Annotated in this window: 50 protein-coding genes, 1 pseudogene and 1 riboswitch (1 of these 52 only partly in view); of the genes and pseudogenes, 20 read left to right on the top strand and 31 right to left on the bottom strand. The window is 70.4% G+C overall.

Annotation, left to right across the window (positions count from 1 at the left end; all coding sequences use genetic code 11):
* Positions 1-2,568 carry the 5' portion of a UPF0182 family protein gene (locus tag M7D61_RS01640; protein ID WP_298226936.1) on the bottom strand. Its footprint begins 345 nt before the window's first position, so only the first 2,568 of its 2,913 coding nucleotides appear in the window; its start codon is at positions 2,566-2,568; the stop codon falls past the left edge of the window.
* Between the two features lie 9 nt (positions 2,569-2,577).
* A complete protein-coding gene (locus M7D61_RS01635; protein WP_298226934.1) occupies positions 2,578-3,741 on the bottom strand; it encodes a S16 family serine protease in 1,164 nt (387 codons plus the stop codon).
* Positions 3,742-3,778: 37 nt separating this feature from the next.
* On the opposite strand from M7D61_RS01635, the gene M7D61_RS01630 reads away from it, so the two are divergent.
* Together M7D61_RS01630 and M7D61_RS01625 are read left to right on the top strand one after the other, a co-directional pair.
* Positions 3,779-5,098 carry a zinc-dependent metalloprotease gene (locus M7D61_RS01630; RefSeq protein WP_298226932.1) on the top strand — a complete coding sequence of 440 codons (1,320 nt, stop codon included), beginning with the start codon at positions 3,779-3,781 and terminating at the stop codon, positions 5,096-5,098.
* 133 nt (positions 5,099-5,231) lie between these two features.
* A pseudogene (locus M7D61_RS01625) lies at positions 5,232-6,005 on the top strand (TOMM precursor leader peptide-binding protein); the annotation flags it as partial.
* Here M7D61_RS01625 and M7D61_RS01620 read toward each other — a convergent pair.
* Positions 5,959-7,722, bottom strand: a complete 1,764-nt coding sequence (locus M7D61_RS01620; protein ID WP_298226930.1) for an ATP-dependent helicase — start codon at positions 7,720-7,722, stop codon at positions 5,959-5,961. The pseudogene M7D61_RS01625 and the gene M7D61_RS01620 sit on opposite strands and share 47 nt — an antisense overlap.
* A complete protein-coding gene (gene nudC, locus M7D61_RS01615) occupies positions 7,719-8,651 on the bottom strand; it encodes an NAD(+) diphosphatase (RefSeq protein ID WP_298226928.1) in 933 nt (310 codons plus the stop codon). The genes M7D61_RS01620 and nudC overlap by 4 nt, the downstream gene beginning before the upstream one ends.
* 57 nt (positions 8,652-8,708) lie before the next feature.
* Here nudC and M7D61_RS01610 point away from each other — a divergent pair, with 57 nt between their 5' ends.
* Entirely contained in the window at positions 8,709-9,839 is a 1,131-nt protein-coding gene (locus M7D61_RS01610) for a phosphotransferase (RefSeq protein ID WP_298226926.1), read from the top strand.
* On the opposite strand, the gene M7D61_RS01605 is transcribed toward M7D61_RS01610, so the two are convergent.
* Both M7D61_RS01605 and M7D61_RS01600 read right to left on the bottom strand, forming a co-directional pair.
* On the bottom strand, positions 9,761-13,021 hold the full coding sequence (locus M7D61_RS01605) for an ATP-dependent DNA helicase (protein WP_298226923.1): 3,261 nt from the start codon (positions 13,019-13,021) through the stop codon (positions 9,761-9,763). The two genes, M7D61_RS01610 and M7D61_RS01605, sit on opposite strands and share 79 nt — an antisense overlap.
* Positions 13,018-16,080, bottom strand: coding sequence for a UrvD/REP family ATP-dependent DNA helicase (locus tag M7D61_RS01600; RefSeq protein WP_298226921.1), 3,063 nt, complete (start codon positions 16,078-16,080; stop codon positions 13,018-13,020). The genes M7D61_RS01605 and M7D61_RS01600 overlap by 4 nt, the downstream gene beginning before the upstream one ends.
* A gap of 199 nt (positions 16,081-16,279) precedes the next feature.
* On the opposite strand from M7D61_RS01600, the gene M7D61_RS01595 reads away from it, so the two are divergent.
* Genes M7D61_RS01595 through M7D61_RS01585 form a run of 3 tightly spaced genes read left to right on the top strand, consistent with a single transcriptional unit; the run spans position 16,280 to position 18,242 of the window.
* Entirely contained in the window at positions 16,280-16,498 is a 219-nt protein-coding gene (locus M7D61_RS01595) for a DUF3107 domain-containing protein (RefSeq protein ID WP_298226969.1), read from the top strand.
* A gap of 13 nt (positions 16,499-16,511) precedes the next feature.
* The gene (locus M7D61_RS01590; RefSeq protein WP_298226919.1) at positions 16,512-16,814 is read left to right on the top strand and encodes a hypothetical protein; all 303 of its coding nucleotides are present in this window, start codon (positions 16,512-16,514) and stop codon (positions 16,812-16,814) included.
* A 54-nt stretch (positions 16,815-16,868) separates the two neighbouring features.
* Positions 16,869-18,242 (top strand): DEAD/DEAH box helicase, encoded by a 1,374-nt coding sequence (locus tag M7D61_RS01585; RefSeq protein ID WP_298226967.1) that lies wholly within the window; start codon positions 16,869-16,871, stop codon positions 18,240-18,242.
* A gap of 141 nt (positions 18,243-18,383) precedes the next feature.
* Here M7D61_RS01585 and M7D61_RS01580 read toward each other — a convergent pair whose 3' ends face one another.
* Entirely contained in the window at positions 18,384-19,208 is an 825-nt protein-coding gene (locus tag M7D61_RS01580) for a PHP domain-containing protein (RefSeq protein ID WP_298226917.1), read from the bottom strand.
* Between the two features lie 38 nt (positions 19,209-19,246).
* Between M7D61_RS01580 and M7D61_RS01575 the strand changes: the two genes are divergently transcribed.
* Genes M7D61_RS01575 through M7D61_RS01560 form a run of 4 tightly spaced genes read left to right on the top strand, consistent with a single transcriptional unit; the run spans position 19,247 to position 23,697 of the window.
* Entirely contained in the window at positions 19,247-20,737 is a 1,491-nt protein-coding gene (locus M7D61_RS01575; protein ID WP_298226915.1) for an aminopeptidase P family protein, read from the top strand.
* A gap of 10 nt (positions 20,738-20,747) precedes the next feature.
* Positions 20,748-22,040 carry a CBS domain-containing protein gene (locus tag M7D61_RS01570; protein WP_298226913.1) on the top strand — a complete coding sequence of 431 codons (1,293 nt, stop codon included), beginning with the start codon at positions 20,748-20,750 and terminating at the stop codon, positions 22,038-22,040.
* A gap of 3 nt (positions 22,041-22,043) precedes the next feature.
* The gene (locus M7D61_RS01565) at positions 22,044-22,589 is read left to right on the top strand and encodes a DUF1003 domain-containing protein (RefSeq protein ID WP_298226910.1); all 546 of its coding nucleotides are present in this window, start codon (positions 22,044-22,046) and stop codon (positions 22,587-22,589) included.
* On the top strand, positions 22,573-23,697 hold the full coding sequence (locus M7D61_RS01560) for a P-loop NTPase (RefSeq protein ID WP_298226908.1): 1,125 nt from the start codon (positions 22,573-22,575) through the stop codon (positions 23,695-23,697). The genes M7D61_RS01565 and M7D61_RS01560 overlap by 17 nt, the downstream gene beginning before the upstream one ends.
* Positions 23,698-23,763: 66 nt before the next feature.
* Here the strand turns inward: M7D61_RS01560 and M7D61_RS01555 are convergent, their stop codons facing one another.
* Positions 23,764-24,186, bottom strand: coding sequence for a twin-arginine translocase TatA/TatE family subunit (locus M7D61_RS01555; RefSeq protein WP_298226905.1), 423 nt, complete (start codon positions 24,184-24,186; stop codon positions 23,764-23,766).
* An 85-nt stretch (positions 24,187-24,271) separates the two neighbouring features.
* On the opposite strand from M7D61_RS01555, the gene M7D61_RS01550 reads away from it, so the two are divergent.
* The gene (locus M7D61_RS01550; RefSeq protein WP_298226903.1) at positions 24,272-24,901 is read left to right on the top strand and encodes a class I SAM-dependent methyltransferase; all 630 of its coding nucleotides are present in this window, start codon (positions 24,272-24,274) and stop codon (positions 24,899-24,901) included.
* Between the two features lie 42 nt (positions 24,902-24,943).
* Here M7D61_RS01550 and M7D61_RS01545 read toward each other — a convergent pair whose 3' ends face one another.
* The 3 genes from M7D61_RS01545 to dapE form a co-directional block, all read right to left on the bottom strand.
* The gene (locus M7D61_RS01545) at positions 24,944-25,114 is read right to left on the bottom strand and encodes a DUF3117 domain-containing protein (protein WP_298226902.1); all 171 of its coding nucleotides are present in this window, start codon (positions 25,112-25,114) and stop codon (positions 24,944-24,946) included.
* A gap of 79 nt (positions 25,115-25,193) precedes the next feature.
* A complete protein-coding gene (locus tag M7D61_RS01540; protein WP_298226901.1) occupies positions 25,194-26,453 on the bottom strand; it encodes a mannosyltransferase family protein in 1,260 nt (419 codons plus the stop codon).
* Positions 26,432-27,526 (bottom strand): succinyl-diaminopimelate desuccinylase, encoded by a 1,095-nt coding sequence (dapE, locus tag M7D61_RS01535; RefSeq protein ID WP_298226899.1) that lies wholly within the window; start codon positions 27,524-27,526, stop codon positions 26,432-26,434. Before dapE ends, M7D61_RS01540 begins: the two co-directional genes overlap by 22 nt.
* A gap of 17 nt (positions 27,527-27,543) precedes the next feature.
* Between dapE and dapD the strand changes: the two genes are divergently transcribed.
* Positions 27,544-28,485, top strand: a complete 942-nt coding sequence (gene dapD / locus M7D61_RS01530; protein ID WP_298226897.1) for a 2,3,4,5-tetrahydropyridine-2,6-dicarboxylate N-succinyltransferase — start codon at positions 27,544-27,546, stop codon at positions 28,483-28,485.
* A gap of 183 nt (positions 28,486-28,668) precedes the next feature.
* Here the strand turns inward: dapD and M7D61_RS01525 are convergent, their stop codons facing one another.
* The 4 genes from M7D61_RS01525 to M7D61_RS01510 are packed head-to-tail and all read right to left on the bottom strand — an operon-like array spanning position 28,669 to position 31,802.
* Complete coding sequence (locus M7D61_RS01525; protein WP_298226894.1) at positions 28,669-29,949, bottom strand: citrate synthase; 1,281 nt, start codon at positions 29,947-29,949, stop codon at positions 28,669-28,671.
* Positions 29,950-30,000: 51 nt separating this feature from the next.
* Positions 30,001-31,113 carry a succinyldiaminopimelate transaminase gene (dapC, locus tag M7D61_RS01520; RefSeq protein WP_298226893.1) on the bottom strand — a complete coding sequence of 371 codons (1,113 nt, stop codon included), beginning with the start codon at positions 31,111-31,113 and terminating at the stop codon, positions 30,001-30,003.
* 3 nt (positions 31,114-31,116) lie between these two features.
* The gene (fdxA, locus tag M7D61_RS01515; RefSeq protein ID WP_298226891.1) at positions 31,117-31,437 is read right to left on the bottom strand and encodes a ferredoxin; all 321 of its coding nucleotides are present in this window, start codon (positions 31,435-31,437) and stop codon (positions 31,117-31,119) included.
* Positions 31,434-31,802 carry a hypothetical protein gene (locus M7D61_RS01510; RefSeq protein ID WP_298226890.1) on the bottom strand — a complete coding sequence of 123 codons (369 nt, stop codon included), beginning with the start codon at positions 31,800-31,802 and terminating at the stop codon, positions 31,434-31,436. The genes fdxA and M7D61_RS01510 overlap by 4 nt, the downstream gene beginning before the upstream one ends.
* 142 nt (positions 31,803-31,944) lie before the next feature.
* Here M7D61_RS01510 and efeU point away from each other — a divergent pair, with 142 nt between their 5' ends.
* From efeU to efeB, 3 genes are read left to right on the top strand one after another with little or no spacing between them, the layout of a single operon-like run.
* The gene (gene efeU / locus M7D61_RS01505; RefSeq protein WP_298226888.1) at positions 31,945-33,234 is read left to right on the top strand and encodes an iron uptake transporter permease EfeU; all 1,290 of its coding nucleotides are present in this window, start codon (positions 31,945-31,947) and stop codon (positions 33,232-33,234) included.
* A gap of 37 nt (positions 33,235-33,271) precedes the next feature.
* Complete coding sequence (gene efeO / locus M7D61_RS01500; protein ID WP_298226886.1) at positions 33,272-34,441, top strand: iron uptake system protein EfeO; 1,170 nt, start codon at positions 33,272-33,274, stop codon at positions 34,439-34,441.
* The gene (efeB, locus tag M7D61_RS01495; protein ID WP_298226884.1) at positions 34,438-35,715 is read left to right on the top strand and encodes an iron uptake transporter deferrochelatase/peroxidase subunit; all 1,278 of its coding nucleotides are present in this window, start codon (positions 34,438-34,440) and stop codon (positions 35,713-35,715) included. The genes efeO and efeB overlap by 4 nt, the downstream gene beginning before the upstream one ends.
* 180 nt (positions 35,716-35,895) lie before the next feature.
* Here the strand turns inward: efeB and typA are convergent, their stop codons facing one another.
* The gene (gene typA, locus M7D61_RS01490) at positions 35,896-37,812 is read right to left on the bottom strand and encodes a translational GTPase TypA (protein WP_298226882.1); all 1,917 of its coding nucleotides are present in this window, start codon (positions 37,810-37,812) and stop codon (positions 35,896-35,898) included.
* A 6-nt stretch (positions 37,813-37,818) separates the two neighbouring features.
* Positions 37,819-39,480 (bottom strand): ABC transporter ATP-binding protein, encoded by a 1,662-nt coding sequence (locus M7D61_RS01485; protein ID WP_298226880.1) that lies wholly within the window; start codon positions 39,478-39,480, stop codon positions 37,819-37,821.
* 44 nt (positions 39,481-39,524) lie between these two features.
* Here M7D61_RS01485 and M7D61_RS01480 point away from each other — a divergent pair, with 44 nt between their 5' ends.
* Complete coding sequence (locus M7D61_RS01480; protein WP_298226878.1) at positions 39,525-40,136, top strand: PH domain-containing protein; 612 nt, start codon at positions 39,525-39,527, stop codon at positions 40,134-40,136.
* Between the two features lie 5 nt (positions 40,137-40,141).
* Here M7D61_RS01480 and M7D61_RS01475 read toward each other — a convergent pair whose 3' ends face one another.
* The 3 genes from M7D61_RS01475 to M7D61_RS01465 form a co-directional block, all read right to left on the bottom strand.
* A complete protein-coding gene (locus tag M7D61_RS01475) occupies positions 40,142-41,284 on the bottom strand; it encodes an ABC transporter permease (protein WP_298226876.1) in 1,143 nt (380 codons plus the stop codon).
* Entirely contained in the window at positions 41,281-42,813 is a 1,533-nt protein-coding gene (locus M7D61_RS01470; RefSeq protein WP_298226874.1) for an ABC transporter permease subunit, read from the bottom strand. Before M7D61_RS01470 ends, M7D61_RS01475 begins: the two co-directional genes overlap by 4 nt.
* Before the next feature lie 121 nt (positions 42,814-42,934).
* Positions 42,935-44,755 carry an ABC transporter substrate-binding protein gene (locus tag M7D61_RS01465; RefSeq protein WP_298226872.1) on the bottom strand — a complete coding sequence of 607 codons (1,821 nt, stop codon included), beginning with the start codon at positions 44,753-44,755 and terminating at the stop codon, positions 42,935-42,937.
* A gap of 222 nt (positions 44,756-44,977) precedes the next feature.
* Here M7D61_RS01465 and M7D61_RS01460 point away from each other — a divergent pair, with 222 nt between their 5' ends.
* Both M7D61_RS01460 and M7D61_RS01455 read left to right on the top strand, forming a co-directional pair.
* On the top strand, positions 44,978-45,346 hold the full coding sequence (locus tag M7D61_RS01460) for a DUF393 domain-containing protein (RefSeq protein WP_298226871.1): 369 nt from the start codon (positions 44,978-44,980) through the stop codon (positions 45,344-45,346).
* Positions 45,325-46,110, top strand: coding sequence for a CPBP family intramembrane glutamic endopeptidase (locus M7D61_RS01455; protein ID WP_298226869.1), 786 nt, complete (start codon positions 45,325-45,327; stop codon positions 46,108-46,110). Before M7D61_RS01460 ends, M7D61_RS01455 begins: the two co-directional genes overlap by 22 nt.
* 75 nt (positions 46,111-46,185) lie before the next feature.
* Here the strand turns inward: M7D61_RS01455 and M7D61_RS01450 are convergent, their stop codons facing one another.
* From M7D61_RS01450 to M7D61_RS01415, 8 genes are all read right to left on the bottom strand, one after another.
* Positions 46,186-47,157 (bottom strand): hypothetical protein, encoded by a 972-nt coding sequence (locus M7D61_RS01450; protein ID WP_298226867.1) that lies wholly within the window; start codon positions 47,155-47,157, stop codon positions 46,186-46,188.
* A 124-nt stretch (positions 47,158-47,281) separates the two neighbouring features.
* Entirely contained in the window at positions 47,282-50,251 is a 2,970-nt protein-coding gene (gene gcvP / locus M7D61_RS01445; protein ID WP_298226865.1) for an aminomethyl-transferring glycine dehydrogenase, read from the bottom strand.
* 13 nt (positions 50,252-50,264) lie between these two features.
* Positions 50,265-50,636, bottom strand: coding sequence for a glycine cleavage system protein GcvH (gcvH, locus tag M7D61_RS01440; RefSeq protein WP_298226863.1), 372 nt, complete (start codon positions 50,634-50,636; stop codon positions 50,265-50,267).
* Between the two features lies 1 nt (position 50,637).
* A complete protein-coding gene (gene gcvT, locus M7D61_RS01435) occupies positions 50,638-51,804 on the bottom strand; it encodes a glycine cleavage system aminomethyltransferase GcvT (protein WP_298226861.1) in 1,167 nt (388 codons plus the stop codon).
* Between the two features lie 79 nt (positions 51,805-51,883).
* A riboswitch (glycine riboswitch) is annotated at positions 51,884-51,989 on the bottom strand.
* Positions 51,990-52,044: 55 nt separating this feature from the next.
* Positions 52,045-52,710: a CHAD domain-containing protein gene (locus M7D61_RS01430; RefSeq protein ID WP_298226859.1), complete on the bottom strand. Its 666-nt coding sequence runs from the start codon at positions 52,708-52,710 to the stop codon at positions 52,045-52,047.
* Between the two features lies 1 nt (position 52,711).
* Positions 52,712-53,092 carry a DUF1801 domain-containing protein gene (locus tag M7D61_RS01425; protein ID WP_298226965.1) on the bottom strand — a complete coding sequence of 127 codons (381 nt, stop codon included), beginning with the start codon at positions 53,090-53,092 and terminating at the stop codon, positions 52,712-52,714.
* Positions 53,093-53,362: 270 nt separating this feature from the next.
* A complete protein-coding gene (locus M7D61_RS01420) occupies positions 53,363-54,535 on the bottom strand; it encodes a hypothetical protein (RefSeq protein WP_298226857.1) in 1,173 nt (390 codons plus the stop codon).
* Between the two features lie 73 nt (positions 54,536-54,608).
* The gene (locus tag M7D61_RS01415) at positions 54,609-54,794 is read right to left on the bottom strand and encodes a hypothetical protein (protein WP_298226855.1); all 186 of its coding nucleotides are present in this window, start codon (positions 54,792-54,794) and stop codon (positions 54,609-54,611) included.
* A 98-nt stretch (positions 54,795-54,892) separates the two neighbouring features.
* Between M7D61_RS01415 and M7D61_RS01410 the strand changes: the two genes are divergently transcribed.
* Positions 54,893-55,144, top strand: coding sequence for a DUF1272 domain-containing protein (locus tag M7D61_RS01410; RefSeq protein WP_298226853.1), 252 nt, complete (start codon positions 54,893-54,895; stop codon positions 55,142-55,144).
* Between the two features lie 161 nt (positions 55,145-55,305).
* On the opposite strand, the gene M7D61_RS01405 is transcribed toward M7D61_RS01410, so the two are convergent.
* Genes M7D61_RS01405 through ychF form a run of 3 tightly spaced genes read right to left on the bottom strand, consistent with a single transcriptional unit; the run spans position 55,306 to position 56,994 of the window.
* The gene (locus tag M7D61_RS01405) at positions 55,306-55,650 is read right to left on the bottom strand and encodes a type II toxin-antitoxin system PemK/MazF family toxin (RefSeq protein ID WP_298226851.1); all 345 of its coding nucleotides are present in this window, start codon (positions 55,648-55,650) and stop codon (positions 55,306-55,308) included.
* Positions 55,643-55,870 carry a hypothetical protein gene (locus M7D61_RS01400; RefSeq protein ID WP_298226850.1) on the bottom strand — a complete coding sequence of 76 codons (228 nt, stop codon included), beginning with the start codon at positions 55,868-55,870 and terminating at the stop codon, positions 55,643-55,645. The genes M7D61_RS01405 and M7D61_RS01400 overlap by 8 nt, the downstream gene beginning before the upstream one ends.
* Before the next feature lie 50 nt (positions 55,871-55,920).
* Complete coding sequence (gene ychF / locus M7D61_RS01395; protein ID WP_298226849.1) at positions 55,921-56,994, bottom strand: redox-regulated ATPase YchF; 1,074 nt, start codon at positions 56,992-56,994, stop codon at positions 55,921-55,923.
* Positions 56,995-57,249: 255 nt separating this feature from the next.
* Between ychF and M7D61_RS01390 the strand changes: the two genes are divergently transcribed.
* Positions 57,250-57,456, top strand: a 207-nt coding sequence (locus tag M7D61_RS01390) for a hypothetical protein (RefSeq protein ID WP_298226848.1), incomplete at its 3' end; no start/stop codon positions are given.

Genomic DNA, 57,456 nt, shown 5'->3' with positions numbered 1-57,456 from the left:
GAAGCTCGTCGTGCCCTTCGACTGCACGTAGACGGGCTCGACATAGAGCAATCCCCCGCCGACCGGAATCGTCAGCAGGTTGCCGTAGACGACGGCGGTGGCGCCGCCCACCCGCAGCACGTTGAGCTGGCTCGAGATCGTGGAGTCGTTCTCGAAGTTCGCCTGCACCTGCCCGGGCCCCGGCACGTTGTCCTCGGCCGGCACGTCGAGCAGGCGCAGCGTGCCGTAGTCGGGTGCGACGGTGCCGGCCGTCGTCCCGGCGTCGGAGTCGACGGCGAGATAGCCCTTGAGGACGCTGCGGCTCGTCGACCCGGCCGAGGAGGCGGGGATGTACGTCGAATACAGCGAGTAGGTTGGCGACTTCTGGCCGGGCACCTGCATCGTGAGGTAGTAGGGCGGCTGCAGGCTCGACGAGTCGACCGTGCGCGGATCGTCCGGGACCTTCCAGGTGTCCTCGCCGAGGAAGAACTGCCCCGGGTCGGTGACGTGGTAGTTCGCGAGGATCGCGCGCTGCGTCTTGAAGAGGTCCTCGGGGTAGCGCACGTGCGACATGAGATCCCCGCTCATGTCGGAGAGCGGCTTCACCGTCGTCGGGAACACCTTCTCCCAGGTCTGCAGCACCGGATCGTTCGGGTCCCAGGCGTAGAGCGTCACCGCGCCGGTGTAGGCGTCGACCGTCGCCTTCACCGAATTGCGGACGTAGTTGATCGAGTCCACCGGGTACTGCTGCGGCAGCGTCTCCGAATCGGCGATGTCGGCCGAGTAGCTGGAGCGCATCGAGTACGGGTAGTCGTTGCTCGTCGTGAATCCGTCGATCAGCCAGACCAGGCGACCGTCGACGATCGACGGATACGGGTTGGAGTCGAGCGTGAGGTACGGCGCGACCTTCTGCACCCGCTGGGCCGGGGCGCGGTCGTAGAGGATCTGGGAGTCGGCATTCACCGACGTGGACAGCAGGATCTGCTCGCTCTGGAACTTCAGCGCGTAGGCCAGCCGGTTGAGGAAGCTGTCGAGCTTCGGGCCGCCGTTGCCGCTGTAGGTGTTGTAGGTCGCCTGCGCGCCGTTGCCGCCCGCGGGATAGTCGAGCTCGATGGGCGGCGAACCCGCCGCCGCGCCGACGATCGAGTAGGCGGGCATGTTCTCGCCGAAGTAGACGCGCGGTTCGTAGGTCGGCAGCGTGCCCGCCGTCGGAATGCCGCCCTCGAGGAACACCGGCTTGCCGTCGGGCTGCCGCGAATTGCCCGCCGCCGCGACGAGGCCGTACCCGTGCGTGTAGACGAGGGTGTCGTTGAACCAGTTCTGCGAGTCGCCGAGGGCGCTCTGGTCGATGGAGCGCACCGCGGTGACGGTGTCCTGCACCTTGCCCGCGATCGAGTACCGGTCGACGTCGAGCACGTCGGGGAACTGGTAGTACTGCTTGTACTGCTGCAGCTGCCCGAACGCCGGGCTCACCACTGTCGGGTCGATGATGCGGATGCTCGCCGTCGTCTGCGCGTCGGTCCGCAGCGCCCCGGGCGACGCGGTCGTCCGGGCCTGGTACGTGGATTCCGTGACGTCGGAGACCCCGTACGCGGCGCGGGTCGCCGTGATCGCCTTCTGAATGTACGGCGTCTCCAGCGTCTGCGCGCTCGGCGCCACCTGCAGCTTCTGAATCGCCCACGGGTAGATGGTTCCGATGACGAGGGCCGCCACGATGAGCAGGCCGACCCCGATGAGCGGGTAGCGCCAGCGCCCGATCACCGCGGCGACGACGAAGAGGGCCGCGACGAACACGGCGACGCCCGCGAGGATCGTGCGCGCGGGGACGGTGGCGTTGACATCGGCATAGGCGGCACCCGAGATGAGGCCGTTGACGTTGGAATCCGTCACCGTCGAATACCGGTCGAGCCAGACGCTGCCGGCCTGGACGAGCAGGTAGACCGCTGCGATGACGGCGATCTGGATGCGCGCCGACTTCGCAATGCGCACGTCGCGCCCGTTCACCCGGATGGAGCCGTAGAGGTACGCCACCGCGATGGTCGCGAGGAAGCAGATGATGAGCACCGCCGACGCGAACGCCACGATCGAGTGCAGGAACGGCAGCGTGAACATGTAGAAGCCGTCGTCGATGCCGAACTGCGGGTCCTTGACGCCGACCGGGGTCGCGTTGACGAACATCGCCGCCTGCTGCCAGCGCACGCTCGACGCGATGCCGGCGAAGAGGCCGAAGACGATGGGGACGACCCACATCGCGAAGCGCCGGAGCGGTTCGACGACCTGCTGGTAGCGGTCGAGCTGCGCGCTCAGCTTCGCGTAGACCGGTCGGAGCCGGTGCGCGAGGTTGATGGACAACCAGAGGGGCACCCCCATGCCGAGCACGCCGACGAAGAACATGCCGATGCCCCAGCCCCACTCGGTGAAGAGCACCCCCGAGAACCCGAGCTGCTGGTACCAGAGCACGTCGGCGTAGAGGCCGGCGAAGACGAAGAACGCGATGACGACCACGACGACGGCCACGACCGTCAGCCAGGCGATGAGGAACCCGCGTCGATGCGGTGTCATCGGATGCGGCGGCGAGGCGGTGGTCACGGGGCCATCCTAGGATCCGCAGGTCGGGAGCGCCCCGACGCCGGTGCCGCTCGACTCCGCCGCGAGCACGACGAGCGAGTCTCTCAGGGTGTTCACCGCGAAGACGCTGAGCCCGGCGGGCACGTGGCCGACGACCTCGTCGCAATTGCTCGCCGGGGCGAGGAAGATCGTCGCGCCGGCGGCCTTCGCGGCATACATCTTCTGCCGGATGCCGCCGATCGCACCGACGTCGCCGTCGCCGTCGATCGTGCCGGTGCCCGCGACATCGAGCCCGGCGTTGAGGAATCCAGGCGTCAGCTTGTCGATGATGCCGAGTGCGAACATCTGACCGGCGCTCGGCCCGCCGACGTCGCTGAGGTTGATCGTCACGGCGACGGGGATCCTGTCGTAGCGCACTCCGATGTAGACGCCGATGACGGCTGCCCCGCTGCTCTCGACCGGAGTGATCCGGACGGTCTGCCGCACGCCGGCGCGCTCGATGACGAACGTCGCGGGCGTGCTGGCGCCGTTCGCACCGATGAGCTTCCGCAGCTGGGCAGTGCCGGTGACCGCGACGCCGTTCACCGAGACGAAGGCGTCGTCGGGTTTCAGGATGCCGTTCGCCGGCAACGTCGGATCGACCGAGCCGACGATGACCTGCTCGCCGATGGTGTGCCCCAGCTCGCGCAGCGCGGCGACCGTCGCGTCCTGCTGCGAGGTCGCCATGTCCTGCGCGCTCTGCCGGCTGGACTGGTCGGAGGTCTCGCCGGCCGGGAACTCGACGTCGACGGGAACGACCGTCCTGCTCGGGTCGAACCACGCCTGGACGACCTGCGACCAGCTCGGCAGCGCATCCGGATTGCCGTAGAGGTTGACCGTGAGCAGGTCGAGCTGCCCCTTCGTCGGATACGTCTTCACCGCGCTCGGGATGGCGAGGACCTGCTTGGCGTTCGCGCTCGGCCGGGTCGTGCCCTGCGGGCTGTAGACGGGAGTGTCGACGCCGAGGGTGTTGTAGACCGGCCCCGGACCCTCGATGACGTAGGGCGCGGGGGTCGCGGCGAGGACGGCGGCCAGCACCACGGCCGCGGCGATGAGCACCCATCCGACGAGGACGCGGCGCGGGGTCCGCGGCCGGCCGGCCCCGCCGCGAGCCGCGGAATCGTCTTCCTCATCTCTAGCAGCGAACAGCGACATCGGTTTCTTTCCAGCGGGCGGCCTTAGCGTTGTCAGTATGGCGGATGACGACAGGCAGAACCCTGAGGACGCCCTGCGCGACATGCTGCGCGGCCTCCTCGGCGGCGACGGCGGGATCGACCCGGCGAAGCTTGCCGGCGTGGCCGGGCTGCCCAGCGATCCGGCATCCGTGCAGCAGCTCATCGCGCAGCTGCAGAACGCCATCCGCGTCGACGGCACCGTCAACTGGGACCTCGCCAAGCAGCAGGGGCAGCAGCTCGCCCGCAAGAACTCGGTCGCGACGACGCCCGGCCAGGTGTCGGGGCTCGAGCAGGCGTTCCACGTCGCCGCGCTGTGGCTCGACGAGGCGACGACCGTCAGCGAGTTGACGGAGGTGCCGGAGCTGCTGGGGCGTGCCGACTGGGTGCGCCTCACCATGCCGCTGTGGACGCAGCTCGCCGAGCCGGTCGCATCGTCGATCGCCGACGCGCTGACGGCCGCCATGCAGGAGCAGGCGCCCGAGGAGTTCGCGAGCATGATCGCCGGTTCGACGAACATGCTGCGCTCCATCGGGGGGACACTGTTCGCGCTTCAGCTCGGCCAGGTCGTCGGCCAGCTCGCCGAAGAGGTCGTCTCCGGCGGCGATATCGGCATCCCCCTGCTCGAGGACGGCGTCGCGGCCCTGCTGCCGCAGAACGTCGCGGCGTTCGGCGAGGGACTCGACATCCCGGCCGACCAGGTCGCCCTGTACCTGGCGGTGCGCGAACTGGCGCACGCCCGGCTGTTCCGCCAGGCCAAGTGGCTGCGGCTGCAGGTCATCACCTCGATCACGGAGTTCGCGCGCGGCCTGCGCATCGACACGGACCGCATGGCCGAGCTCGCCGAGGGATTCGACCCGTCGAACCCCGAGGAGCTCCGCGAGGCGCTCTCATCCGGCGCGTTCATCCCGCCGAAGACCGAGGCGCAGCTCGCGACGCTCGCCCGGCTCGAGACGACCCTCGCGCTCGTGGAAGGCTGGGTCGACGTCGTCACGGCCGCGGCCACTGCCCGCCTGCCCAAGGCATCGGCCGTCGCCGAGACCGTGCGCCGCCGCCGCGCTTCGGGCGGACCGGCCGAGTCGGCGTTCGCGACCCTCGTCGGGCTGGAGCTGCGGCCGCGGCGACTGCGCGAGGCGGCCGCGATGTGGCAGGCCGTGACGGATGCCGTGGGCTACGCGGCCCGCGACGAACTCTGGGCTCACCCCGACCTGCTGCCGGATGCCTCCGACATCGACGACCCGTCCGGCCTCATCGCTCACCTCACGGCGCTGACATCGGGCCAGCGCACTCCCCAGGACGACATCGACCGCGCCCTCGACGAGCTGCTCGGCGGGGAGTAGCCCCGCGAGAGGCCCGAAACAGCCGCTCCTGCGCGCGTGCGGAGCCGCTTCGCGCACCTCGCGCTCGGTCGGCGCCGCCGGGTGTTGTGGAGACGCCGCGCGCGAGTGCGGCGGTGCAGGGCATCCTGCGGGGATGATCGTCAGGCTCGACCCGCGCCATCCCGCCGCATGGCGCTCGCCCACCACCGTGCAGTTCGGATTCGATGCGGTCGCCGCGGTCGTGCCGGATGCCTCCGGCGTCACGGCCCGCCTCATCGCCGCTCTCGCCGAGGCGACGGCGCTGCCCGTCGAGGCGCTGCGCGTCGCCGCCGCAGCCGGCGGGGCACCCGCCTCCGCGGCGGACGACTTCGTCGCCGCCGCAGCCGCTGCCCTGCTGCCCGCCGCCTCGACCGGAACCGCGGTGCCGACAGCGCGCGTGGCCGTCGACGGGTCCGGCCCCGAGGCGGCGGCGATCGCGAGCGCGCTCGCGTTCGCGGGCGCCGAACTCGTCCACGACGACCGGGCCGACTGCGCCGTCGTCGTCGGCCGCTACGCGATCGAGCCGGAACGCTACGGCAGGTGGCTGCGTCGCGACATCCCGCACCTCGGCGTCGTCTTCGGCGACGTCGGCGTGCGCATCGGCCCGTTCGTCGAACCCGGCGACGGCCCGTGCCTGCGCTGCGTCGACCTCGCCAAAACGGATGCCGACGAGGCGTGGCCGGTGCTCGCGGCGCAGCTCGCCGGCCGGGACGCCTGGACGACGCTGCCACTGGCCAGGCCCGCCGCGCTCCGCGTCGCGACCGCGGTGGTGGACCGGCTGCTCGCCGACGACAGGTCGTTCGCAGAGCGGAGCGTCTTCATCGACGCGGCGTCCTTCCGGCTCAGTGCCGCGCCGCACTGTCCGCACCCGCGATGCGGCTGCCGAGGTCTGCCAGGAACCGAGACGCCGACCGGCGCTCCCGCCGCGGTCCCTGCGCGGCCCAGCTCAGCTCGAGTCGCTCGCGAGCGCGGGTGATAGCGACGTACAGGAGCCGGCGCTCCTCGTCCTGTGCGGCGAGCGTCGTCGCGTACGAGATCGGCAGCAGACCCTCGCTGAGCCCGACGAGATAGACGGTGCCCCACTCCAGCCCCTTCACCGAGTGGATCGTCGCGAGGGTGACCGCGGCCACCGTCGGCTCGTGCTGCTGCGCCTGGCGCTGCAGCAGCTCCTCGGTGAACTGTCGGAAGGTCGTGCCCGGCGCCGCCTCGTCGGCGAGGCGCATGAGCGCGCTCAGCGACTCCCACCGCCCGCGCACGGCGCCCTGGCCCACGGGAGGGGATTGCGTCCACCCGAGACTGCGCAGCACGTCGCTCACCGATTTGAACAACGGCTCGTCCACGACCGCCACCGATGCCCCGCGCAGGGCGAGCACCGCCTGCTTGACCTCCGGCAGGTCGAAGAAGCGCTTCGCCCCGTGCAGCCGGTAGGGGATGCCGGCCGCGGCGAACGCCTGCTCGAAAGCCGCGGACTGGACGTTGACGCGGTACAGCACCGCGATGGACTCCGGGCGCTCGCCCGCGGCGAGCTGCTGCGCGATGGCTGCCGCGATCCCCGCCGCCTCGGCGGCGTCGGTGTCGTAGACCGTGAGCGTCGGGGCACGGGTCTGACTATCGGCCGCACCCCCGCCCGCCTCTCGGCGGCGACTGTCGGTGCGACCCTCACCCGGACCGTCGCTGGAGCCGGTCGCCCGGAGTGCGATCGCTCCGGGCACCCCACGGACGGCCGCATTCGCCGCCTCGACGATGCCCGCGCGGGAGCGGTAGTTGTGCTCCAGGCGCACGAGCGCAGCATCCGGATACCGCCGTTCGAACCCGAGCAGGTAGTCGCTCGTCGCGCCGGCGAACGAGTAGATCGTCTGACTCGCGTCGCCGACGACGCAGAGCTCGCGCCGCTCCCCCAGCCAGACGTCGAGCAGCTGCTGCTGCAGCGGCGACACGTCCTGGTATTCGTCGACCACGAAGTGGCGGTACTGCTCGCGCACCTGGAGGGCGACGGACGGCTCGGACTGGATCATCCCCGCCGTGACGAGCAGCACGTCCTCGAAGTCGATCTGGCGGCGCTCGTCCTTGAGCCGCTCGTACTCCGCCATGAGATCGAGCACCTGTTCCCCGGTCAGCCCCGCAGGCACCGGCCGCGTCGCCAGCCGGTAGGCATCGAGCGAGAGACCGCTCACCTTGCGCCACTCGATCTCGGCGGCCGCGTCGCGCAGCACCGCCTGGTCGACGCGCAGCGCGAGAGCGGATGCCGCCTGACCGAGCAGCGCCGCCTTGCCGGGCAGCAGCGCGGGGGCGCTGCCGCCGACGAGCTGCGGCCAGAAGAAGTTGAGCTGCGCGAGCGCGGCCGCGTGGAAGGTGCGGGCGTTCACCTCGCCGGCTCCGAGCGCACGCAGCCGTGTGCGCAGCTCGGCCGCCGCGCGGTTCGTGAAGGTGAGCGCCAGCACGCGGTTCGGAGCGTAGGCACCGGTCGCCACCCCGTGCGCGATGCGGTGCACGATCGTGCGGGTCTTACCGGTGCCGGCGCCGGCAAGGATGCGCACCGGGCCGTAGAGCGCCTCCGCGGCAAGGCGCTGCTCGTCGTCGAGGCCCGCGAGCAGCCCGCCGCTCACGCCCCCGGCCCGCGCTGCGGCGGCGGCTGATCGAGCGGGCCTCCGTACCAGTCCTCCAGGATCGTCCTGGCGATGGAGCCGGAGCCCGGCAGGAGCACATCGTCGCCCTCCGCCTGGATCTCCTCACGGGTGAACCAGCGCACGTCGAGGATCTCGGTGCCGTCGGCGCGTGCGGTGGTCGGGTCGGCGGCCCGCGCCTCCATGCCGATCATGATCGACTGCGGCAACGGCCAGGGCTGCGAGCCGAGGTAGCGCGGCCCCGCGATCGTCACCCCCGCCTCCTCCCGCACCTCGCGGATGGCAGCCTCCTCGAACGACTCGCCGGCCTCGACGAAGCCCGCGAAGAGCGAGTAGCGGTTGTTCTCCCACAGCGCGTTCGAGCCGAGCAGGATGCGCCCGTCGTCGTCGAGCACGCGCACGATGACCGCGGGGTCGGTGCGCGGGAAGATCTCGCGACCGCACCCGGTGCAGCGCCGCATCCACCCCGCATGCTCGATGGTCGTGGCCGCGCCGCAGCGAGGGCAGAAGGTGTTGGACTCGTGCCAGTTGCCCACCGCGACGGCGGTGACGAAGAGGGAGTATTCGGTGGCGTGCAGTCCGAGTGCCTCGCGCATGCCGAACCACGCACGAGCTTCGGGCTCGAGCCGCGCCGCCGCCTCCTCGTCGAGGACCGCCGCGAGCGTCGGGCGCCCGCCGACGACGCCGAGGTAGACCAGAGTCGCCACCTCGTCGAGTCTCTCGCCGAGGTGGCTGGGGGACCACAAGTCGATGCGGCCGTCGGAGCCGGTGGTCCTGCCGCGATGAACGGCGATGACCGCGGTCGCGTCGTCAGCCGTGAGCCGCTTGATCACCTCCGGGTCGAAGCGCGCCCCGCCATCGCGGTCGAACACGAGCGCGTCGACCGGATCGAGAGGGGTCCGACGTTCCATTGGCCTCCGCGCGTGGCTGCGGCTCGAATCGAGATCGCCCGACCTACGCTGAAAGGCATGGTCAGGACTCCCCTCACTCTAGCCGCGCTCGCGACGGCCGCGGTGCCCGGACTCGAGATCGCGCGAGCGTCCTGGCACTCCACGGGGCGCACCGGAGACTTCGACTCCGCGTTGCTGGAGACTTCGGGCGGACGCCGCGTTCTCATCCGCGTACCGACCTCGCCGACGGCCGAGATCGAGCAGGGCGCCGACCTCGTCGCACTGCACGCGCTCAGCAGCGGAATCCGCTCGCATCTGCCCTTCGGGGTGCCCGTCGTGCTCGGGCAGGCACCCTACGACGGCACGCGCGCCGTCGTCTACGAGCTGCTCGCGGGCCGGCCGATCACCGTTGACGACGTGACAGGCGAGCGCGCCCACGGCATCGGGCGCGCCATCGCGGCGATCCACTCGCTGCCGAGCGGATTCGTCGGCGACGCGGGGCTTCCGGTGCAGTCGGCCGACGAGGTGCGCGAGAGCACCGTCGCGATCATCGACCGCGCGGCCTCGACCGGGCAGCTTCCCGCGGCCCTGCGCACCCGCTGGCTTTCCGCCGTGGCGGATGCCGCGCTGTGGCGCTTCCAGCCGACCGCCGTGAACGGCGCGCTCAGCGCCGAGTCGCTGCTCGTCGACGGCGACCGGGTCGCCGCCGTCATCGGCTGGTCGGGGCTCGCCGTCGGCGACCCCGCGCGCGACCTGGCCTGGCTCATGAGCGCCCACCCCGATGCCACCGGCGACGCCCTCGAAGCCTACGAGCGCGCTCGTCAGATCGGCTCCGACGCGGCACTGCCCCGGCGGGCGCTGCTCCACGCCGAGGTCGACCTCGCCCGCTGGCTGCTGCACGGCCACGATCTTCACGACCCGGTCGTCATCGCCGACGCGGTGGCGCTGCTCGACGACCTGGTCGACCGGGTGCACCTGGGCGGCGTCGACGCCTTGCGGGCGTCGACCGGCCCGGTCCTGACGATCAGCCAGGTCGAGACGATGCTCGCCGCCGGCGGCCCGGCCGGCGAGAGCTATGCGGCGGGATTCGCCCCGCTCGATGACATCGAGGAATCCGACGGTCAGCTGACTCAGCCGATCGAGCCGCTGCCGCTGTCCGGCGACGAGGACACCGAGGCCTCGACCGACGACCAGACCTCCGCGAGCTGATCCGGACCGTAGATGACCTGGGGCTCGACGACGACATCGTCGGCGACGAAGTAGAACAGCGCGGAGACGGATTCCGGGGCGAGACCACGCCATGAGGCGAACGCCGCCCGGTACAGCGCGAGCTGGAACTGCCAACGGGTCATGTCGTCAGGGTCGAACGATCCGTCGGCCGCACGCTTGGGCAGCGTGCCGGTCTTCCAGTCGACGATCTGCCACGAACCGTCGTCGAGCGCGTAGACGGCGTCGAGCTTGCACACGAACACCTGCCCGGCCAGCGGGTACTGCAGCTCGATCTCGACGAAGGCGGGCTGCCGCCCCGCCCATCGGCTGCCCTCGAAGTTCGCCGTGAGCGCTTCGAACCGCACTGCCTCGGACGCGTCGACATCGAGATCGGTGTCACCGGCGAGCGCATCGTCGATCTCGTCGACGGAGCCGGCGAGCTGGGCCCGCTGCTCGACCCAGGAGTGGAACCGGGTGCCCAGGCGGGTTTGGCGGTAGGGCCGCTCCGGCATCGGCCGCCACAGCTCGTCGAGGGTCTCTGCAGTCTTCGTGGCGTAGTCCTTGAACTTCGAGGCCGAGACGCGCTGCGGCAGAGCCCGAACGCTGTCCCCCGCACGGTGCTCGGAGAGGAGGACATCGAGAAGGATCTGCAGTTCGGAATCGCGGATCGGCCGTCCTGCGGCGGCGCGAACCGCCGCCGCTGCCTCCTTGACCCGAGTCTCGCGAGCGCCGAGCGGGTGCAGCGGCCAGGTGATCTCGCCGGCCTGCGAGGCGATCTCCGGCCTGGCGGCCTCGCGCCGCTCGGCCGTGCCGGAGGCGTCGAGCAGCCGCTCCTCGACGAGCTCGGCGTAGAGGGGGCTCAGCTCCGTCGCGGTCGCGCGGTGATCCCAGTAGGAGCCGCTGATGAGCAGCGCGTCCCTCGGGCGGGTGACGGCGACATAGGCGACACGGCGGCGCTCGCGCTCGTGGTGCGCGAGGACGCCGGCTTTGAACTCGTCGACGGCCTGCTCGAACTCGGCCTGGGTGGTGACACCGCGCCAGTCGAGGACCGGCAGGGCTGCGGAATCCAGCCGGAACGGGTAGGGAAGCCTGCCGGGCTGCAGCCAGCCGTAGCCGTCGCTGCGGTGCGGCTTTCCGGGCACGTCGGCCGCGACCTGCCGCGGGACGGCGACGACATCCCATTCGAGGCCCTTCGCCGCGTGGATGGTGATCACCTGGACGGTGCCGGGCTCAGGCGGCTGCTGAGGCAGGTCGCGATCCTCGTGCCTCTCGACCTCGGCGAGCCAGCCGAGGAACGCCCCGAGCGAGGTGCGCTCGTCGACGAGGAGGAAATCGCCGACGAGCTCGCGGAAACTGGTCAGAGCGGCTTCGGCAAGGGGTGCCGACTCGTTCGCCCGCGCCTCGATGTCCAAGCCGAGCGTCTGAATGACGAGGGCGACGAAGTCGGGCAGGTCGAGCCCGGCCCGGGAACGCAACCGCCGCAGCACGCGCGCAAGGTCGGCGATGCGCTCTCGGGCCGGCGGTGAGAAGTCGGCGAAGAGCGGCCGGCCGAGGTCGGCCTCGGCGAAGACATCGACGGCGTCGACGATCGAAGCGCCCTCGTCGCGGGCGACCGATTGCCGCAGCCGCTGCTTCACCTGTGCGTCGAGCTTCTCGAACCGGCCGTCGTAGTCGGTGATGCGCTCGGCCAGATGTCGCAGCGACTGGATGTCGCGGGGGCCGACTCGCCAGCGCGGCCCCGCGAGCAGGCGGATGAGCTCGGATCCGGCCAGCGGGTCGTGGATGACGCGGAGCGCGCTGACGAGGTCGGCGATGACCGGCTGGTCGAGCAGCCCGCCGATGCCGAGCACGTGGTACGGCACGTCGGCGTCGCGGAACGCACCGAGGAACGGACTGATCCTCTTCAGCGACGCGCAGAGCAGGGCGGCGCTGCGCGGCGCGCCGTCCTTGCCGGGAACCGCCAGCTGAGCCTTGAACCACTCGGCGACCGCACCGGCCTCGTCGTCGATCGTCTCGGTGAAGACGAGGTCGAGGTCGCCGTTCTCCGCCGACGGCGCGGGCGACAGCCGCGGAGAGTCGCGACCGACGAGCGGGCTCACCAGGGCGTTGGCGATGTCGAGGACTTTCACGGGATTGCGCCAGCTCGTCATGAGCGGGTACTCCGTCGCACCGCCCGCGGCGCCGGTGAAGTCGACTCCGAAGTTCTCGATGTTCGCCGCGCTCGCACCGCGCCATCCGTAGATCGACTGGTTGGGATCGCCGACCGCCATGACCGGATGGCCGTGGAACAGCGACGAGAGCAGCCGGGTCTGCGACACCGAGGTGTCCTGGTACTCGTCGAGGAGGACGACCTTGTACCGGGCGCGGTAGAAGTCGCGCACCTTCGCCGACGCCTCGACCACCTGCAGCGCGAGCGCGACCTGATCGCCGAACTCGATGAAGCCGCGTCGACGCTTCTCGGCCTCGTACCTCGCGACCAGGTCGAGCAGGACGGGGATCTCGCCGACGACCGCCGCCGCGCGCACGACCTCCTTGCTCGGCATACGGCGCCTCGCACCGTAGGGGAGCTCCTCGAGGGCGGCGAAGTCCGCGGCGAACCCGGCGAGCGCACCCCGGTCGACGTCGTTGTCGGCCAGTTCGCGGCTCAGCGAGAGAACCGCGGCGGTGAGGCCGTCGACGCCTCGGTCGAGGTCGACGAGTCTCGAGTCGGAGCTCGTCACCACGACGTGGCGGGCGAGCTGCCACGCGGACGCCTCGCTGAGCACGGCGGAATCCGGCTCGCGGCCGATGAGCAGGGCGTTCTCATGGAAGACGCTGTTCGCGAAGGAGTTGTACGTCGCGACCGACGGCAGGTCGAGCTCGTCGGGCGCGCCGTCGCGCAGCAGATCGGCGCGCACCAGGTCGTCGAGCGCGGTGCGGACGCGCTGCGCCAGACTCGCGGCGGCCTTGCGCGTGAAGGTGAGGCCCAGCACCTCGGGCACCGTGACGTGCCCGTTGGCCACCAGCCAGACGACGCGGCTCGCCATCGTCGTGGTCTTGCCGCTGCCGGCGCCGGCGAGCACGATCGCGCTCTCGCCGGGCGGGGCTTCGATGACGGCGATCTGCTCGTCCGTCGGGAGGAGAGGCTTCTGGTGCGCCGGGGTGAGCGCGATGGCGAGATCCACTGCGCTGAAGCCGCTCATGCGCTCACCGCCGCGATGAAGTGGATGCGGCTCGAGTAGCCGCTCTTGTAGTGGCGCTCGTCGAAGACCTTCCCGACGAAGGTCGCCCTGCCCATCAGTTCGGCGGCGTTCAGCACCCGCTCGCGGAATCGCGCGATCGCCTCGTCGTCGAGAGGCGGCTGTGCGGCCTCGCGGTACGGCCGGGCCTTGCCGTCCAGCGCGACGAAGACCAGCTTCGCACCCGCCGAGGGGCCGATGCCGTCGCCGAACGCGCCCTCGCCCAATGCCAGCTGGTAGGCGCTGAGCTGAGCGTGCTCTCCGATCGCTCCTGAAGCCGGAGCCGCCCGCGCCGACGCGCTCGTCTTGAGGTCGACGACGATCACCGCACCGTCCGGGGTCCGCTCGACGCGGTCGATCGAGCCGGAGAGCACGGCAGGCCCGAGATCGAGCGTGAACCGGCCCTCCGCCTCGATCGGCGTCAGCCCCGCCGACGTCTCGTCGGCGAGAAAGGCGTGCAGCCCTGCCGCGATCCGCTCCGCGCGGCGATGAGCGCGCTCGCCGAGCCACGACGACTCGAAGACGAGCTCGCTCCACCGCGTGTCGACGTCGGCGACGATCCTCTCGGCCGAGATGTCCGGAGAGTCCTCTCTCGCGATCTCCTCGAACACCTTGTGCACGATGGTTCCGATCGCCGCCTCCGGCCCGCCCGATGTCGCCGACATCTGATCGATGAACCAGTGCAGCGGGGATTCCTCGACGCTCTCGATCTTCGACGGCGAGACGCGCACCTGCTCGCCCGGGCGAGCGAGCGGCGCAGTCGATGTCGGCTCGGCGAGGCCGTACCACTCGTCCGGGGAGGCGCCCTGGGCGCCCTGCCGGGCCAGCAGGGCGAGCGCAGCCGCCGCGTCGGCCTTCGCCGCCGCCGACGTGCTCTGCGACGTCAGCCGGCGGCGCAGATCGCCGGTGAGACCGCGCAGCGTGAGCGCGAAGTCGGGAACAGCGAGCTCGGCGCCACGCGCGAACCGGTGGAACGCGGACGGCTGCTCGTCCTCGCTCGCCGTCGCCGCGACGACAACCCGCTTCCGCGCCCGCGACACGGCGAGAGCGAACATTCGCGCCTCGTCGTCGATGACGAGCTTCCGCTCGTCGATGGCCGCTTCCGAGACCCCGGTCACCGTCTCGACGAGGCGCTGCGCACCGAGCAGAGAACCGCGCAACCGGATGTTGGGCCATACGCCGTCGTGGACCATGGCGACGACGACGACCTCGAACTCGGCGCCGACCACGCCCGCGGGCGTGGTCACGTAGACCGCCTCGGCGAGCCCCTGGCGGGCGAGGGTGTCCTCCGGCACCGCGGAGTCGAGCACCTCGGCGAAGAAGTCGGCGACGGGCCGGTGCTCGTCGCGCTCGACGAAGCGCTTCGCGGCGGTGAAGAGAGCCACCACCCCATCGAGGTTCCGGTCGGCCTCCTCGGCGAGGATGCCGCCGGCACGGGAGTCCCGTCCCCACACGTCGGCGAGGCCGCTGGAATCCCAGACGCTCCAGAGCAGCTCCTCAATCGTGGCGCCGGCCCCGGCGAGCGAGCGCACGCGTTCCAGCTCATCGGCGAGCCGCCTCGCCCGCCCCACGAGCGCGTTGTCGATGGTGGCGAGCCGGCCGGGACCTGACAGCGCGTCGACGAGCAGGTCGTCGCTCGATCGGCTGCCGCCGCTCTTGATCTCCTCCTGCCTCAGGGCGATGCGCAGCCTTCTCAGCTGCACCCGGTCGAGCCCGCCGAGCGGACCGGAGAGCAGCTCGCGGGCGACCTCGGCGTCGAGGCGGCGGGGGTCGAGGGCGGCGCGCACCGCAACGAGCAGCTGATGGGCGGCGTAGTCGTCGCGCAGCGCGCGCGCGGCGACCTGCGTGCGCACCGGAATCTCGGACGCGGCGAGCGCGCGGGTGATCGCAGACGCCTGGGCACCTGATCGCACGACGACCGCCATGTCGCCCCAGCCGACCCCCGCGACGAGATGCTGGCGCCGCAGCTCCCATGCGACGGCGGCGTACTGAGCGGACGTCGACGGCGCCGAGACGACCGCGACCGAATCGTCGGCATCGGCCCTGCCCGCGACGGCGGCGCGCTGCATGCCGCCGCGGGCCGTTCCGATTCCGGCGGTGACCCGTGCGGCGAGATCGCGCAGCGCCGGACCGTGGCGGTGCGCGACGCCGAGCACGAAGCGGGGAGCCGGCATGCCGATGCGGCGTTCGAAGTCGCCGAGGAACTCCGGCTCGCCCCCGCGGAAGGTGGCCGTCGCCACGTCGGGATCGCCGAAGACGACGACGGCGACGCCGGTCGCCGCGAGCGCGCGCAGCAGGGTCGCGGCACCGCGGGTCACCTCCTGCGCGTCGTCGACCGCGATGACGTCGAGACCGGGGTCGACAGCGCGCGAGACGACGAGGCCCGCGGATTCCACGAGCAGCTCGGCCGCCGTGCGGAACTCGGGCCGCATCGCCGAGGCCACATCGACGTGCTCTGCGATGACCGCAGCCGCCGCGACCCACGCCGGCTCGCCGTGCGCGCGCCCGAGCGCGGCGACCTCGGCGACGCCGAGGCGGAGGTCGACCATCCGGTCCATCAGCTCCCGCAGCTCGGCGCGGAAACCGGGCAGCCGGCGCACCTCGGGCCCCAGGTGCGCCGGCCAGGCGGCATCCGCGTCGTCATCGCGGCCGTCGAGGATGGCGGCGAGAATCGCGTCCTGCTCGGCCCCCGTGAGCAGCCTCGGCTTAGGGGCGCCGACGGCGATCGCCTGCTGTGCGACGAGCTGGAACGCGAGCGAGGTGGCCGTGCGCGAGCGCGGCCCCTGCGCCGTCACGCCGAGGCGCAGCGCGAGCCGATCACGCAGCCGGGTCGCGCCGGGCCGAGTCGCGCTGAGCGCGAGCACTCGATCCGCGGGGATGCCCGCCGCCACGCGGCTCGCCACGAACTCGATCAGGGTTGTCGTCTTGCCCGTTCCGGGCGCACCGAGCACGAGCGCGCTGCGGCCGGGCTCGAGGCCGAGCACGGCGCGCTGCGACGCGTCGAGCACGACCGGGTCTGCCATGCCTGGAACGCTAGCGGCAGGGTCGGACACCGGTCGGGAGCACGCGCTGTCCGCGAACCCGGGCGGATCGCGAACCCGGGCGGATCGTTCGCTTAGAGCGACGGCCCAGTGGCCGTCGCGAGCGATCCGCGCCGCCGGCAGGCGGTTAGGCTCTGTTTCGAGCACTCAGATCGAGCGCCCACGCATGAAAGGCACCTCCGTGGAGATCCGCATCGGCATCGTCAACGCCCCGCGCGAGCTGAGCTTCGAGAGTTCGTCCGGCGATCTCGCGAAGGCGATCAAGGCCGCCATCGCCGCGGGCGACCCGGTCATCGAGGCGAGCGACGACAAGGGCGCGACGTACCTTGTCCCGACCGCGGGCATCGCCTACGTGCAGTTCGGCACGGAAGAGACGCGTCGCGTCGGATTCGTCGGCTGAGAGCCGCCGCCCGATGGAGCTCCTCTTCGTCTTCGTCATCGGCGCCGCGATCGGCTTCGTCGCGCGCTATGCGCTGCCGGGCCGCCACGAGCACGGCGAGCTGCTCGTCCCCGCGGTCGCGGCAGGTGTCGCCATGCTCGTCTGGGAAGCCTTGACCTGGGCGGGCCTCGCCTGGGACGGCGGCTGGATCTGGGTCGCGACCCCGGTCGCGAGCGCCCTCGCCGCGGTGCTCGTCGACGTCTTCGTCTCGCGCTCGCGCATCGCGAAGGATGCGGCCCTCGAGGCTGAACTCGCCAGGGCCGGCCGGCCGGCGTGATTCCCGCCTGACGCGCCGGGGATTCCCCCAGCAGACCCCCGGTAGACTCAGGGCATCGTGACTTTCTCAGATCTCGGAGTCGACCAGGACATCGTCGACACTTTCGCCGCCAAAGGCATCCTCGAACCGTTCCCCATCCAAGAGCAGACGATCCCCCTCGCCCTCACCGGGCAGGACATCATCGGCCAGGCCAAGACCGGAACGGGCAAGACCTTCGGATTCGGCATCCCCCTCATCCAGCGCCTCGGCCCCGACCCGCGGCCCGGCGTGCAGGCACTCGTCGTCGCGCCCACCCGCGAGCTCGCCGTTCAGGTCGCCGAGGACCTCGAGGTCGCCGCATCCGGCCGCCCGACGACCATCGCCGCGATCTACGGCGGCAAGGCCTACGAGGGTCAGATCGAGGCGCTGCAGGCGGGCGCGCAGATCGTCGTCGGCACCCCGGGCCGCCTCATCGACCTCGCCGGCCAGCACCTGCTCGACCTCAGCCACGTCACCGAGGTCGTCCTCGACGAGGCCGACAAGATGCTCGACCTCGGCTTCCTGCCCGACATCGAGAAGATCTTCTCGAAGCTGCCCGCGGTGCGGCACACCATGCTGTTCTCGGCGACGATGCCGGGCCCGATCGTCGCGCTCGCGCGCCGCTTCATGTCGAAGCCGATCCACATCCGCGCGACCGACCCCGATGAGGGCCTCACCCAGGCCAACATCAAGCACCTCATCTATCGGGCGCACTCGCTCGACAAGGACGAGGTCATCGCCCGCATCCTGCAGGCGAACGGGCGGGGCAAGACCATCATCTTCACCCGCACGAAACGCGCGGCCGCCCGGCTCCAGGAGGAGCTCAACGACCGCGGGTTCCCCGCCGTCAGCGTCCACGGCGACCTCTCGCAGGAGGCGCGCGAGCACGCGATGGCCGCGTTCAAGGCGGGCAAGAAGGAGATCCTCATCGCCACCGATGTCGCCGCCCGCGGCATCGACGTCGACGACGTCACCCACGTCATCAATCACACCATCCCCGACGACGACAAGACCTACCTGCACCGCGCCGGCCGCACCGGCCGCGCGGGCAAGACCGGCATCGCGGTGACGTTCGTCGACTGGGAGGACCTGCACAAGTGGGCCCTCATCAACCGTGCCCTCGAGTTCGGTCAGCCCGAGCCGACGGAGACCTACTCGTCCTCCCCTCACCTCTACACCGACCTCGACATCCCGGTCGGCACCAAGGGCCGCCTCAAGACCACACCGACCCCGCGGGTCGAGAGCGCGGTCGCGAGGCAGGGCCGCGCGCCTCGCTCGGGTGCGCGGGATTCCTCGCACCGGGTCACCGCCGCCGAGGCCTCCACCGCTGTCGAGCCCCGCGCCGAGGGCGCTCCGCGCCGCCGGCGCCGCCGCAGGTCGGGCTCCGGCGCCGCGCCCTCCCCCGAATAGCCGGCGCTCTTCGCCCGGTTCAGCGCACGTCACCGGTACGGTCGGGCTGAGTTCCAGGCGACACGCCGTGCGACATCGCCTGCTCTCCGGCGTGTCCGCCAGAACTCAGCCCGAGCGTACAGCCGCGCCGACCTCGGGTCGCTAAATCCCCGCAGCAGCCCGAATGGCCGCGAACACCTCGGGCGAGGTCACGTTCTCGCCCAACCGATTGGGCTTGCCCGCGCCGTGGTAGTCCGACGACCCCGTCATCGCGAGGCCGCGCGAGGCCGCGAACTCGCGCAGGTATGCCTTGCCGTCCTCGGTGTTCTCGCGGTGCTCGACCTCGAGGCCGAACAGCCCGGCGTCGACCAGCGCGTCGAGGTAGCGCGCGTCGAGCACGTTGTCGCGGCCGCGGGTGGCGGGGTGTGCGAGCACGGGCACCCCCCCGGCCAGGCGCACGAGGCGCACGCCGTCGACCGGCGACGGGGCGTAGATGGGCTCGTAGTAACCGGCCTGCGGGTGCAGCATCCGCTCGAAGGCGTCCGCCCGCGACTCGACGACCCCCGCCTCGATGAGGGCGTCCGCGATGTGCGGGCGGCCGACGGATGTTCCGGGCTGGGTCTGCGCGAGCACGTCATGCCATGAGATCGGGAAGTCCTCCGACAGCCGCGCGACCATGGTCTCGGCGCGGGTGAGCCGGGCTTGGCGGATGCGGTCGGTCTCATCGACGAGCGCCTCGTTGAGCGGGTCGGGGTAGTAGGCGAGCAGGTGGACGCTCTTCACGCCGAACCGGGTCGACAACTCCATGCCGGGCACGAACTCGATCCCGAGGAACGCGGCCGCGGCCGCGGCCTCCGCCCATCCGGCCGTCGAGTCATGGTCAGTGAGCGCGACGACGTCGAGACCAGCGCGCGCGGCCGATGCGATGAGATCTGCCGGGCTCTCGGTGCCGTCGGACACGCTCGAATGCGTGTGCAGATCGATCATCCCCCCATCATTTCATCGGGGCGCGAGACAATAGCGGAATGACCGACCAGGCGACGACCGCGACCCCATCGAACCCCAACGCGAACCGTTCGACGCTGCCGAATGCCGAGAGATTCAAGGCCTACATCAGCTCGCAGTGGGCCGAGCGCGCTGACGTCGCGCCCCCGGCACGCGAGCAGGCCGCGTACGCCGCCCGTCGGCGCGCCGCGATCGGCGCCCTCCACCCCGGCAAGCGGCTCATCGTCCCTGCGGGCGAGGCGAAGGTGCGATCCAACGACACGGATTTCCCGTTCCGCGCCCACAGCGCGTTCAGCCACCTCACCGGCTGGGCGTCCGACGCCGAGCCGGGCAGCGTGCTCGTCCTCGAACCGACTGCGGACGGTCACGAGGCGACCCTCTACTTCCGCGAGCGCGCCGGTCGCGACTCCGACGAGTTCTACTCGAACGCCGCGATCGGCGAGTTCTGGATCGGCCCGCGCCCGTCGCTCGCGCAGGTCGCCGGCGACCTCGCACTCGACGTCAGGGGCATCGCCGACGTGCAGCTCGTCCTCGACGCGGTCGACGCCGACACCCTCATCGTGCGCGATGCGGATTCCGAACTCACCGCCCAGGTCGACGCCCAGCGCCTGCTTCTGGGCCCCGACATCGACCTGGACCGCCACGAGGGCGACGACGAGCTCGCCCGCGATCTCAGCGAGCTGCGCCTCGTCAAGGACGCGTACGAGGTCTCCGAGCTGCGCCGCGCCGTCGCCGCGACGAAGCAGGGCTTTGACGCCGTTCTCGCCGACCTGCCGCGCATCACCGCCCACGGGCGCGGCGAGCGCGTCGTCGAGGGCGTCTTCTACACGGCCGCCCGCGCCGAGGGCAATGCAGTCGGCTACGACACCATCGCCGCGGCCGGCCCGCACGCCTGCATCCTGCACTGGGACCGCAACGACGGCCCGGTCGTCCCCGGCGACCTCGTGCTCATGGATGCCGGCGTCGAGGCCGACAGCCTCTACACCGCCGACGTGACGCGCACCTTCCCCGTCACCGGGCGCTTCACCGAGGCGCAGCGCCTCGTCTACGAAACGGTGCGCGAGGCGGCGGATGCCGCGTTCGCCGTCGCGAAGCCGGGCATCCGGTTCCGCGAGGTGCACGCCGCGGCGATGGCCGTCATCGCCCGCCGCACGGCGGACTGGGGCCTGCTGCCCGTCACCGCGGAGGAAGCGCTCGATGCCGACCAGCAGCAGCACCGCCGCTACATGGTGCACGGCACGAGCCACCACCTGGGGATCGACGTGCACGACTGCGCCAAAGCCCGCCGCGAGATGTACCACGACGGTCTGCTGCGGCCGGGGATGGTCTTCACGATCGAGCCCGGTCTGTACTTCCAGCCCGACGACCTGACAGTGCCCGAGAACCTGCGCGGCATCGGCGTGCGCATCGAGGACGATGTGCTCGTCACCGAGGACGGCGTCGAGAACCTCACCGCCGCGTTCCCCCGCACGGCCGACGAAGTAGAGGCGTGGGTCCAGGCCGCGCTCTAGGCTTGCTTGCGTGAGCGCGCAGCGGGTCTTCGTCGCCCGGCTCGCCGGCTGCCAGGTGTTCGACCCGGCCGGCGACCGGGTCGGTCGCGTGCGCGATGTGCTCGTCGTCTACCGCGCCGGCGCAGCCCCGAGGGTCGTGGGGCTCATCGTCGAGATCCCCGGCAAGAAGCGGGTGTTCGTCTCGATCAGCCGCATCACGAGCATCGGCGCCGGCCAGGTCATCACGACCGGCCTCATCAATGTGCGTCGGTTCGAGCAGCGCAACTCCGAGGTGCGCGTCATCGCCGAGATCATCGGCACCCGGGTGCAGTTCCGGGACGGCTCCGGCCCCGGCGTCATCGAGGATGTCGCCATCACCCGCGCCCCCACCGGCCTGTGGGATGTCACCCAGCTCTTCGTGCGCCGCCCGAAGACCTCGGCGTCGCCGTTCGCGAAGGGCCCGACTCAGTTCGCGGCATGGGGAGAGATCACCGTCGCCACCGGCGCCTCGGCCGCCGACGCCAGCCAGCTCATCGCGACGTACTCCGACCTCAAGGCCGCCGACCTCGCGAACTCGCTGCTGGACCTGCCCGAGCAGCGCCGCATCGAGGTCGCCAGCGAGCTCTCTGACGACCGACTCGCCGATGCCCTCGAAGAAATGCCCGAGGCGGCGCAGGTCGGAATCCTCACCGGCCTCGACGACGAGCGCGTCGCCGATGTCCTCGAGGAGATGGAGCCGGACGACGCCGCCGACCTCATCGCCCAGCTCCCCGACGAGGAGCGCGAGCACCTGCTCGAGCTCATGGAGCCCGACGACGCCGACGACGTCAGGATGCTGCTGCGCTACGCGCCCAACACGGCCGGCGGGCTCATGACGACCGAGCCCATCATCCTCTCGGCCGACGCGACCGTTGCCGAGGCCCTTGCGATCATCCGCCGCGAGGAACTGCCCGTCACCCTCGCCTCCGCCGTGTTCGTCACGCTGCCGCCGTACGATGCCCCGACGGGGCGCTATGTCGGCATGGTGCACATGCAGCGGATGCTGCGGCACGCCCCGCACGAGCGCATCGGCACGATCATCGACGCGGAGCTCGAGCCGGTGCGGGCGCAGGCGTCCGTGGCGTCCGTCGCGCGCATGCTCGCGAGCTACAATCTGGTCGCACTCCCCGTCGTGGATGAGACCCACCGCCTCGTAGGGGTGGTGACCATTGACGACCTCCTCGACTACCTGCTGCCCGACGACTGGCGAAGTTCGGAAGACGATACCGACGCCGCGCTGCGCAGCGCGGTCGCCGCACGCACGAGCACGACTGGAAGAGGGTGAGCAATGGCACGCAATGGCAAGAGCACCGGGCTCGAGGCCCCGAAGGGCCTCCGCAGCGGCGGCTACCGGCTGCTGTCGAGCCGGGGCGACAGCGATCGGTTCGGGCGCGGCACCGAGTGGTTCGCGCGCGCCATGGGCACGCCGACGTTCCTCATCATCCTCTCGGGGTTCACGATCGTATGGCTGGTCTGGAACAGCATCGCACCGATGTCGTGGCGCTTCGACTCGCAGGCGTTCGGGTTCACCGTCCTGACGCTCGTGCTTTCGCTGCAGGCGTCCTATGCGGCACCGCTCATCCTGCTCGCACAGAACCGCCAGGACGACCGCGACCGGGTGCAGATCGAGCAGGACCGCCAGCGGGCCGAGCGCAGCCTCGCCGACACCGAGTACCTCGCACGCGAGGTCGTCGCGCTGCGGCTCGCGATGCGCAACCTCGCCTCGAAGGACTTCATCAAGGCCGAGCTCAGGGCGCTGCTCGACGAGCTCGAGACCGACACCGCACCGGCGGCCGACGCGCCTGCCGCACCGACCGGTGTCGCCGTTGACTGACCTGGCCGCCGCCGTCGCCGATGCACTCGGCGGTGTCGTCGACCCCGAGATCCGCCGGCCCATCACCGAGCTCGGCATGGTGGCCGGGGTGTCGGTGGATGCCGAGGGGACGGCATCCGTCGGCCTCAAGCTCACCATCGTGGGATGCCCCGCAGCGGAATCCCTCGAGCGCTCCGTGCGCGAGGCGGCGCTCGGCGTGCGGGGTGTGACGCGCGCCGATGTCGCCGTGACCGTCATGACGCCCACCGAACGCCGCGAGCTCACCGAGAGGCTGCGGCGCGGCCGCGCGCGCACCGCCCAGTTCGGGCCGGACTCGCTGACGCGAGTGCTCGTCGTGGCGAGCGGCAAGGGCGGTGTCGGCAAGTCGACGCTCACCGCGAACCTCGCGGTGGGCCTCGCCGCGCGCGGGCTGACGGTGGGGGTGGTGGACGCCGACGTGCACGGCTTCTCGATCCCCGGGCTGCTCGGGCTCGGCGGCGCGAGGCCCACCCGCGTCGATGACATGATCCTGCCGCCCATCGGCTACGGCGTGAAGACCATCTCGATCGGGATGTTCCTCGACGAGGAATCCGGCTCCCGCCGCGCGGTGGCCTGGCGCGGGCCGATGCTGCACCGCGCCATCCAGCAGTTCGTCACCGACGTCTTCTTCGGCGATCTCGACGTGCTGCTCCTCGACCTGCCGCCGGGCACCGGCGACGTCGCGCTCTCGGTCGGGCAGCTGCTGCCGCAGTCGGAGGTCATCGTGGTCACGACTCCGCAGGCCGCCGCCGCCGAGGTGGCCGTACGCGCCGGCTCGCTGGCCGCGCAGACCGGGCAGCGCATCGCAGGCGTCATCGAGAACATGGCGGGCCTCGTCCAGCCCGACGGGTCGGTGCTGCCGCTCTTCGGATCGGGCGGCGGGGCCACGGTCGCCGCGGCGCTGGATGCCCCGCTGCTCGGTTCGGTCCCGCTCTCGGTGGCCCTGCGCGAGGGCGGCGACGCAGGCGCGCCCGTAGTGCTCTCGCACCCCGACGACCCTGCTGCGCGCGCCATCCAGGCGATCGCGGTGCAGCTCCAGGAGCGCACCGACTCCCTCGCCGGCCGCAAGCTCCCCGTCTCCCCTGCCTAGCCTGCCTCGCCGCCCTTCCGCAGTTCGCGCTGAACAGGCCCTTTCGTGCGTCTCGCCGACGACGGCCTAAGTCGCCTCGGCGTCGAAGGGGGGCGCCTCGCCGGGCGTGTGCCGCGGCACCAGGGTGCGCGATGCCGCCACTCCCGCGGCGCCGATAACGGTGTTGCCCGATGCTGCGCCGGCGGCCGCGCCCGACGGCGCCGACACCACCGAGCCCGTCGCGGCGGGCAGCGGGGAATCGTCGAGCAGCGCGTCGCGGATGATGCGGCGCGGGTCATACTGGCGCGGGTCGAGCTTCTTCCAGTCGATATCGGGGAAGTCGTCGCCCATCTCGTCCTTGACGCGCTCCTGCGCGGAATCGAGGTAGCCTCGGGCGGTCCGCACCCACTGGCCGAGCTTCGCGGCGTACGCCGGCAGCCGGGTCGGGCCGATGATGAACACCGCGATGGCCGCGATGATCAGCAGCTTCTCGAACGATAGCCCGCCCACCTTCTCAGAGTACGCGATCGCCCCCCGTGCGCCTGCGGGGCGGCGGCGGCGTCCGGCCCTATTCTGGCGAGCAACGGGAGGCCCCATGTCCGAGAACGACGTGAACTGGAAGTTCGCGAACGACAACGTCATCGAGCACGATGTCATCGCGAAGGCCCGCCAGCACTCGCTCGAGCTCGGCGTCGATCCGGTGAGCCCCGCGATCGGCGCGCAGGCAGCCGTCATCGTCGCCGCAACGGGCGCGCAGAGCATCCTCGAGATCGGCACCGGCCTCGGCGTCTCCGGCCTGTGGCTGCTGCGCGGCACCTCCAGCGCGCTCCTCACCTCCATCGACATCGAGGCCGAGTATCACCAACGCGCCCGTGAGGCGTTCGCCGAGGCCGGCATCCCGAACGCCCGCATCCGTCTCATCGGCGGCAAGGCGCTCGACGTGCTGCCGCGCATGAACGAGAACGCCTACGACATCGTCTTCGTCGACGGCGACCCGGCCCACGTCATCGAGAACGTCGAACACGGATTGCGCCTGGCGCGCCCGGGCGGCAGCGTGCTCGTCCCCCACGCGCTGTGGCGGGGCCAGGTCGCCAACCCGGCCAACCGCGACGACATCCCCAGCGCCTTCCGCACCCTCGTCGCCGAGACGGCGACGTCGAGCGCGGTGGTGAGCGCGCTCTCCATCGTCGGCGACGGACTGCTGCAGATCACGACGCTCGCTTAAACCGAGAATGCCGCCCGTCGGGCGGCATTCTCGAAGCGGGCTCTAGACGCCGATGGCGCTCGAGAGCTGGTCGCGGAGTTCCTTGGCCTCGTCGTCGTTCACCGACACGACCAGCCGGCCTCCGCCTTCCAGCGGAACCCGCACGATGATGAGGCGCCCCTCCTTCACGGCTTCCATGGGCCCGTCTCCAGTACGCGGCTTCATCGCGGCCATGCAACTCCCCTTTCGTGGACGTCTCCTTTGATTATCCCGCACCCGGCGACCGGCCCGAAATCGACGGCGCGCCGCGATGTCACGGCGGACTCCAGTCGTTGGCACCGATCGTCCAGCACAGCAGCAGCCATCCGAGTTGGCCGGCGACGCTTGCGACGACCATGCCGAGGCGATACCAGACGCTTCGCGGCTGCGCGATCGCACCCGCCAGCGGGAACATCGGCAGGAGCACACGGAATGTGCTCGACTGCGGGAACCAGACCGCGAGCAGGTAGGCCGCGTAGGCCGCGAGCCACAGCCGGATGTCGGTGCCGAGCCTGACCACGCTCGGCAGGAAGAGCACCGTCGCGAAGAGCACGACGAGCAGACCGACGACGACCCAGCCGACCCAGGCTGACAAGCCGAGCCACACCGTGAACCACCATCCCGCGGCCTGGAACCACGACGTGAACGGGGTGAGCTCGACCCACCCGATGTAGGAGGCGCGCCAGGCGAGCTCGGTCTGCATGTAGGCGCCGGGGATTCCGGTGACCCAGCTCGCGATCAGCGGCCACGCCACCCCCGAGGTGAGCGCGAACGCGGTGGCGAGCAGGGAACCGGCGATCTGCGTGGCTCCGAACGGCTCGCGCCGACGCCGCCAGAAGCGAACGGCCACGTGCAGCCCGAGGAAGAGCGCGACGGCGAGACCGCCCGGCCTCGTGAACGCCGCGATGACGATGACCGGGATCGACCACCAGTAGCGACGTCGGAGCACGAGGTAGAGCAGCGCGACGAGCAGGAACGTGTACATCGACTCGGCGTAGGCGACCTGGAAGAGCGCCGACACCGGCGTGACGCAGAAGAGCAGCGTCGCGTGGAGCGCCGTCGACGGGTTGAGCCGGAGCCGCATGAGCTTGAAGAACAGCAGCGTCGCCGCATAGCCGAAGACCACCGAGACGCCGACGGCGGCGGCCTGCCAGGACAGCCCGGTCGCGCTCATCACCCCGCGCACGACCGCCGGGTAGCCGGGCAGGAACGCCCACGCGTTCTGCGCGATATGGCCCGAGTAGCCGACCGTCAGCGTGTCGGGATAGCCGGCGAGCGCGACGATCTCGTACCAGCGGCCGTCCCAGATGTTGGCGAAGTCGAGGTAGCCGGGGTGCGCGACCGTCCACGGGTTGGCGCCCTCGATGGCGATCATCCAGTACAGCAGCGCGGTCGTGATCGCGCGCCCGAGCAGGAAGATCAGTGTGACCTTGAGCCACCACGGCAGCCGCTTCGCGAAAAGCGCCAGTCCAGTGGACTGGCGCGCGACGTCCCGCCGAAAGCGGATCGCGGTCACCGTCCGTCCGTCAACCACGCCCGCAGCGCGGCCTCGCAGCGCTCGACGTCGGCGACTGCCACCCGCTCGTGGTCGGTGTGGGCGAGGCTCGCCTCGCCGGGACCGAAGTTGACGCCGGGCACGCCCAGCGCGGCGAACCGCGCGATATCCGTCCACCCGTACTTCGGCTGCGGCTCGCCGCCGACGGATTCCGCGAACGAGCGCGCCAGCGGCGCATCGAGCCCCGGGCGCGCCCCCGGCGAGAGGTCGACGACGTGGACCTCGCCGAACGGCCCGAAGAGCTCGCGCATGCGCTGCTCGGCCTCATCGGCCGAGCGCGACGGGGCGAAGCGGTAGTTGATGTGGACTGTGCACTCGTCGGGGATGACGTTGGCGGCGACGCCGCCGGAGATGAGCGTCGCGTTGAGGCTCTCGCGGTAGGCGAGGCCGTCGACGTCGACGGTCTCGGGGTGGAAGCGTGCGAGCAGGTCGAGGATCGGGGCCGCGGCGTGGATGGCGTTCGAGCCCATCCAGGGCCGGGCGGAGTGGGCGCGCACGCCGCGGGTGACGACGTCGAAGCGCATCGTCCCGTTGCAGCCGCCTTCGATGACGCCGCCGGAGGGCTCGCCGAGGATCGCGAAGTCGGCGGCGACGAGCTCGGGTCGGGCATTCGCGAGTCGGCCCAGCCCGTTGAGGGAGGCGGCGACCTCCTCGTTGTCGTACCAGATCCAGGTCACGTCATAGGCGGGTTCGGCGAGGTCGAGCGCGAGCCGGAGCTGCACGGCTACACCGGATTTCATGTCGACGGTGCCGCGACCGACGAGATAGTCGACGCCGCCATCGGTCTCGAGCCGCACCGGCAGATTGCCGTTGACTGGCACGGTGTCGAGGTGGCCGGCGACCGCGACCCGGTGCGCACGGCCGAGCTCCGTGCGAGCGACGACGGTGTTGCCGAGGCGCGTCACGTCGAGGTGCGCAGCACCCGAGACGAACGCCTCGACAGCGTCCGCGAGGGCGGTTTCGCCGCCCGAGACCGATTCGATGTCGCAGATCGCGCGCGCCAGTTCGACCGAGGTCAGGCCCGGGTCGAGAAACTGGGGGCGATCGGCCACACCACTAATCTAGGGCTATGCCCGATGCCCTTCTTGCCTGGGGTCATGGCCTCGTCACCCGCGCCTCCGACGGTGTCGTCCTCGATGCATGGTTCCCCGCACCCGCCCTCGGCCGCCCCGACGGATCGACCGTCCCTGCCGAACTCGTCGCCGCGGCCGGCCCCGACGAGCGCCGCGACGTCACCCTCGAGCCGGTCACCGTCGAGGTGCGCGTCGACGACGCGCCCGCGTCGACCGCCGACGCCTATCTGCGGCTTCACCTGCTCTCGCACCTCGTCGTCAAGCCGAATGAGATCAACCTCGACGGGCTCTTCACGCACCTTCCGATCGTCGCGTTCACGAACGCCGGCCCGGTCGCCGCCGACACCTATCGCGCCCGCCGCGCGCTGCTCGCCCGCGAGGGCATCCAGGCGTACGCGGTCGACAAGTTCCCGCGCCTCACCGACTACGTCGTCCCCGAGCGCGTACGCATCGCGGATTCCGCCCGCGTGCGCCTCGGCGCCTACCTGTCACCGGGCACCACGGTCATGCCCGAGGGCTTCGTCAACTTCAACGCCGGGACGCTGGGGGCCTCGATGGTCGAAGGCCGCATCTCGCAGGGCGTGGTCGTCGGCGACGGCTCCGACATCGGCGGCGGGGCGTCCACCATGGGCACGCTCTCGGGCGGCGGCCTGCAGCGGGTCGTGATCGGCGAGCGGGTGCTGCTCGGTGCGAACTCGGGGACCGGCATCTCGATCGGCGACGACTCGATCGTCGAGGCGGGCCTGTATCTCACGGCCGGCACGAAGGTCACGGTGCTCGACGAGCGCGATTCCGAGGGCGATCCCAAGGTCGTCAAGGCTCTCGATCTCGCCGGGCGACCCGGACTGCTCTTCCGCCGCAACTCGACCTCGGGCCGCGTCGAGGCCGCTCCGCATCATGGTGCCGGCATCGCCCTCAACGCCGAATTGCACCCGTAAGCCCGCAGTTCGGGATCCGTGACGAGCACCTGATGGGCTGATCCCGTGACCGGGAACGGTCATTCGGCACCGCTCATAGAGTCTTCGACATGCTGATAGCCCGGCAACGTGGCCGTGACCGGGTGCCCCGGGGTGCCCGCCTCACGGCGGCGACTGGCCGCGCGAAGCTCCCCCGGAGCTTCGCTAGCTTTGCGGCCAGTCGCGCTTCGGCGAGCCGACGTAGAGCTGCTGCGGGCGGCCGATCTTGCCCTGCGGGTCGGTGTTGCCCTCGCGCCACTGGGCGATCCAGCCCGGCAGACGGCCGATGGCGAAGAGCGCCGTGAACATCGAGGCCGGGAAGCCCATCGCCTTGTAGATGACCCCGGTGTAGAAGTCGACGTTGGGGTAGAGCTTGCGCTGCACGAAGTACTCGTCGGCGAGCGCGTACTGCTCGAGCTCCTTGGCGATGTCGAGCAGCGGGTCGTCGACACCGAGGGCGTCGAGCACGGCATCCGCGCTGGCCTTGACGAGCTTCGCACGCGGATCGTAGTTCTTGTAGACGCGGTGCCCGAAGCCCATGAGGCGGACGCCGTCCTCCCTGTTCTTCACCCGTTCGACGAACCGGCCGACGCCCTCGCCCGAGTCGCGGATCTCGGCGAGCATCTTGAGCACGGCCTCGTTGGCGCCACCGTGGGCGGGGCCGGAGAGCGCGTTGATGCCGGAGGCGATCGAGGCGTAGAGGTTGGCATCCGTCGAGCCGACGAGGCGCACCGTCGACGACGAGGCGTTCTGCTCGTGGTCGGCGTGGAGGATGAGCAGCCGGTCGAGCGCCGAGGCGACGACGGGATTCGCCTGGTAGGGCTCTGCGTTGTTGCCGAAGGTGAGGCGCAGGAAGTTCTCGACATAGCCCAGCGCGTTGTCGGGGTACAGGTACGCCTGGCCGACGCTGCGCTTGTAGGCGTAGGCGGCGAGGGTCGGGAGCTTGCCGAGCAGACGGATGGTCGAGAGCTCGACGGCGGCCGGATCGGTCGGGTCGAGCGAGTCGGGGTAGTAGGTGCCGAGGGCGTTGACCGCGGCGGCGAGCATCGACATGGGGTGTCCGCTCTGCGGCATCGCCTGGAAGAGGAGCTTGAGGTCCTCATGGAGGAGCGTGTGGCGGCGGATCTGCGCGTCGAAGTCGGCGAGCTCGACGGCGCTCGGCAGCTCGCCGTGGATGAGCAGCCAGGCCGTTTCAAGGAACGTGGCGTTCTCGGCGACCTGTTCGATCGGGTAGCCGCGGTAGCGCAGGATGCCCAGGTCACCGTCGATGAAGGTAATGGCCGATTTCGTCGCCGCCGTGTTGACGAATCCGTAGTCGAGGGTCGCGTACCCGGTCTGCTTCGTCAGGGTCGAGATGTCGATCGCCGAGTGGCCGTCGACGGCAGGCAGGATCGGCAGTTGCGCCTCTCCGCCCGGGGTGGTGATGGTGACCGAATCGTCTGCCACTCTGGTCTCCTGAATCAGTGCGGGGGGAGGGCTTATGGCCCGATGGATACCTTAGTCCCGCGCGCTACGCAGTCTCGTCGCGGCGGCGCCGATGCGCTCGTCCGTCGCCGTGAGCGAGAACCGGACGTGCCGCGCCGAGCCGTCGCCATAGAACGGCCCGGGGCCTGCGATGATGCCGAGGCCTGCCAGCCGGTCGATCGACTCCCACGCGTCGAGTCCCTCGGTCGCCCAGAGGTACAGGCCCGCCTCGCTGCGGTCGATGCGGAAACCGGCGGCTTCGAGCGCCGGCCGCAGCGCGTCGCGCCGGGCCCGGTAGCGCTCCTTCTGCTCTGCCACATGCGCGTCGTCGCCGAGGGCGGCGAGCATGGCCGTCTGCAGCGGCGCGGGCAGCATGAGCCCGACGTGCTTGCGTCTGGTGAGCAGGGTGTCGACGAGCACCGCATCCCCGGCGATGAACGCGGCCCGGTAGCCGGCAAGGTTCGACTGCTTGCTCAGCGAGTACGCCGAGAGGATTCCGGTGAGATCGCCGCCCGTCACGCGCGGGTCGAGGATGCTCGGCACGGGCTCGCTCGCCCACCTGCCGTCCCAGCCGAGCTCGGCGTAGCACTCGTCGTTGACGATGATCGCGCCGAGTTCGCGGGCGCGCGCGACCGCACTGCGGAGGAAGTCGACGTCGTCGACGTGCCCGTCGGGGTTGCCCGGGGAGTTGAGCCAGACGAGCCTCGTGCTCTGAGGCCATTCGGCGGGATCGTCAGAGGGGAATCCGGTCGCATCGGCGATCTCGGCGCCGACCGCGTACGTCGGATAGGCGATGCGGGGGTGAACGACGGTGTCGCCGGCGCGGAGGCCCGCGAGCAGCGGCAGCAGAGCGACAAGCTCCTTCGAACCGATGGTGATGATGGCGTTCGCGGCGGTGAGGCCCGGCACTCCGCGGCGGCGCGCGTACCAGGCGGCGATCGCCTCGCGCACCGCCGTGGTGCCCGCGGTCAAGGGGTAGGAGTGCGCGTCGGTCGCGGCGGCGAGTGCGTCGCGGACGATCGCGGGCGTCGGGTCGACCGGCGACCCGACCGAGAGGTCGACCGCCCCGCCCGCGTGGTCACGCGCTTTCGCCGCATACGGCGCCATCCGGTCCCAGGGGTAGTCGGCGAGGTCGGCGACGCCCATGCGCTAGTGAGCCTGCGGTGGAAGGGCTGAGATGAGGGGGTGATCCTTCGGGATGACCCCCACCTTCGCCGCTCCCCCGGGCGAGCCGATCTCGTCGAAGAACTCGACGTTGGCCGTGTAGTAGTCGGCCCACTCCTCGGGGAGATCGTCCTCGTAGTAGATGGCCTCGACGGGGCACACCGGCTCGCAGGCACCGCAGTCCACACATTCGTCGGGGTGGATGTAGAGCGAGCGCTCGCCCTCGTAGATGCAGTCCACGGGGCATTCGTCCACGCAGGCGCGGTCCTTGACGTCCACGCAGGGAAGGGCGATCACATAGGTCACGGCCGACTGCTCCTCTCGAATCCAAGTCTAGGGAACCCGAGCATGAGCGCCGCCGCGATGGCCGCGCCCCACACCCAGGCGTTGCCGGGGGCGTCGCCCTCAATGATGACCGAGCCCGAGAAGCTGGGGCGGAGGAAGACGGCGACCGGCACCGCGACCCCGACGACCGCGGCGGCGACGGCGAGCCGGCTGCCGGTGACGAGCCGCACGCCCGCGAAGAGCAAGAGCACGGCGGCGAGCGCGATGACGATGCCCAGCGGCACGCGGACGCTTCCCAGCCTGGCGTGATGGGCGAGCGTCCCGAGCGTGCCGACGATGGCGCCGACCACGACGAGCAACGCGATCCGGGCGATTGCCGCAGTCATCCGATCGCCTTTCCGTCAGGTGGGATGCCGACTGGACATCTGCTCCCAGTCGAAGTTAGGGTGAGCTAAGTAAGGCAATCCTTACCCGCAAGGCTTCGGGCGGCGAAGCCCTGGGAAGCCCACTATCGACTCTAGGACCACCGTGCTCGCAACACTCGTCATCGGCCTTCGCGAAGGCCTCGAGGCGGCGTTGATCGTCGGCATCATCGCGGCGTTCCTGCGCCAGAACGGTCGCAGGCTCACCCAGATGTGGATCGGCGTCGGCACGGCCGTCGCGCTCGCCATCGCGGTCGGCATCACGCTGGCGCTCGTCGAGCAGGCGCTTCCCCAGGCGGCGCAGGAGATGCTCGAAACCTGCATCGGCGCCGTCGCGGTGTTCTTCGTGACCAGCATGCTCGTCTGGATGAACCGTCACGCTCGCAACCTCAAGCGCGAACTCGAGGCCCAGGCCGGCGCGGCGCTCCGCGACGGCCACGCGCTCGCACTCGCGGTGATGGCGTTCCTCGCGGTGCTCAAGGAGGGCTTCGAGACGAGCGTCTTCCTGCTCGCGACCTTCACGACCGCGGGAGCGGCGGGCCTCGCCGCGACCGGCGCGGTGGTCGGCATCCTCGTCAGCGTGGGCGTCGGGATCGGCATCTACTTCGGCGGCATCAGGATCGATCTGTCGAAGTTCTTCCGCATCACCGGCGCCTTCCTCATCCTCGTCGCAGGCGGCCTCGTCATCCAGGCGCTGCGCACCGCGCATGAAGCGGGCTGGCTCAACGGCGGCCAGCAGCAGCTCGCCGACTTCTCGTCGTTCGCCGGTCCTGGCACGATCTCGGAGGCGCTGCTGCGCGGCGTGCTCGGCATCCCGACTGATCCGAGACTCGTCGAGGTCGTCGGATGGCTGCTCTACACCGTGCCCGTGGCGCTCTTCATCTACTGGCCGGATCGCCGGCGCGTGCACGGCTTCGCCGCGGCGAAGCTCCAGTTCGTCACCGCGGTCGCGCTCGCGGTCATCGGTCTCGGCGTGCTCGGCGGCGTCGCGCTCGCGCCCCAGCAGAGCACGGCGTCCCGGACTCCCGCCTCGATCTCGCTCCCCGAGCTCGTCGCCCTGAACGGCGGGCGGTTGCCGATCGGCATCACCGCGCAGACCGATCCTGGCCCCTTCGACGCCCGGTGGTCGACGGGCGATGTGACCACCGTCACGCTCAGCGGCGGCGGGCTTGCGACTCCGCGCACCGTCAGCATCGCGCTGCCCGACACCTCGGCCACCGCTGCGCAGCAGAGCGCCGAGCGCACGCTCTGGGGTGTCGGATTGCCCGCCGCGCTGCTCATCGGCGCCGCCGCGACCGCCTTCTCCGGCATCCGCAGCCGCCGCCGCGCCCTCAAAGACCGCGCCGCCTCGTCTCCCGACACCACGAAGGAACGCCCGGCGTATGCCCTTCGCTAGCCCCCTCCGCCGCGTTCTCGCCGGTGCAGGTGGTCTGGTGGCCGTCCTCGCGCTCGCCGCGTGCGCCCCGACGACCGCCGGGCCCGGCACCAGCGCGTCCGGCAGCGGCGTGACGCAGGTTGCGATCACCCTCACCGGCGACACCGGCGACGCCTGCACCGTCTCGCCGGACTCGGTCCCGGCCGGCCCCGTCACCTTCACGGTGACCAACCGGAGCTCGACGGGCATCACCGAGCTCGAGCTTCTCGACGGCGCTCGCATCCTCGGCGAGAAGGAGAACCTCGCACCCGGCCTGCCCGCGGTGAGCTTCACCCTCACGCTCGGCGGCGGCAGGTATTCGGTGTACTGCCCAGGGGCCCAGACCCCGAACACCCCGTTCACGGTCACCGGCGCTGCGGCGCCCACGGCGACCGGTGACGCGGCCCAGCTCCTCCAGCAGGGCACGGCCGAGTATGGCCAGTACGTCGCGACCCAGATCGCGGGCATGGTCACCGCCGTCGCGAACCTCGAGACGGCCGTGGATTCCGGCGATGTGGCCGCGGCGCAGGAGAAGTACGCCCTCGCCCGCCCCTTCTACGAGAAGGTCGAGAGCGACGTCAGCGGATTCCTCCTCCCCGGTGCCGCGCCGACATCGAACCGGGGCAACCTTGACTACCTCATCGACATGCGCGCCTCGAGCCTCGACCCGGCGGTGGGCTGGAGCGGCCTCCACGCGATCGAGCGCGATCTCTGGCAGGGCGGCGCGATCACCGATCAGACCAAGAAATACGCCTCCGATCTCGTGTCCAACGTGACCGAGCTCGCCTCGCTCGCCCAGGGGCTCAACTATCGGCCGGAAGACCTCGCGAACGGCGCGGCCGCCCTCCTCGAAGAGATCCAGTCCAACAAGATCTCCGGCGAGGAGGAGCGCTACAGCCACCTCGACCTGCTCGACTTCGCAGCCAATATCGAGGGCGCCCAGCAGGCGTTCGCCGCGCTGCAGCCCGGCCTGACGAGGATCGACCCGGCGCTGGCGGCCACGGTCGCGAGGGAGTTCGGCACCGTGAACGGCATGCTCGACATCTACCGCGATGCGAGCATCCCCGGCGGCTTCACGTACTACACGCCCGCCGTGCGCGCTGCCGACGGGGCCGCGCTGAGCAAGGCCGTCCAGGCTCTGCAGGAGCCGATGTCGCAGATCGCCGAGAAGGTGGCGACGGCGCAGTGACGATCGAGTCCGAGGGCCGGGAGGAGGACCCGAAGGACCCCCGGCTCCTCTCCCGTCGCGGCCTGTTCTACGGCGCCGCGGCAGGCTCCCTCCTCGTCGGCGCGGCGGCCGGTTTCGGCGGCGGATTCGCGGCGCGGTCCGCCGCCGAACCGGTCGACGTCGTCGACCTCGACACGAGCTACCCGTTCTACGGCACGGGCGAGCAGGCCGGCATCCGCACCCCGCAGCAGCGCTACTCGGTCTACATGACCTTCGACATCGCCGCCGGTGCCGGCGCGACCGACCTGCAGGTGCTGTTCGCGCGCTGGTCGGGCGCCATCGCGCAGATGATGGCGGGCAAGCCCATCGGCGCGGTGCAGCCGGATGGCGAGTACGCAGTCGCGAACGACACCGGCGAGGCGTACGAGCTCGGCCCGGCCGGTCTCACCGTCACGCTCGGCCTCGGCCCCGACGTCTTCGGCAGGCGCTTCGGGCTGGCGCCGCAGAAGCCCGTGCACCTCGCACCGCTGCCCGCGCTGCCCAGCGACAACCTCGACCCGGCGCTCACCGGCGGCGACCTCAGCCTGCAGGCCTGCGCCGAGGACCCGCAGGTGGCCTACCACGCCATCCACGATCTCGCACGGATGGCGAAGGGCACGGCCGCGGTGCGCTGGACGGTGCTCGGCTTCGGGCGCGCATCGGCGGGCAAGGGGCAGTCCACGCCGCGCAACCTGCAGGGTTTCAAGGACGGCACGCGCAACCTCAAGGAGGACGCCGACTACGAGCAGTTCGTGCGCGTGACGGACGATGCGGCGTGGACGCGCGGCGGTGCCTACCAGGTGGTGCGCAAGATCCAGATGCGCATCGAGAACTGGGACGCCGACCGCGTCAGCGACCAGCAGCACGTCATCGGCCGCACCAAGCAGGCCGGTGCACCCCTCACCGGCGTCGCGGAGTTCGATGCCCCCGATTTCGCCGCACAGGATGCCTCAGGCAATCCGGTCATCGACCCGACCGCGCACATCGCCCTTGCCGCCCACGAGAACAACGGCGGGCTCAAGATCCTGCGCCGCGGCTACAACTACACCGACGGGCTCAACCACTACGGCCAGCTCGACGCGGGATTGCTCTTCCTCAGCTACCAGAACGACCCGGCCGCCTTCGTCGCGCTGCAGACGAAGCTCGGCTCCTCCGATCTCCTCAATGAGTACATCAGCCACATCGGCTCAGCGCTGTTCTTCGTGCCGCCGGCCCCGCCGCCGGGCCGGTACCTCGCCTACCAGCTCTTCGAGTGAGCCCTGCTCGCTCGCCGAAATCCCCCGAATCCACCCTTCCATCCGTCGGAAAGGTCGATTCGGGGGATCTCGAGCGAATCGTCAGTCTTGCCGCTTCAGGCGCGAGGCGGCGCCCGCCTTCGGCGGCGGCCGCGCCGGCGGCGATCCACTGGATCGCCGCTCGCCTTCAGGACAGGGTTCTTAGTCCTGCCGCTTCAGGCGCGAGGCGGCGCGGCCGCGCGTCGTCGCGTCGAGCTCGACCTTGCGGATGCGGACGATCTCGGGGGTGACCTCGACGCACTCGTCCTCGCGGGCGAACTCGAGCGACTCCTCCAGGGTGAGGATGCGCGACGGCGTCATCGCCTCGAAGTTGTCGGCGGTCGAGGTGCGCATGTTGGTGAGCTTCTTCTCGCGGGTGATGTTGACGTCCATGTCGTCGGCGCGCGAGTTCTCGCCGATGACCATGCCCTCGTAGACCTCGTCGCCGGGCTGCACGAAGAAGCTCATGCGCTCCTGCAGGCCGATGATCGCGTACGGGGTGACGTTGCCGGAGCGGTCGGCGACGATCGAGCCGTTCGAGCGGGTCGTGATCTGCCCGGCCCATTCGTCGTAGCCGTGCGCGAGGGCGTTCGAGATGCCCGTGCCGCGGGTCGTGGTGAGGAACTCGGTGCGGAAGCCGATCAGACCGCGCGAGGGCACGACGAACTCCGTGCGCACCCATCCGGTGCCGTGGTTCGACATGCCCTCCATGCGGCCCTTGCGCGCCGCGAGCAGCTGCGTGATCGCGCCGAGGAACTCCTCGGGGATGTCGATGGTGAGGTGCTCGTAGGGCTCGAAGGTCTTGCCGTCGACCTTCTTCGTGACGACCTGCGGCTTGCCGACGGTGAGTTCGAAGCCCTCGCGCCGCATCTGCTCGACGAGGATGGCGAGCGCGAGCTCGCCGCGGCCCTGCACCTCCCAGGCATCCGGCCGGCCGATGTCCTCGACACGGATCGACACGTTGCCGACGAGCTCGCGGTCGAGGCGGTCCTTGACCATGCGCGCGGTGAGCTTGTGGCCCTTGACCTTGCCGACGAGCGGCGAGGTGTTCGTGCCGACCGTCATCGAGATCGCCGGATCGTCGACGGTGATGGCGGGCAGCGGGCGGATGTCGTCCGGGTCGGCGAGGGTCTCGCCGATGGTGATCTCCGCGATGCCGGCGACGGCGACGATGTCGCCCGCGGCGGCGGACTCGGCCGGGAAGCGATCGAGCGCCTTCGTCACGAGCAGTTCGGTGACGCGCACGTTGGAGTGCGAGCCGTCGTGGCGCACCCAGGCGACCGTCTGACCCTTCTTGAGCTTGCCGTTGAAGATGCGCAGCAGCGCGAGGCGGCCGAGGAACGGCGAGGCGTCGAGGTTGGTCACGTGCGCCTGCAGCGGCGCCTCGTCGTCGTACGTCGGTGCGGGAATGTGAGTGAGGATGGCGTCGAACAGCGGCTCGAGGTCCTCGCTGTCGGGCAGCGAACCGTCGGCCGGGCGGTTGGCGGAGGCGCGGCCGGCCTTGCCGGAGGCGTAGACGATGGGCATGTCGAGCAGCGCGTCGATGTCGAGATCGGGGACAGCGTCGACGAGGTCGCTCGCCAGCCCCAGCAGCAGGTCGTGCGCCTCCTCGACGACCTCCGCGATGCGCGCGTCGGGACGGTCGGTCTTGTTCACCGCGAGGATGACGGGAAGCTTGGCTTCGAGCGCCTTGCGCAGCACGAACCGGGTCTGCGGCAGCGGCCCCTCCGAGGCGTCCACGAGCAGCACGACCCCGTCGACCATGGAGAGGCCGCGCTCGACCTCGCCGCCGAAGTCGGCATGGCCGGGCGTGTCGATGACGTTGATCGTGATGGCGCCGTCGGGGTTGTGGGATGCCGCGTGCTTGCCGCGGTACGAGATCGCCGTGTTCTTGGCGAGGATCGTGATGCCCTTTTCGCGCTCGAGCTCGTTCGAGTCCATCGCGCGCTCCTCGACGTGGGCATGCTCGGCGAACGAGTTCGTCTGCTTGAGCATCGCATCGACGAGAGTGGTCTTGCCGTGGTCGACGTGGGCGACGATCGCGACATTGCGCAGGTCTCGACGGATGGCGATGGGCATGGCGTCCTAAGAGGTGGCGCGCCTCTCCCGCTGCTCGCGCTGCCGAACCGGGTCGGGCAGCGGCACGGCGGCAATGAGGCGCTGGGTGTAGGGGTCTTGCGGGTTCCGGAGGATCTGGTCCTTCGTTCCCTGCTCGACGATTTTACCCTGGTGCATCACCAGGATGCGGTGCGCGAGGATGTCGACGACTCCGAGGTCGTGCGTGATGAAGAGGCAGGCGAACTGCAGCTCGCGCTGCAGACCCTGCAGCAGGTCGAGGAAACGGGCCTGCACTGAGACGTCGAGGGCCGAGGTCGGCTCGTCGGCGATGAGCAGCGGCGGGCGCAGCGCAAGCGCCCTGGCGATGCCCACCCGCTGGCGCTGACCGCCGGAGAGCTCGTGCGGATAGCGGTTGCGGAAGCTGCGGGGCAGTTCGACCTCGTCGAGCAGGGTCTCGACCCGGCGGTCGAGCTCCTTGCCCTTGGCGAGCTTCGCGAGCAGGATCGGCTCGCCGATGGACTCGCCGATCGGCATTCGTGGGTTGAGCGAGGAGCCCGGGTCCTGGAAGACGATGCCGGCGTTGCGCCGCACACCTTTGATGACGCGCTCGCTCGCACCCGCGATGTCCACGCCGTTGACCGACAGCGACCCGCCGTGCACCGGCAGCAGCCCGATCGCCGCGCGGCCGATCGTCGTCTTGCCCGAGCCGGACTCGCCGACGAGCCCGACCACCTCGCCGCGGCGGATGTCGAAGCTCACGCTGTCGACGGCGCGGAACGCGGGGATCCGACCGCGCTTGGGGTATTCGATGACGACGTCCTTGATGCTGAGGACCGGCGAGTCGTCGCGCAACGTCTCGGCCGTGACGGAAGCGCCGCCCCCGAGCTCGAGCCGCGGAACGGCGGCGAGCAGCTGCTGCGTATAGGGGTGCGTCGGTCGCTCGAAGACGTCGACGATGTCGCCGGCCTCGACGATCTCGCCGTCCTTCATGACGATGATCTTGTCGGCCATATCGGCGACGACGCCCATGTCGTGCGTGATGAGGACGACCGCGCTCTGCAGACGCGTGCGCAGGTTGCGGATGAGGTCGAGGATCTCGGCCTGCACGGTCACGTCGAGCGCCGTGGTGGGCTCGTCGGCGATGAGGAGCTTCGGATCGCACGACACCGCCATGGCGATCATCGCGCGCTGACGCTGCCCTCCCGAGAGCTGGTGCGGGTATTTGTCGACGGAGACCTCGGGAGACGGCATCTCGACGAGCTCGAGGAGTTCGATCGCCCGCCTGCGCGCCTCGGCCGGCGTCATCCCCTTGTGGACGCGCAGGGTCTCGATGATCTGGGCGCCGATCGTGTAGACCGGGTTGAGCGCCGTCATCGGCTCCTGGAAGATGACGGCCATCGCCTCGCCGCGCAGCTTGCGCAGCTGGGCGGCGCTGATCGCGCTGATGTCGCGGCCGTCGAACTCGATCGTGCCGCTGACCCGCCCGTTCGGCGGCAGCAGGCCGAGCAGCGCCATCGAACTCGAGCTCTTGCCCGAGCCCGACTCGCCGACGATCGCGAGGATCTCGCCGGGCAGGACCTCGTAGTTCATGCCGGCCGCGGCCGGGTACCAGATGCCGTCGACCCAGAAGTCGACGCCGAGGTCGGTGACCTTGAGAACGGGGGTCGGGTTCGCGGTATCGATGGTCATGCTGCTGCGGCCCTCTCGGAAGCGGCCTGTGACACCATGGAGCGGTGCCCCGGCCCGTCGTTCTGCGTCCCCGTTTCGGCATCGTGCTGACGTGCCTGGTCTGGGCGATCTGCGTGTTCTGCGTGCTCTCGCTGGCGTTCGGCCCCGGCGTGATCGACGCGCTGCGCTACCTCCCGGCGTTCGCGCTCGCCGCCTTCGCGTGCTGGGCGGTGTTCTGGGCGCCCGCGGTGAGCCTCGACCTCAGCGGCGTGAGCCTGCGCAACATCGTGCGCACCCGCCGCATCACCTGGCCGGCGATCACCGCGGTCGAGACGAAGTACACCCTGACGATCCACGCCGGCCGCGCCCGCTACACCGCCTGGGCCGCGCCGGCGCCAAGCCGCTTCGCCGTCAGCCGCGCGGCGAAGGCCGATCTGCGGCACCTGCCGCGGTCGACCTACGGGCCCGAGGGCACCGTCGCGCTCGGCGACATCCCGAGCTCGGACTCGGGTCTCGCCGCCCTGCACGTGCGCCGGCAGTGGGAGGCGCTGCGCGAGGCCGGATACCTCGAATCGGGCCTGGTCGAAGGCGCGGGCGTCGTGACGACCTGGCATCGGGGCACGCTCATCGCGCTCGCGGCGCTGGCCCTGGCCACGCTCGTCGGCGCGCTCGCCTAGGACCGTCATGCGCGCGCCCCGGCGGGCTTCTCGCGCACGGCCGAGGCCGCCTTGCGCGCCTTGGCGTTGAGCATCCGGCGCTGCCGGGGATCGAAGGCGTCGCGCAGGCCGTCGCCGATGAAGTTGATGGTGAGCGCGATGACGATGATGAACGCGCCGGTCCACCAGAACAGCCAGGGACGCGTCTGGAAGGCGCTGTCGTAGAGGTTCATGAGCGAACCCAGCGACACATCGGGGGCCTGGACGCCGAGACCGAGGTAGCTCAGCGCCGCCTCGAGGAGGATCGCCGCCGCCATGGTGAGCGTCATCGAGACGATGATGACGCCGGCCGTGTTCGGCAGGATGTGCTTGAACATGATGCGGAAGTCGCCGGCGCCCGCGACCTTGGCCGCCTCGACGAATTCGCGCGAGCGCAGCGCGAGCACCTCGCCGCGCACCAGGCGGGCCAGGCTCGTCCACGACAGCAGGCCGAGCAGCAGCGCCAGCACGAACGATCCGGCCCCCACCGCGTAGTGGCCGACGATCGCGGCGAGCACGAGCGCGGGGACGATGATGAAGAGATCGGTGACGCGCATGAGCAGCGCGTCGACGACTCCGCCGAAGTAGCCGGCGACCGCCCCGATCACCGCGCCGATCACGGTCGAGACGATGCCGATGACGAAGATGATCATGATCGACTGCTGGATGCCGCGCATGACCTCGGCGAAGATATCGGTCCCCACCTCGTCCTGGCCGAAGGGGTGGGCGCCCAGCGAGAACGGCCACAGCGTCAACGTCGGATGCGTGTCATTGACGATCGGATTCGCCGAGATGTAGTCGTACTTCCACCAGCCGTGGATGTGCAGGCCGAGCGCGTCGATGCCCACCGAGCTGAAGGACAGGATGACGATGAGCAGCAGCACCGCGAGCGAGATCATCGCGCCCTGGTGGCGGGTGAAGCGACGGAAGACGATGCCGCTCTGGCTGAGTCCTTCGACCTCTTTGAGCTCGATGGCGTTCTCGGCCCTCTCGAGCTGAGAGCCGGATTCCGCCTTGGTGGTCTCGACCTCGGCGAGCACCTGCTCGGCGCCCGCGCTGCCGCCCAGCGGCAGTTCGTCGAACGGGTTGGCGCCGGGCTCGGTGCCCTGCGGCTCTTCTGTTCCGGTCATGAGGACACTCGGATTCGCGGGTCGAGGGACGAGTAGACGACGTCGGCGATGACGTTGAAGACGATCGCGCTGATGCCCGTGACGAGGAAGACGCCCATCACGGTGTTGACGTCGACGACGGTGAGCGCGTTCTGGAAGAGCGCGCCCATGCCCTGGATCCCGAACACCTTCTCGGTGACGATGGCGCCGCCGATGAGGGCGCCGAAGTCGAGGGTGATGATCGTGACGATGGGGATGAGCGCGTTGCGGAACGCGTGGCGCATCACCACGGTGCGCTCGTTGAGGCCCTTGGAGCGCGCCGTGCGGATGTAGTCCTGGTTCATCACGTCGAGCATGCTCGCCCGGGTGTAGCGGCTGTACGCCGCGAGCGAGGCGAGCGTGAAGGCGAGCGTCGGAAGGGCGAGGTGCGTGAAGGTGTCGAGGCCCGTCACCCAGAAGTCGCCCTGCAGGTTCGGCGTGCCCGAGCCGATCGTCGCGATGGGGCGATTGTTGATGTACGAGCTCGTCGTGTAGATCCGCCAGACCCGCATGAACCGATCGATGGCGATGACGATGCCGACGAGGACGGCCGTGATCGCGGCGCCTCGCATCGACACGTCGCGGTCGAAGCCCCCCCAGAGCCAGCCGACGAGCAGCCCCACCCCGATCGCGGCGAACGCGAGCAGTGCGATGAGCCCGAAGGAGGCGTACGGGAACACGTACTGCAGCGGGTAATAGAGGGCGATGCCGATGGCCGCGGTCGTGAGCGCGGAGTACAGCGCGCGCCGGTTCTCGAGGCCGGCCGTGAGGGCGGTGACGAGCACCGCCAGGCCGATGGCGAGCACGCCCACCACTCCGATGCCGAGGCTCGGATCGTCGAACCACCGCGTCGCCGAGAGGTAGAGGAGCACCGCGGCGGTCGCCGCGCCCGAGATGAGGAAGATCGTGAGCCTTCGCCGGAGCGAACCGCCGAGGATGCCCAGCCACACGATGCCCATCGCGACGGCGATGGCCGCGATGACGATGGGGCTGATGACCGGATCCTGCAGGAAATTGTTGAACCCGATGGCGAGGTACTGCTTGAGCATCACGGCGAGCCAGAAACTCGGCAGCGAGTAAAAGAGGAACGAGACGAAGGTCGTCGCGTAGTCGAACGCGGTGTACTGCCGCAGCGCGGTCGCGATGCCGATCGTGAGGCCGACGACGATGGCGATGACGGTCGCCGCACTGAGCAGCTGGAGCGTCGAGACCACGGCCGTGCCGAGCTGGGCGGTCACCTGCTGGCCGCCGTTGGTCAGCCCGAGCGAGAAGTTGCCGACGAAGCCCTGGAGGATGCCGCCGAACCAGATGAAGTAGCGCAGCGCCGGCGGGACGTCGAGGTGGAGGAAGGCGATGCGCTGATCGATGAGGAACTGCTTGTTGGGAAGCTTCGTCTGCTCGAGATCCTGCAGCGGATCACCGGAGTAGCAGGTGAGCACGTAGACGAGATACGACGCCACCAGCAGAACCACGATCGAAGCGATGAACCGCCTCGCGAGGAACGAGATCATGGGGGGCCTTTCTGTGCCGGCCGGTGCGCTGCCGGGCCCTGTGCAGCACGGGGGCGCCGGTGCCTGCGCACCGGCGCCCCTTCGACCACCGCCGACGGAAATCAGCGGCGATCAGCTGTTGCTAGTTCGTTGCGGACGGCGCCGGCGAGGTGCTCGACGGCGTCACCTGCCACTGCCAGTAGTTCCAGAACGGGCCGACGCCGACCGGGTTGTCGGACACGTTGGAGACGTTGTCCGTCCAGGCGACGAGGTTCGGGAACTGGTAGAGCGTCACACCGTAGGCGTCAGCCCAGGCGTTCTTGTCGATCTGCGCCAGCAGGGCGTTGTTCTGGTCGGCGGTGCCGGTGCTGGTGGCCAGCTGGTCCCACAGCGTGTCGCTCGCCTTGTTGGAGTAGCCGTTGTAGTTGGCGGTGCCCGCCGTCTGGAAGGCTGCCTGGTTACCCGTGTAGGCGAGGCTGGTGTACTGCCACGCGAAGAGCGCGACGTCGTACTTGCTGTTGCCGAGGTTGCCGAAGTAGGTCGCCGTCGGAGCCCCGTCGTCCTTGATGACGAAGCCCGCCTGCTGGGCGCTCTGCTGGATCAGCTTGAACTCGTTGACACGGCGCGGGTTGTCGGTCGGGTAGGCGAAGATCACCGTCGGGCTGGTCACGCCCGCCTTGGCGAGCAGCGCCTTGGCGCCGGCGATGTCGACGGCGTCGTACGACTTCGCGTCGCTGGCCGCGACCGACTGGTCGTAGCCGGCGGCACCGGGGAGGAACATCTGCGAGTCATCGAGCACCGCGTTGGGGTTGAGGGGCTTGATGAGCTTGTCGAGGATCTCCTGGCGGGGGACCGCCTTGAGGAACGCCTCGCGCACCTCGAGGGCCTTGGTCGCGTCGCCGCCGTAGGTGGCCGGGTTGAACGGGCCGCCCGGCCGGTTGAACGTGAGGTCGACGTGCTCGTACGTCGCGCTGTTGTCCGTGGTGTACTTCACGCCCGTGATCTTCTGGACGGCCGCGAGCGTGTCCGTCGTCGGCTGGCCGGTGACGATGTTGACCTCGCCGTTGGAGAGGGCCTGGATCGCCGCGGTGTTGTCCGGGATGAAGCGCAGGGTGACCGTGCTCACCGTCGGCGTGCCGGGGCCCGCCGTGTAGCCCTTGCGGAGCTGCAGGGTGATGTACTTGTCCTTCACGAAGTCGCTGACCACGTACGGGCCGTCGACGACGAGGAGCTTCGGGTCGGTCGGCATGCTCGTGACGTTCCACTTCGTCGACCATGCGGCCGCGAGAGCCTTGATCGTCGCGGTGTCATCGGTCTGGATCGCCTTGATGACCGCTGCGTCGGCATCCGCGTTGCTCAGGTTCTTGGCCGGGAAGGCCTCCTGGTAGGCGATGTGCGCCGGAATGTAGGGGCTGAGCAGCGACTGCTCCCAGTCGACGAACGGCTTGCTGTACGTCGTGGTGATGGTCAGGCCGTCGCTGGAGATCGTCGGGACCGACGTGATGCTGTCGATGCCCACGCCCGGCGTGACGCCGATGGAGTTGAAGTTGACGCCCTTCGCGCTGTTGTACTTCGCGATGTCGGAGGCCCAGGTCAGCAGCACGTCAGCGGCGTTCACCTGGTCGCCATCGCTCCACGTCGCACCCTTGTTGATCGTGTACTGCACCGTCAGCGGGCTGGTCGAGGTGACCTTGTACGTGCCGAAGGCGGTGTTCTGCTGCAGCTTCGGGGTGTTGTCGTAGTAGTTCCAACCCGTCGTCGTGAGGTTCGTGAGGTTGGCGTTGTACGTCGAGTAGGTCTGCGGGGTGTTCTCGTTGAATGAGGTGACCGAGCCGTTCGAGGCCAGCGTGATCGAGGTGTTCTGCGCGATCTCCGAGCTGGTGCTCGGCGCGGAGCAACCGCTGACGATGACAGCGACGGCCGCGACCGCGACTGCGGCAACGGTCAGACGTCTGATCTTCAATTTTCCTCCTGGAATTGGGAGCAGGGCGGACAGCGCGTTGTGCAGGCGCACTGCAACTCTTGGTACCTGCGAACCTAGGGGGGGTTACCGGAGAGGGCCAAACCGACGGACAAACCGTTACAAGACGGTAACGCCGCGTTGTGTCTGAGCTGTGCGGCGGCACAGTCGGCCTGGGTCGAGCCACCACCGCGGCCGCCTGCTCAGGACGGGTAGATTCGGCTCGTGACCGCTCTGCTCGTCTTCGATGGGGACTGCGGATTCTGCACGAGCGCGGTCGACTGGCTGAAGCGCGTGCTGCCCGCAGCGCCGGCGGCCGTGCCGTACCAGTGGGCCGACCTTGCCGCACTCGGCCTGACCGCCGCCGAGGCCGGCGCCAGGGTATGGCTGGTCGAGGGCGCACAGCGCTACGGCGGCAGCCGCGCGGTCGCCGAGCTGCTGCGGCGCCAGCCCGATGCACGGTGGCGTCTGCTCGGCTGGCTCGCCGCTGTGCCGCCGTGGTCGTGGGCGGCGGGTCTCGGCTACCGCCTCGTCGCGCGGTACCGCTACCTGCTTCCGGGCGGAACCCCCGCATGTCGGGCGAAGCGCGCGTGAGCGATCCCCTGCCGTCGCGGAAGCGGGTGTGGTGGGAGATCGCCATCGTGCTCGGGCTCTCGCTCGGGCAATCCGCCGTCTACTCGGTCATCGACATCGTCGCCGCCCTCACGGCGCCCACGCCGATCGGCGAGCAGACCACTGCGCTCAACCCCTCGCAGAGCCCGCGGGAGTGGCTCGATTTCACCTACCAGTTCGCCGGCGTCGTCTTCGCGTTCGCTCCCGTCGCGCTGGCACTGTGGCTGCTCTGGCAGCCGGCTGTCTCGGGATTCCGGCGCATCGGCTTGGACTGGCGCGGACGGCGCGCAGGGCGCGATATCGGCGGCGGGTTCGCGCTGCTCGCCATCATCGGCATCCCGGGCATCGCGCTGTATGCCGTCGGGCGCATGCTCGGCTTCACCATCGACGTGCAGGCCGCGCCCCTCGCCGGCTACTGGTGGACCATCCCGATGCTCGTGCTCTCGGCGCTGCGCTCCGCCGCCGAGGAAGAGGTCATCGTCATCGGATACCTCTTCACGCGCCTGCGCGAGCTCGGCTGGCGCGGCTGGTGGATCATCGCCGCGGCCGCCCTGCTGCGCGGCAGCTATCACCTCTACCAGGGCTTCGGCTCGTTCGTCGGCAACGCGGTGATGGGCGTCGTCTTCGGCTGGGTGTACCGGCGCTGGGGCCGGGTCCTCCCCCTCGTGGTCGCGCACCTGCTGCTCGACGTCATCTCGTTCGTGGGCTATCCGCTGGCCGTGCAGCTCTGGCCCGGGGTCTTCTGATCTCGCTCCGTTGCTGCTGAGTACCAAACCGTCTGACCGGTCGGGCACGCACGTACCCAACGGCAACGTTCGACATCAGAAAAGCGTGCGCGGCGCGGCGAAACGCACCGGCACACCGGCCTCGATGAGCTGCCGACGCAGGGCGTGCGGCTGCATGAGCTCGGGCCATCCCCAGCGGAACACCGCCGCGCCCTCGGCCCGCAGCGCGTCCTCCCGCCGCTTCTCGGCGACGACGACCTCACCCGGCGAGCGCCCCTTCAGATACTCGGGCTTGAGGTACTTCCCTGCGCCATCGAACTCGCCGATGCGAGCGAGTTCCGGCCATTCGAAATCAACCTCGAAATGCCGGATGCCCGGAAGCGGCGACCGGTGCACGACCTGAAGCTCCGGAGGCGGGCATCCGAGCAGCGCCAGGAGCGCACGGCTCGCGGATTCTCCGGGTGATCCGGCGCGCGGATCAGCGAACTCGATCGCCCGCCGCGCCGCCGCAACGCCCGCGACGGGGCCGAGGCTCTTGGCGTCATCGAGGATCGCGAGACGGTCGACCAGCCCGTTGGCGATCGCATAGTCGAGAACCGCGACCGCCGCGGCGAAGGGAAGGGTACGTGCAAGGTCAAGCGCCGTCCTGCGAGGGGTGGTCACGAAGTGCGCTCCCCATGGCATCACGTCGGTGTCGGAGGCCTCGGCGAGATGCACCCGCACGCCGGCTTTGCTGCGTCGTGCGGAATCCGGTGGTTCGACGATGTCGACCAGTCCGGTGGCCGGGCCCAGGAGCGGCAGACCGTGGATGATCGCCGCCGTGCGATGACTGAACACCGCCGGACGCTTTCGAGTCAGGCCGACTGCGACCGCCTGCCTCAGCGCAGCGCGTTCGATGGTCAGGTGGCGCGGCGTCTCCTCCGGTTCGCGTCCAGCGGGCAGGTAGATGCCCCGGCGGATCCGCTCTACCTCTCCGCGGCTCAGAGCGCGCGCAGAAGCGTTGCTCGGCGACGCGCCGCGAGCGGGATGCCGCGCGTCGATGAGGTCGGGGTCGTCAGGCTCATGCATCCGCGCACCATGCCAGATCACGCGACCCGGCCACTCGGCCTGGGGATAACCGCGAGCGTTGCCGTTAGATACGAGCGTGCCTGTCCGGCCAGGCGGGTTCGTACCTAACGGCAACGCTGAGCGGTCAGGCGAACGCCTCCACAGGCGGGCATGCGCAGAACAGGTTCCGGTCGCCCCAGGCGTTGTCGATGCGGCGCACCGGCGGCCAGTACTTCGCCCGCACCTGCGCCGAGCCGGCCGGGAAGACCGCGAGCTCGCGCGAGTAGGGGTGCTCCCACTCCCCCGACACGACGGATTCCGCGGTGTGAGGCGCATTGTGCAGGGGGTTGTCATCCGCCGGCCACTCGTCCTGCGCGACGCGCTCGGCCTCGCGGCGGATCGCGATCATCGCGGCGACGAACCGGTCCAGCTCGCCGAGGTCCTCGCTCTCGGTCGGCTCCACCATGAGGGTGCCCGCCACCGGGAACGACATGGTCGGCGCGTGGAATCCGTAGTCGACGAGGCGCTTCGCGACGTCGTCGACCGTGACACCGGTCTCGGCCGTGAGCGGGCGCAGATCGAGGATGCACTCGTGCGCGACGAGGCCGCCCTCACCCGCATAGAGCACCGGGTAGTGGTGGTGCAGCTTCGCAGCGACGTAGTTCGCGGCGAGCACCGCGGAGCCGGTCGCGCGGGCGAGGCCGTCGGCGCCCATCATCCGCACATAGGCCCATGAAATGGGCAGGATGCTGGGACTGCCGTACGGCGCGGCGGACACCGGCGCCCCGCCGTGCACGTAGACCGGGCGGGCGCCGCCGTCGAACTGCAGGCCATCGCCGCGGCCGGTCCCGGTCGCCGCCAGCACACCGGGATGGTCGGCCGATTGGGCGAGCGGGTGGCCGGGCAGGAACGGCGCGAGGTGCGCCTTCGCCGCCACCGGGCCGACGCCGGGGCCGCCGCCGCCATGCGGGATGCAGAACGTCTTGTGCAGGTTGAGGTGCGAGACGTCGCCGCCGAACGCCCCGGGCTTGGCGTAGCCGACGAGGGCGTTGAGGTTCGCGCCGTCGACGTAGACCTGACCGCCGGCCGCGTGCACGGCATCCGCGATCGCGACCACGTCGTGCTCGTACACCCCGTGCGTCGACGGGTAGGTGATCATGAGCGCCGCGATCTCGTCGGCGTGCTCGGCGATCTTGGCGCGCAGGTCGACCAGGTCGACGTTGCCGTCCGCGTCGGTCGCGACGACGACGACGCGCAGGCCGGCGAGCACCGCCGACGCGGCGTTCGTGCCGTGCGCCGACTGCGGGATAAGGCAGACGGTGCGCTGCGCGTCGCCGCGCGCAAGGTGGTAGCCGCGGATCGCGAGCAGGCCGGAGAGCTCGCCCTGCGAGCCCGCGTTGGGCTGCAGCGACACCGTGTCGTAGCCGGTGAGCTCGGCGAGCCAGATCTCGAGCTGACCGATGAGCTCGAGATAGCCGGCGACATCGGAGGCCGGAGCAAAGGGATGGATGTCGGCGAACTCCGGCCACGTCACCGCGGCCATCTCGCTCGCCGCGTTGAGTTTCATGGTGCACGAGCCGAGCGGAATCATGCCCCGGTCGAGGGCGTAGTCGCGGTCGGCGAGCTGCTTGAGGTACCGCATCATCGCCGTCTCGGAGTGGTACGAGTTGAACACGGGATGCTCGAGATACGCGGAGGTGCGCCGGAGGGAATCCGGAATCGGCGAAGCGGGGCGCCGAGTGCCTGCGTCCTCGCCGACCAGCGGCGCGACGCCGAGAGGGGCGAGCACGCGGTCGACGAGCTCGGGGTCGGCGCTGAACGTCTCGTCGAAGCTGAGCCGCAGCGTTCCGGCGTCGACGACGTTGTAGAGGATGCCGGCGGCGTGGGCGGCATCCGCGATCTCGGCGGCCCGCCCGGGCACGAGCACGGTGAGCGTGTCGAAGAACGGCTGATCGACGACATCGACCCCCGTGGCCTGCAGGCGCGCCTTCGCGTCGATCGCCGTGCGGTGCACGCCCTGCGCGATCGCGCGGATGCCGCGCGGGCCGTGGTACACGGCGTACATCGACGCCATGACCGCGAGCAGCACCTGGGCGGTGCAGATGTTCGAGGTGGCCTTCTCGCGGCGGATGTGCTGCTCACGGGTCTGCAGGGTGAGGCGGTAGGCGGGCTTGCCCGCGGCGTCCTGGCTCACGCCGACGAGGCGGCCGGGCAGTTGGCGCTCGAGGCCGGAGCGCACCGCGAGGTAGCCGGCGTGCGGGCCGCCGAAGCCCATCGGCACTCCGAATCGCTGCGACGAGCCGACGGCGATGTCGGCGCCGAGCTCGCCCGGGCTGGCGATGAGCGCGAGTGCCAGCAGGTCGGCAGCCATGACCACGAGGCCGCTCTGCGCTTTCACCGCGGCGATGACCTCTCTCGGATCCCAGACGCGGCCCGACGCCCCGGGGTACTGGATGAACGCGCCGAAGACGTCGAGGTCGGCCGGCGGGGCCTGGCCGTAGGCGGTGTAGTGCAGCTCGATGCCGACGGCCGCGGCGCGGCCCTCGAGCAGCGCCTTGGTCTGCGGGAAGGCATCCTCGTCGACGAGGAAGACCGCGGACGCGGACTTCGATGCGCGGCGGGCGAGCAGCATGCCCTCGGCGACCGCGGTGGACTCGTCGAGCATCGACGCGTTGGCGATGTCGAGGCCGGTGAGGTCGACGACGACCTGCTGGAAGTTGATGAGCGCCTCGAGGCGGCCCTGCGAGATCTCGGGCTGGTAGGGCGTGTAGGCGGTGTACCACGACGGGTTCTCGAGCACGTTGCGCTGGATGACCGCGGGGGTGATCGTGCCGTAGTAGCCCTGGCCGATGAGGCTGGTGTTGACCGTGTTGCGGGCCGCGATGGCTCGCAGCTCGGCGAGCGCCTGCCGCTCGCTCGCCGCGCGCGGCAGGCTGTGGAAGCCCTGGGCGCGGCGCGGATCGATCGGCGGCAGCTGGATCGCCTCGGGGAGGGCCGTGCGGACGAGCTCGTCGAGGCTGCCGTAGCCGACCGCGGCGAGCATCGCGGCCTGCTGCGCGGAATCCGCCCCGATGTGACGGTCGGCGAAGGTGGACCGGAACGTGTCGATGCTCATTCGGCGCGCCCGGCTACTCGGCGATGAGCGCGTCGTAGGCCGCGGCCTCGAGCAGGTCCGGCAGCGCGTCGTACCTCACCTTGATGAGCCAGCCCGCGCCGAAGGGAGCGGAGTTGACGAGCTCGGGCGTGTCGACGACCGTCTGGTTGACGTCGACGACCGTGCCGCTGACGGGGGCGAAGAGCTCGCCGACCGACTTCGTCGACTCGATCTCGCCGACGACCGCGCCACTGGCGACCGCCGTGCCGACTCCGGGCAGTTCGATGAAGACGACGTCGCCGAGCTGGTCGGCGGCGTACTGGGTGATCCCGATGGTCGCGATGTCGCCGTCGACGAGCACCCACTCGTGCTCGCTGGTGTACTGGAGGTTCGCGGGAGAGCCCATGTCAGTTCTTCTCTCTCTGGTAGAAGGGCAGGCGGATGACGGTGTAAGGGGAGGCGGTGCCGCGCACGTCGACGTCGACGACGGTGCCCGGCTCGGCGAACGCGGGGTCCACATACGCCATCGCGATGGGGTGGCCGAGGGTCGGCGAGAGGGCGCCGGACGTGATCTCGCCGATGGTCAGGCCGTGGCTGACCACGGAATACCCGGCGCGGGCGGCGCGCCTTCCCTCGCCGGTCAGGCCCACGAGCACGGGCCGTCCTTCGCCGGCGGCAGCGGATGCCTCGATCGCGGCGCGCCCGACGAAATCGCCCGGCTTGCCGAGCGCGACCACGCGGCCGAGGCCGGCCTGCGCGGGCAGGGTCTCGAGCGAGAGCTCGTGGCCGTAGAGCGGCATCCCCGCCTCGAGGCGCAGCGTGTCGCGGGAGGCGAGGCCGCACGGGACGAGCCCGGCCCCGGCGCCGACCTCGACGAGGGCATCCCACAGCACCGGCGCGACATCGGGGGCGCAGAAGAGCTCGAAGCCGTCCTCGCCGGTGTAGCCGGTGCGGGCAATGAGGACCGGCTCGGTGCGGAAGAAGCCGGCGACCGACCAGTAGTACTTGAGAGCGCTCAGCGCCGCCTCCACGTCTTCGCCGTCGGGGTGACCGCCTGCGATGGCGAAACCGGGCGTTCCGGTGACGATGGCGAGAGCCCGCGGCCCCTGCACCGCGATGAGGGCGACGTCGTCGCTCTCGTCGTAGACCTCGACGTCGAATCCCTTCGCGCGCTCGATCAGGGCGGCCGCGACCGGTGCGCGGTTGGCGGCGTTGGCCACGACGAGGAAACGGTCATCGCCGGTGCGGTACACGACGAGGTCGTCGATGATGCCGCCGGTCGCGGCAAGCAGCATGGAGTATTTGGCCTGGCCGAGTTCCAGCGCCGAGAGCCGGCCTGCGAGCGCGTAGTCGAGGGCGGCCGCGGCATCCGGGCCGACGAAGACGATCTCGGCCATGTGGCTGAGATCGAAGATTCCGGCGCGGGTGCGCACGGCGTGGTGCTCGAGGAGGTCGCTCGTGTAGCGCACCGGCATCTGCCAGCCGGCGAAGTCGGTGAAGGTGGCCCCGGCGGCGACGTGCACGGCGTGGAGCGGGGAGAATCGGGGCTCGGCAGGAGCCGCGGTGCGGGTCATGAGTTCTCCGTCGGCATCAGGCAGGGCGGGCCCTGTCAGAGAACTCCCCCTCTGGCGGCGAGACGCCTACCAGAGCGGCCAGTTCATCGCGGTACTCGTACCTGAGAGATTGTCGGGGAGGATTGCACCTTCGGTGCCCCACTGCGCGGCCGTCGCCCCGCGTGCGGCTCTCCCGCGATGACCGTATGGCCCGATGTTCAGTTGCTGCGACCAGAGTAGCGGGCGCAGGCCGCCGTCGCGTCACCGCCTCGGCACCAGCGCGTCGGCGCGCGCCTGCGCCTGCTCGCGGATGGCCGCGTAGATGCCCCCCTCACCGGCGAGGGAGCGCGCGAGCAGGGTGTTGTCGCGGTGTTCGCCGAGAACCTCCTGCAGGTGCTCGCCGGCGGCGCCGATCTCGGCGTCGCCGTAGGCTTCGCCGAGGTAGCGCACCGCGCGAGCGGCCTTGCGGGCCTCGTGGAGCAGGACGAGCGGATCGATGCCTTCGGCATCCTCGGCCGCCCGCTCGACCAGGCGGATGAGCTCGCGGTAGCGGTCGCCGTCGAGGAACTCGGCGATGCGGCGGAACGCCCGCACGCGGCGCTCGCGGGTGCGCCCGACGAGCCGTTCGCGCGCCTCCTCCGCGGCGGATTCCTCCGCCCCGGCCCCCGCGATGAACTCGTCCGCACGGTCGGCGTACACCTCGAGGTCGCGGGCCTTCCCGAGCAGCCGGCCGTAGCCGCGCAACGCCTCGGCCGCGCGCTCGGCGCGGCGTCCGGGCACGACGGAGAACAGCGCCCGCAGGCGCCGGGTGAGCGCGCGGGCCTTGTGCACGGCATCCGGTGCATCGGCGCGCACCAGCGGTTCGACCGCCTCGAAATCCTCGATGACGCTCGTCAGCCAGATCGGTTCGTTCGCGCCGCCGCTCACGTCAGTCGTCGTCCCACTTCGCGCCGGTGGCGAGGTGCTCGGCGACGCGCGCGGCCATGAGGCGGGCGCCGAGCTCGGCGGGCACCGGCTGGTCGTAGCGGACCTTGATGGCACCCTCGATGCCCTGATAGCCGGCCGCGACGACCTCGTCGCGGTACCGGGTGAAGAAGCGAATCGGGAAGCGCAGCGAGCAGTGCTCCTGGAACGACTGAAGCAGCCACAACCGGTTGCCGTCCAGGACGTAGCAGGGCTGGTTCCACTTGAGCTCTTCGACCGCGGCAGGCGCAGCCGCGAGGCTGAGGGCGCGCAGCTCGGCGAGGTGCGGACGCCGGATGGCGCTCAGCTGGGCCATGAAGTCGTCGACATCCATCCGCCTCGGCATTGCCACGGCGCGAGCCTAGCCCGGCTCGCCGCCCCGGGCGAGCGACCCCTCCAGGGCGACGATCTGGGCGATGGTCCGGGCGTTGCGGGCAGTGGCGGCGACGAGGTTCCCGTACCCAGGTACTTGAGAACCGGCGCACCGGTCTCGCGCTCGAGGAGCCGCGATACCAGGCGGGATCCCCCGCGGAACCGCGAAGCCTCGCACTGGGCGTTGACGCAGCGCTCGGGTGCGCTGCCCGCCTTCACGCCGGCTCAGCCGCCGCCGAGGGCGTCAGTACCAGTACGGCGAATGGGAGGTCTCGAATTGGAGCGCGTTGCACGGCGAGCCGTACCTGCTGGCGATGTAGCCGAGCCCCCAGTCGACCTGCGTGCGGGCGTTCGTCATCCAGTCCGCGCCGGCGGCGGCCAGCTTGCCCGCCGGGAGCGCCTGCGGGATGCCATATGCCCCGCTGGAGGTGTTGTAGGCGTTGACCCGCCATCCCGATTCAATGCTCCAGAGCGTCACCAGGCATTGGAACTGGGCTCCGTTCCAGCCGTAGGCGCCCATCCGGCCGCTCGCATACGATTGGGCGGCGGCCGGATCGGGGCTGAGGCCGACAGCGACGAGGGCGAGCTGGCTGCCGCCACCGCTGGCGGCATTGCTGCTGCCGCCCGAGGCCGCGGCGCGGGCCGCGGCCTCGGCTGCCGCTTTGCGACGGGCCAGCTCCTCACGGTATGCGACGCCGGCGTAGTACTGCTTCTGCGCGGTCACGGCGGTGTTCTGCAGAGCGGCGGCCTGCGCGTAGAGCTCGTCGACGTGCTGCCGCTGTACCGCGAGGGCGGATTGCGCGGCGATGGTGGCCTGTTCGGCGTCGTTCAGGCGCGCCTGCGCGGTACGGGCTGCCGCCGCGCGGGCCTGCTCGGCGCTCGTCGCCTGGGCGGTGAGGGCCTGTGCGAGGTTCGCCGCGACGGTAGCCGACTGGTCGAGCCGCGAGCTGATGACGGTGATCTGCGTCATGAACCCCAGTCGGTCGAGCAGCGTGCCGGCATCCGAACCCGTGGCGGTGAGCAGTTGGGCGCTGAGGTCGCCTGAGCCGAAGCGGTAGAGCTGCGCGGCGAACGCGCCATAGCGCTGCCCGGCGGCCACCGCCTGGGCGTGCGCGACCGCGGCGGCGTGCGCGGTCGTGCGCGCCGTTGTCGCGGCCTGCTCGAGCGCGTCGGCAGCGACGGTGTAGGAGGCCTGGGCTTTGAGCTGCTCGGCCGCGGCGGCATCGACGCGATTCTGCAGATCGGAGAGCGCCGCCGACACCTTCCGGTATTCGGCCTGCGAGGCCGCGGCATCGGACCGTGCCGCCTGAACCTCGCCCCAGCTCGGGAAGTCGGGGGAGGCGTCCGACGTCGGAACGAGCGCCACGGTGACGGGCGTCAGCAGGGCGACAAGCATGGCGATCAGGCCAACACGCACGACCCCAGGGTAAGTGACGCATGAAGTCGGAGGCGTATCACGTTGACGCGTGGGACAGGTTCTGACCTGCCCTTCAGGCGAGGCGGATGATCCAGGTCACGTCCTCGAAGCGCGGGCCGATCTCGTCGTGATGCCGGAGCACCCGGATGGCTGCCCGGCCGGCGACCACCCCCGGCCGGCGTATTCGGGGATCCTCGACGACGAACGCACCGAGACCGCAGCGGCGTTCCGCGACACCCTCGGCGTCGGAGTGAACCACAAGTGCGCCCGCCCCTGCCGGCCGCATTCACAACGTTCTTGAGAGCTGCAGCCAGCGACCAGGGGACCGGGGCTCCGCGGCGTTGCTAGCCTTCCGGCATGCTCGAACTGCGCCCGAACTGCGAGTGCTGCGACCGCGACCTGGCGCTCGACGACCCCGAGGTGTTCATCTGCACCATCGAGTGCACCTGGTGCGGTGATTGCGCCCGCGAACTCGACTACACCTGCCCGAACTGCGAGGGGAACCTCACGCCGCGACCGCTGCGCCCGGTGGCGTGGCTGGCGGAGTATCCGGCGTCGACGGCGCGCGTGTTCAATCCGGATTGCAGGGAACGGCTCGCGCTGGCCTGACGTCCCGCCCGCCCCAGCATTCGAGGCCGCGCGCGACCTCCTTGAGTTAGGCGCTGTCCTCCGCGCTCATGGGCAGGTAGTAGAAGGGCGCGGGCGCGCACGACTCGACGATCTCCGCTGCCCACGCCCACACATTCCGCCTCGCGCCTGATGCTCTCAACTCAGGGGAGCGCCAGGAAATCGCGAAGCCAACGGTCGACCTCGACCATCGTCGCGGCATCCGCCGTGCCGATCGGATCGAACAGGCGATCTCGCGTCACCGTGCGCACCTGCTCGGTCATCGCGAAGGTCGGCCTCGCCAACGAAAGATCAGCGCCCCTCAACGGGACATGGTTCGGCCAGCCGCGATCGGACGTGGTGGCCGGCACGATGATGGCCAGCGTGTCCGCCTGCTCGAGGAAGAGATCGCTCGCCACGACCACAACCGGGCGGCGGCCGCCCTGTTCCCGCCCGACCGAGGGGTCGAGATCGGCCCAGACGACGGAGCCGCGCCGGATCTCAGGCATCCGCGAGACCGTCGCCGAGCGCTACGTCCCACGCATGGAACTCGTCCCAGTAGCCGCTCTCCGCACCACGGAACGCCCGCCCGAACGCCTCCATGCGCTGCCGACGCTCGTATGCGTCGAGGAGGTTCTCGATGAGGCCCGCAGCCGTCACGCCGCGGTCGCTCGCATCCTGGTTGATGCGGTCGCGGAGCTCGGCCGAGACCTTGATCGTCGTCGCCATGCAGCAAGTCTACCTTCGGGTATACCGGTCAGTAAACTCGGATTCCGCGCTCACACGTTGAAGCGGAACTCGACCACGTCGCCGTCCTGCATGACGTAGTCCTTGCCCTCGATGCGGGCGCGGCCGAGCTCGCGGGCCCTCGCCACGGAGCCGGCGGCGATGAGATCGTCGAACGAGATGACCTCGGCCTTGATGAATCCGCGCTCGAAGTCGGAGTGGATGACACCGGCGGCCTGCGGCGCCTTCCAGCCCTTGTGGATCGTCCACGCGCGGGTCTCCTTGGGCCCCGCGGTGAGGTACGTCTGCAGGCCGAGCGTGTCGAAGCCGATGCGGGCCAGCTGGTCGAGACCGGATTCCGGCTGACCGGTCGCCTCGAGCAGCTCCTGGGCGTCCTCGGGCGAGAGGTCGATGAGCTCCGACTCGATCTTGGCGTCGAGGAAGACGGCCTTGGCGGGGGCGACGAGCGCCTCGAGTTCGGCCGTGCGCGCGGAATCCCGCAGCACCGCCTCGTCGACGTTGAAGACGTAGATGATCGGTTTCGCGGTGAGCAGGCCGAGATCCTTGATCGGGGCGAGGTCGATGCCGGAAGCCGAGAGCACCGTGCCCGCCGCGAGCGCGGCCCGCGCCGCCTGCACGGTCTCGAGCACGACGGGCTCGGTCTTCTTGCCGCGCACCTCCTTCTCGATGCGCGGCTCGGCCTTCTCGAGGGTCTGCAGGTCGGCGAGCATGAGCTCCGTGTTGATCGTCTCGAGGTCGGAGGCGGGATTGACCTCGCCCTCGACGTGCACCACGTCGCTGTCGCTGAAGCCGCGCACGACCTGGGCGATGGCGTCCGCCTCCCGGATGTGGGCGAGGAACTGGTTGCCGAGCCCCTCCCCCTCGGAGGCGCCGCGGACGATGCCGGCGATGTCGACGAACGAGACCGGCGCAGGGACGATGCGCTCGCTGCCGAACACCTCCGCGAGCCTGCCGAGGCGCTCGTCGGGCAGGTTGACGACGCCGACGTTGGGCTCGATCGTCGCGAACGGGTAGTTCGCCGCAAGGACATCGTTCTTCGTCAGCGCGTTGAACAGCGTCGACTTGCCGACATTGGGAAGACCGACGATTCCGATCGTGAGAGCCACGGATTAGAAGCCTACTTCGCGGGTAGCGGAGGAACTCCTTGGGAGGACCGAATCCGGCCTGAAATAAGGGCTCTCGGCTCCGTCGGCGTCGCGGGCGGACTGTCCCTGGCCTCGTTAGGCAATTGTCGCCAACGAACCCTTCGTTAGTCTACCGAATGCGAGCTGCCCGACCGAAACCGCACTCCGTTCCGACCGAGCGTGACGGTCGGCGTGCCCCGGACCAGTGTCGTCGCCCCCTGCTAGCGTCGGAGAGTCATGACTACCGCAGCGCCTCAGGCTCTTGCCCTCTTTGAAGACGACTTCGCTGTGGTCGAAGATGGGGACTTCTACGCTCGGCAGCTGATCACCTACATCGGGAACAAGCGTTCCCTCGCTGCGCACCTTGAGCGGGCGCTAGCCGAGGTGCGTGAACGGGTTGGTGGACGTCGGCTTCGAACGCTGGACCTCTTCGCGGGGTCTGGG

The sequence above is a fragment of the Gryllotalpicola sp. genome (genome assembly GCF_027352875.1).
Lineage (GTDB): Bacteria > Actinomycetota > Actinomycetes > Actinomycetales > Microbacteriaceae > Gryllotalpicola.
Note: the sequence above shows the minus strand (reverse complement) of the source record. Positions and strands in the feature narration are given on the sequence as shown.

Excerpts from the sequence above, each read along its gene's own strand:
- gcvP (WP_298226865.1), bottom strand. The coding sequence starts at position 50,251 with ATGAGCATCGACACGTTCCGGTCCACCTTCGCCGACCGTCACATCGGG.
- gcvH (WP_298226863.1), bottom strand. The coding sequence starts at position 50,636 with ATGGGCTCTCCCGCGAACCTCCAGTACACCAGCGAGCACGAGTGGGTG.
- dapC (WP_298226893.1), bottom strand. The coding sequence starts at position 31,113 with ATGGGCGTCGCCGACCTCGCCGACTACCCCTGGGACCGGATGGCGCCG.
- M7D61_RS01580 (WP_298226917.1), bottom strand. The coding sequence starts at position 19,208 with ATGATCGATCTGCACACGCATTCGAGCGTGTCCGACGGCACCGAGAGC.
- M7D61_RS01425 (WP_298226965.1), bottom strand. The coding sequence starts at position 53,092 with ATGCCGAGGCGGATGGATGTCGACGACTTCATGGCCCAGCTGAGCGCC.
- M7D61_RS01485 (WP_298226880.1), bottom strand. The coding sequence starts at position 39,480 with ATGACCATCGATACCGCGAACCCGACCCCCGTTCTCAAGGTCACCGAC.
- M7D61_RS01545 (WP_298226902.1), bottom strand. The coding sequence starts at position 25,114 with ATGGCCGCGATGAAGCCGCGTACTGGAGACGGGCCCATGGAAGCCGTG.
- M7D61_RS01470 (WP_298226874.1), bottom strand. The coding sequence starts at position 42,813 with ATGATCTCGTTCCTCGCGAGGCGGTTCATCGCTTCGATCGTGGTTCTG.
- M7D61_RS01450 (WP_298226867.1), bottom strand. The coding sequence starts at position 47,157 with ATGCATGAGCCTGACGACCCCGACCTCATCGACGCGCGGCATCCCGCT.
- M7D61_RS01405 (WP_298226851.1), bottom strand. The coding sequence starts at position 55,650 with ATGCCTGAGATCCGGCGCGGCTCCGTCGTCTGGGCCGATCTCGACCCC.
- M7D61_RS01550 (WP_298226903.1), top strand. The coding sequence starts at position 24,272 with ATGTCCGAGAACGACGTGAACTGGAAGTTCGCGAACGACAACGTCATC.
- M7D61_RS01510 (WP_298226890.1), bottom strand. The coding sequence starts at position 31,802 with ATGACTGCGGCAATCGCCCGGATCGCGTTGCTCGTCGTGGTCGGCGCC.
- M7D61_RS01630 (WP_298226932.1), top strand. The coding sequence starts at position 3,779 with ATGGCGGATGACGACAGGCAGAACCCTGAGGACGCCCTGCGCGACATG.
- M7D61_RS01400 (WP_298226850.1), bottom strand. The coding sequence starts at position 55,870 with ATGGCGACGACGATCAAGGTCTCGGCCGAGCTCCGCGACCGCATCAAC.
- M7D61_RS01605 (WP_298226923.1), bottom strand. The coding sequence starts at position 13,021 with ATGAGCGGCTTCAGCGCAGTGGATCTCGCCATCGCGCTCACCCCGGCG.
- M7D61_RS01410 (WP_298226853.1), top strand. The coding sequence starts at position 54,893 with ATGCTCGAACTGCGCCCGAACTGCGAGTGCTGCGACCGCGACCTGGCG.
- dapD (WP_298226897.1), top strand. The coding sequence starts at position 27,544 with ATGCCCGATGCCCTTCTTGCCTGGGGTCATGGCCTCGTCACCCGCGCC.
- M7D61_RS01635 (WP_298226934.1), bottom strand. The coding sequence starts at position 3,741 with ATGTCGCTGTTCGCTGCTAGAGATGAGGAAGACGATTCCGCGGCTCGC.
- M7D61_RS01565 (WP_298226910.1), top strand. The coding sequence starts at position 22,044 with ATGGCACGCAATGGCAAGAGCACCGGGCTCGAGGCCCCGAAGGGCCTC.
- M7D61_RS01600 (WP_298226921.1), bottom strand. The coding sequence starts at position 16,080 with ATGGCAGACCCGGTCGTGCTCGACGCGTCGCAGCGCGCCGTGCTCGGC.
- M7D61_RS01475 (WP_298226876.1), bottom strand. The coding sequence starts at position 41,284 with ATGACCGGAACAGAAGAGCCGCAGGGCACCGAGCCCGGCGCCAACCCG.
- gcvT (WP_298226861.1), bottom strand. The coding sequence starts at position 51,804 with ATGACCCGCACCGCGGCTCCTGCCGAGCCCCGATTCTCCCCGCTCCAC.
- M7D61_RS01590 (WP_298226919.1), top strand. The coding sequence starts at position 16,512 with ATGGAGCTCCTCTTCGTCTTCGTCATCGGCGCCGCGATCGGCTTCGTC.
- nudC (WP_298226928.1), bottom strand. The coding sequence starts at position 8,651 with ATGGAACGTCGGACCCCTCTCGATCCGGTCGACGCGCTCGTGTTCGAC.
- M7D61_RS01610 (WP_298226926.1), top strand. The coding sequence starts at position 8,709 with ATGGTCAGGACTCCCCTCACTCTAGCCGCGCTCGCGACGGCCGCGGTG.
- typA (WP_298226882.1), bottom strand. The coding sequence starts at position 37,812 with ATGCCCATCGCCATCCGTCGAGACCTGCGCAATGTCGCGATCGTCGCC.
- M7D61_RS01455 (WP_298226869.1), top strand. The coding sequence starts at position 45,325 with ATGTCGGGCGAAGCGCGCGTGAGCGATCCCCTGCCGTCGCGGAAGCGG.
- M7D61_RS01575 (WP_298226915.1), top strand. The coding sequence starts at position 19,247 with ATGACCGACCAGGCGACGACCGCGACCCCATCGAACCCCAACGCGAAC.